General features: G+C 40.4%; 49 protein-coding genes (1 of these 49 only partly in view). 20 read left to right on the forward strand and 29 right to left on the reverse strand.

Annotation, left to right across the window (positions count from 1 at the left end; genetic code table 11):
* The 7 genes from mdtN to AC4IFT_RS06790 all read right to left on the reverse strand — a co-directional run.
* A protein-coding gene (gene mdtN / locus AC4IFT_RS06760) for a multidrug transporter subunit MdtN (RefSeq protein ID WP_490750932.1) crosses the window boundary here: on the reverse strand, nt 1-703 show its 5' portion. It extends 338 nt beyond the left edge of the window; only the first 703 of its 1,041 coding nucleotides appear in the window; the start codon lies at nt 701-703; its stop codon lies off the left edge, out of view.
* 3 nt (nt 704-706) lie between these two features.
* Nucleotides 707-988 carry a YtcA family lipoprotein gene (locus AC4IFT_RS06765; RefSeq protein WP_226693952.1) on the reverse strand — a complete coding sequence of 94 codons (282 nt, stop codon included), beginning with the start codon at nt 986-988 and terminating at the stop codon, nt 707-709.
* Between the two features lie 595 nt (nt 989-1,583).
* Nucleotides 1,584-2,720: a Gfo/Idh/MocA family protein gene (locus AC4IFT_RS06770; RefSeq protein WP_490732344.1), complete on the reverse strand. Its 1,137-nt coding sequence runs from the start codon at nt 2,718-2,720 to the stop codon at nt 1,584-1,586.
* A gap of 11 nt (nt 2,721-2,731) precedes the next feature.
* Nucleotides 2,732-3,796 (reverse strand): sugar phosphate isomerase/epimerase family protein, encoded by a 1,065-nt coding sequence (locus tag AC4IFT_RS06775; protein ID WP_490732346.1) that lies wholly within the window; start codon nt 3,794-3,796, stop codon nt 2,732-2,734.
* Entirely contained in the window at nt 3,793-4,869 is a 1,077-nt protein-coding gene (locus tag AC4IFT_RS06780; protein ID WP_490750933.1) for a Gfo/Idh/MocA family protein, read from the reverse strand. Before AC4IFT_RS06780 ends, AC4IFT_RS06775 begins: the two co-directional genes overlap by 4 nt.
* Complete coding sequence (locus AC4IFT_RS06785; protein ID WP_490750934.1) at nt 4,862-6,121, reverse strand: MFS transporter; 1,260 nt, start codon at nt 6,119-6,121, stop codon at nt 4,862-4,864. The genes AC4IFT_RS06780 and AC4IFT_RS06785 overlap by 8 nt, the downstream gene beginning before the upstream one ends.
* A 27-nt stretch (nt 6,122-6,148) precedes the next feature.
* The gene (locus tag AC4IFT_RS06790) at nt 6,149-7,066 is read right to left on the reverse strand and encodes a GNAT family N-acetyltransferase (RefSeq protein WP_490732352.1); all 918 of its coding nucleotides are present in this window, start codon (nt 7,064-7,066) and stop codon (nt 6,149-6,151) included.
* A gap of 269 nt (nt 7,067-7,335) precedes the next feature.
* On the opposite strand from AC4IFT_RS06790, the gene AC4IFT_RS06795 reads away from it, so the two are divergent.
* From AC4IFT_RS06795 to AC4IFT_RS06805, 3 genes are all read left to right on the forward strand, one after another.
* The gene (locus tag AC4IFT_RS06795) at nt 7,336-8,316 is read left to right on the forward strand and encodes a LacI family DNA-binding transcriptional regulator (protein WP_490750935.1); all 981 of its coding nucleotides are present in this window, start codon (nt 7,336-7,338) and stop codon (nt 8,314-8,316) included.
* Nucleotides 8,317-8,652: 336 nt separating this feature from the next.
* Complete coding sequence (locus AC4IFT_RS06800) at nt 8,653-9,228, forward strand: DUF2239 family protein (protein WP_490750936.1); 576 nt, start codon at nt 8,653-8,655, stop codon at nt 9,226-9,228.
* 24 nt (nt 9,229-9,252) lie between these two features.
* A complete protein-coding gene (locus AC4IFT_RS06805; protein ID WP_490750937.1) occupies nt 9,253-9,582 on the forward strand; it encodes a GIY-YIG nuclease family protein in 330 nt (109 codons plus the stop codon).
* 59 nt (nt 9,583-9,641) lie between these two features.
* Here the strand turns inward: AC4IFT_RS06805 and AC4IFT_RS06810 are convergent, their stop codons facing one another.
* The 6 genes from AC4IFT_RS06810 to AC4IFT_RS06835 form a co-directional block, all read right to left on the reverse strand.
* The gene (locus AC4IFT_RS06810) at nt 9,642-10,220 is read right to left on the reverse strand and encodes a histidine phosphatase family protein (RefSeq protein WP_490750938.1); all 579 of its coding nucleotides are present in this window, start codon (nt 10,218-10,220) and stop codon (nt 9,642-9,644) included.
* Nucleotides 10,221-10,387: 167 nt separating this feature from the next.
* Complete coding sequence (locus AC4IFT_RS06815) at nt 10,388-11,995, reverse strand: GMC family oxidoreductase (protein WP_490750939.1); 1,608 nt, start codon at nt 11,993-11,995, stop codon at nt 10,388-10,390.
* Between the two features lie 370 nt (nt 11,996-12,365).
* Entirely contained in the window at nt 12,366-13,691 is a 1,326-nt protein-coding gene (gene uhpC / locus AC4IFT_RS06820; RefSeq protein ID WP_490750940.1) for an MFS transporter family glucose-6-phosphate receptor UhpC, read from the reverse strand.
* 183 nt (nt 13,692-13,874) lie between these two features.
* On the reverse strand, nt 13,875-14,504 hold the full coding sequence (locus AC4IFT_RS06825) for a Rossmann-fold NAD(P)-binding domain-containing protein (protein WP_490732366.1): 630 nt from the start codon (nt 14,502-14,504) through the stop codon (nt 13,875-13,877).
* Between the two features lie 62 nt (nt 14,505-14,566).
* A complete protein-coding gene (locus tag AC4IFT_RS06830) occupies nt 14,567-15,823 on the reverse strand; it encodes a type II toxin-antitoxin system HipA family toxin (protein WP_490750941.1) in 1,257 nt (418 codons plus the stop codon).
* Nucleotides 15,820-16,140: a helix-turn-helix domain-containing protein gene (locus tag AC4IFT_RS06835; protein WP_353243041.1), complete on the reverse strand. Its 321-nt coding sequence runs from the start codon at nt 16,138-16,140 to the stop codon at nt 15,820-15,822. The genes AC4IFT_RS06830 and AC4IFT_RS06835 overlap by 4 nt, the downstream gene beginning before the upstream one ends.
* Before the next feature lie 328 nt (nt 16,141-16,468).
* Between AC4IFT_RS06835 and hemP the strand changes: the two genes are divergently transcribed.
* The 8 genes from hemP (at nt 16,469) to AC4IFT_RS06875 (ending at nt 23,727) form a co-directional block, all read left to right on the forward strand.
* Complete coding sequence (gene hemP, locus AC4IFT_RS06840; protein WP_225819117.1) at nt 16,469-16,642, forward strand: hemin uptake protein HemP; 174 nt, start codon at nt 16,469-16,471, stop codon at nt 16,640-16,642.
* 360 nt (nt 16,643-17,002) lie between these two features.
* The gene (locus AC4IFT_RS06845) at nt 17,003-19,015 is read left to right on the forward strand and encodes a TonB-dependent hemoglobin/transferrin/lactoferrin family receptor (RefSeq protein WP_490750942.1); all 2,013 of its coding nucleotides are present in this window, start codon (nt 17,003-17,005) and stop codon (nt 19,013-19,015) included.
* Between the two features lie 26 nt (nt 19,016-19,041).
* Nucleotides 19,042-20,091 carry a hemin-degrading factor gene (locus AC4IFT_RS06850; protein ID WP_490732373.1) on the forward strand — a complete coding sequence of 350 codons (1,050 nt, stop codon included), beginning with the start codon at nt 19,042-19,044 and terminating at the stop codon, nt 20,089-20,091.
* An 18-nt stretch (nt 20,092-20,109) separates the two neighbouring features.
* A complete protein-coding gene (locus tag AC4IFT_RS06855) occupies nt 20,110-20,931 on the forward strand; it encodes a heme/hemin ABC transporter substrate-binding protein (RefSeq protein ID WP_219246671.1) in 822 nt (273 codons plus the stop codon).
* Nucleotides 20,928-21,929 carry a FecCD family ABC transporter permease gene (locus tag AC4IFT_RS06860; protein ID WP_490732375.1) on the forward strand — a complete coding sequence of 334 codons (1,002 nt, stop codon included), beginning with the start codon at nt 20,928-20,930 and terminating at the stop codon, nt 21,927-21,929. The genes AC4IFT_RS06855 and AC4IFT_RS06860 overlap by 4 nt, the downstream gene beginning before the upstream one ends.
* 3 nt (nt 21,930-21,932) lie before the next feature.
* Nucleotides 21,933-22,721, forward strand: coding sequence for a heme ABC transporter ATP-binding protein (locus AC4IFT_RS06865; RefSeq protein ID WP_490750943.1), 789 nt, complete (start codon nt 21,933-21,935; stop codon nt 22,719-22,721).
* Between the two features lie 264 nt (nt 22,722-22,985).
* Nucleotides 22,986-23,201: a HEAT repeat domain-containing protein gene (locus AC4IFT_RS06870; protein ID WP_490732379.1), complete on the forward strand. Its 216-nt coding sequence runs from the start codon at nt 22,986-22,988 to the stop codon at nt 23,199-23,201.
* A gap of 307 nt (nt 23,202-23,508) precedes the next feature.
* A complete protein-coding gene (locus tag AC4IFT_RS06875; protein ID WP_219246663.1) occupies nt 23,509-23,727 on the forward strand; it encodes a HEAT repeat domain-containing protein in 219 nt (72 codons plus the stop codon).
* 82 nt (nt 23,728-23,809) lie between these two features.
* Here AC4IFT_RS06875 and fghA read toward each other — a convergent pair whose 3' ends face one another.
* The 10 genes from fghA to AC4IFT_RS06925 form a co-directional block, all read right to left on the reverse strand.
* The gene (fghA, locus tag AC4IFT_RS06880; protein ID WP_490750944.1) at nt 23,810-24,643 is read right to left on the reverse strand and encodes an S-formylglutathione hydrolase; all 834 of its coding nucleotides are present in this window, start codon (nt 24,641-24,643) and stop codon (nt 23,810-23,812) included.
* Nucleotides 24,644-24,653: 10 nt separating this feature from the next.
* Entirely contained in the window at nt 24,654-25,766 is a 1,113-nt protein-coding gene (locus AC4IFT_RS06885) for an S-(hydroxymethyl)glutathione dehydrogenase/class III alcohol dehydrogenase (protein WP_273803672.1), read from the reverse strand.
* Nucleotides 25,767-25,782: 16 nt separating this feature from the next.
* On the reverse strand, nt 25,783-26,055 hold the full coding sequence (gene frmR / locus AC4IFT_RS06890; RefSeq protein ID WP_353243094.1) for a formaldehyde-responsive transcriptional repressor FrmR: 273 nt from the start codon (nt 26,053-26,055) through the stop codon (nt 25,783-25,785).
* 159 nt (nt 26,056-26,214) lie between these two features.
* Nucleotides 26,215-27,132 (reverse strand): bestrophin family protein, encoded by a 918-nt coding sequence (locus AC4IFT_RS06895; RefSeq protein ID WP_490750945.1) that lies wholly within the window; start codon nt 27,130-27,132, stop codon nt 26,215-26,217.
* A 167-nt stretch (nt 27,133-27,299) separates the two neighbouring features.
* Entirely contained in the window at nt 27,300-28,556 is a 1,257-nt protein-coding gene (locus tag AC4IFT_RS06900) for an MFS transporter (RefSeq protein WP_490732386.1), read from the reverse strand.
* Nucleotides 28,557-28,591: 35 nt separating this feature from the next.
* Nucleotides 28,592-29,050: an RpiB/LacA/LacB family sugar-phosphate isomerase gene (locus AC4IFT_RS06905; protein ID WP_490732388.1), complete on the reverse strand. Its 459-nt coding sequence runs from the start codon at nt 29,048-29,050 to the stop codon at nt 28,592-28,594.
* Between the two features lie 17 nt (nt 29,051-29,067).
* Entirely contained in the window at nt 29,068-30,276 is a 1,209-nt protein-coding gene (rbsK, locus tag AC4IFT_RS06910) for a ribokinase (protein WP_490750947.1), read from the reverse strand.
* A 299-nt stretch (nt 30,277-30,575) separates the two neighbouring features.
* On the reverse strand, nt 30,576-31,637 hold the full coding sequence (locus AC4IFT_RS06915; RefSeq protein ID WP_490750948.1) for an oxidoreductase: 1,062 nt from the start codon (nt 31,635-31,637) through the stop codon (nt 30,576-30,578).
* A 16-nt stretch (nt 31,638-31,653) separates the two neighbouring features.
* Nucleotides 31,654-32,397 carry a DeoR/GlpR family DNA-binding transcription regulator gene (locus tag AC4IFT_RS06920; protein ID WP_490750949.1) on the reverse strand — a complete coding sequence of 248 codons (744 nt, stop codon included), beginning with the start codon at nt 32,395-32,397 and terminating at the stop codon, nt 31,654-31,656.
* A 222-nt stretch (nt 32,398-32,619) separates the two neighbouring features.
* Nucleotides 32,620-32,946, reverse strand: coding sequence for a DUF1090 family protein (locus tag AC4IFT_RS06925; RefSeq protein ID WP_490732396.1), 327 nt, complete (start codon nt 32,944-32,946; stop codon nt 32,620-32,622).
* Between the two features lie 543 nt (nt 32,947-33,489).
* Between AC4IFT_RS06925 and AC4IFT_RS06930 the strand changes: the two genes are divergently transcribed.
* Entirely contained in the window at nt 33,490-34,584 is a 1,095-nt protein-coding gene (locus AC4IFT_RS06930) for a fatty acid desaturase family protein (protein WP_490732398.1), read from the forward strand.
* A 404-nt stretch (nt 34,585-34,988) separates the two neighbouring features.
* Nucleotides 34,989-35,933, forward strand: coding sequence for an ATP-grasp fold amidoligase family protein (locus AC4IFT_RS06935; RefSeq protein ID WP_490750950.1), 945 nt, complete (start codon nt 34,989-34,991; stop codon nt 35,931-35,933).
* A gap of 61 nt (nt 35,934-35,994) precedes the next feature.
* Here AC4IFT_RS06935 and AC4IFT_RS06940 read toward each other — a convergent pair whose 3' ends face one another.
* On the reverse strand, nt 35,995-37,137 hold the full coding sequence (locus AC4IFT_RS06940) for an MFS transporter (RefSeq protein WP_490732431.1): 1,143 nt from the start codon (nt 37,135-37,137) through the stop codon (nt 35,995-35,997).
* Nucleotides 37,138-37,714: 577 nt separating this feature from the next.
* Entirely contained in the window at nt 37,715-39,361 is a 1,647-nt protein-coding gene (prpR, locus tag AC4IFT_RS06945) for a propionate catabolism operon regulatory protein PrpR (protein ID WP_490750951.1), read from the reverse strand.
* Between the two features lie 195 nt (nt 39,362-39,556).
* On the opposite strand from prpR, the gene prpB reads away from it, so the two are divergent.
* From prpB to AC4IFT_RS06960, 3 genes are read left to right on the forward strand one after another with little or no spacing between them, the layout of a single operon-like run.
* Nucleotides 39,557-40,441: a methylisocitrate lyase gene (prpB, locus tag AC4IFT_RS06950; protein WP_490732433.1), complete on the forward strand. Its 885-nt coding sequence runs from the start codon at nt 39,557-39,559 to the stop codon at nt 40,439-40,441.
* 56 nt (nt 40,442-40,497) lie between these two features.
* Complete coding sequence (gene prpC, locus AC4IFT_RS06955; protein ID WP_490750952.1) at nt 40,498-41,661, forward strand: bifunctional 2-methylcitrate synthase/citrate synthase; 1,164 nt, start codon at nt 40,498-40,500, stop codon at nt 41,659-41,661.
* 13 nt (nt 41,662-41,674) lie between these two features.
* Nucleotides 41,675-43,129, forward strand: coding sequence for a bifunctional 2-methylcitrate dehydratase/aconitate hydratase (locus AC4IFT_RS06960; RefSeq protein ID WP_490750953.1), 1,455 nt, complete (start codon nt 41,675-41,677; stop codon nt 43,127-43,129).
* Nucleotides 43,130-43,243: 114 nt separating this feature from the next.
* Here AC4IFT_RS06960 and AC4IFT_RS06965 read toward each other — a convergent pair whose 3' ends face one another.
* Nucleotides 43,244-44,284 carry a galactose-1-epimerase gene (locus AC4IFT_RS06965; RefSeq protein WP_490732408.1) on the reverse strand — a complete coding sequence of 347 codons (1,041 nt, stop codon included), beginning with the start codon at nt 44,282-44,284 and terminating at the stop codon, nt 43,244-43,246.
* Between the two features lie 245 nt (nt 44,285-44,529).
* The gene (locus tag AC4IFT_RS06970; protein ID WP_490732410.1) at nt 44,530-45,459 is read right to left on the reverse strand and encodes a cation diffusion facilitator family transporter; all 930 of its coding nucleotides are present in this window, start codon (nt 45,457-45,459) and stop codon (nt 44,530-44,532) included.
* 299 nt (nt 45,460-45,758) lie between these two features.
* Between AC4IFT_RS06970 and AC4IFT_RS06975 the strand changes: the two genes are divergently transcribed.
* A complete protein-coding gene (locus tag AC4IFT_RS06975) occupies nt 45,759-46,196 on the forward strand; it encodes a universal stress protein (protein ID WP_490732412.1) in 438 nt (145 codons plus the stop codon).
* Nucleotides 46,197-46,239: 43 nt separating this feature from the next.
* Here AC4IFT_RS06975 and eco read toward each other — a convergent pair whose 3' ends face one another.
* Nucleotides 46,240-46,716 (reverse strand): serine protease inhibitor ecotin, encoded by a 477-nt coding sequence (gene eco, locus AC4IFT_RS06980; protein ID WP_490750960.1) that lies wholly within the window; start codon nt 46,714-46,716, stop codon nt 46,240-46,242.
* Between the two features lie 267 nt (nt 46,717-46,983).
* Here eco and AC4IFT_RS06985 point away from each other — a divergent pair, with 267 nt between their 5' ends.
* From AC4IFT_RS06985 to AC4IFT_RS06995, 3 genes are all read left to right on the forward strand, one after another.
* On the forward strand, nt 46,984-47,196 hold the full coding sequence (locus AC4IFT_RS06985) for a DUF465 domain-containing protein (protein ID WP_219246627.1): 213 nt from the start codon (nt 46,984-46,986) through the stop codon (nt 47,194-47,196).
* Nucleotides 47,197-47,409: 213 nt separating this feature from the next.
* Nucleotides 47,410-47,775, forward strand: a complete 366-nt coding sequence (locus AC4IFT_RS06990; protein ID WP_490750954.1) for a nitrous oxide-stimulated promoter family protein — start codon at nt 47,410-47,412, stop codon at nt 47,773-47,775.
* 901 nt (nt 47,776-48,676) lie between these two features.
* On the forward strand, nt 48,677-49,498 hold the full coding sequence (locus AC4IFT_RS06995) for a helix-turn-helix transcriptional regulator (protein WP_490750955.1): 822 nt from the start codon (nt 48,677-48,679) through the stop codon (nt 49,496-49,498).
* 190 nt (nt 49,499-49,688) lie between these two features.
* Here the strand turns inward: AC4IFT_RS06995 and AC4IFT_RS07000 are convergent.
* A partial coding sequence (locus AC4IFT_RS07000; protein WP_490750956.1) for a hypothetical protein occupies nt 49,689-52,153 on the reverse strand: 2,465 nt, incomplete at its 5' end.

Genomic DNA, 52,153 nt, shown 5'->3' on the forward strand with positions numbered 1-52,153 from the left:
CGGATTGCCCTGAAATAACAAACTCACCAGCGGACATTGTTAGCCCAACAATATACCCATCACTCGGTGCTTTAATTTCTGTGTTACCTAGTTCCCACTCTGCCATCGCGAGGGATATTTTTAGTGACTCAACAAGTGCTTCTTCAGATTTTGTGTTATTAATTAATGCTTCTGACGCGACATTTTGCTTCTGAGCTTGCTTTAAGCTGACTTCTGCATCGCGTTTCAAGGTGCGCGCATCATCAACTTGTTGAGCGGTGACAAAACCTTTTGCTAACAAGGGTTCTAAGCGTTTTAATGACTGAGTTGCGAGAGCAAGGTTAACTTGTGCACGTTTTATTTGTTCTTCAGCGACTTCTGAATTTGATGTTTCGGCGACAATAATCCGCTTCTTGTTACTTAATGCCGCTTCAGCAACGAGTAACTCAGATTTAGCTTGGTTCACTCGTAGAGCATACATTGTAGGGTCAATGGTAAATAGCCGATCGCCTTTTTTAACTTCCTGATTTTCTTTAACATAAAATTGGCTTACACGCCCTGGAACGACAGAAGAAATGTTGATTTTATTCGCCTCAATCACAGCATCTTCACTTAGTGGACTCAGAATCGATGATTGTAAGCTTTTCCATATCAATAGTAATAAGGCAACAAATACACCGATTGATATGATGATAGCTATCTTTTTTTTATTTTTTATATTCATAATTTAATGAGAAAAATAAAGTAAGGATACGGTAATAGAGATTGATAACAAAACAGCAAAATAAAACATAAGAGGAAATGGCAATTTATCATCAATTTCTAAATAAACGAGAATAACACGCAATAATATAGCGCCAACTAATCCAATTAAGACACATAACATCCAATAAGGAAAATAAGCGCCTAACATAGGAAAGAGTGGAGAATGTCCTTGGCTGCATCCCATTAGCAATAAGGATAGCAAGCTCACACTGATAATATGGCGATATTTTTTAATTAAGCTCAAGATAACGCACCTATCATATTATGATTAATTAACTTATTAATTAATCATTACTATAACTCTTTTTACATAATAATCGAATGATAAATCGAAAGTTTATTAACCCTATAAAATTAAGCAGAATAATGGGATAACTCGCCCATTTAGCAATGTCTACACTACGGTAGCCACATAAGTTTTAATTGGTGGTTATTAAAATTTAGCTTATGTGTATTTTGGCCACGATACTTAATTAAGCTGACGGGTAGGAGATAACATTGGCCGAACTCATTATTTATGAATTTCTATTGGAGATCATGGTGTTTTTTTTGCTTTTGGAATATTGGTCGCTCGAATACATTTTAGGCTTTTATTCAGTTTATTACTGGGATACACCTTATACTCATATGTGCGGGCTCGGCCTGCTCATCACCTATGTCGCCTCGTATTGAACAACTCGCTGTAAATCCTTACTCTTTAGGCCTCAGTCACTTTGATAAGCTATTGAGACCGTTTTTAAAATAATGAGGTGACTTCATATTTTTGAACGGCCATCTTTTTAGCAGAATGCAAGAATTGACGCAGTCCCATGTGAATACCAGACCACACGTACCTGTTGTTATGAACAATGATATTCTGTGAAATCAATCCACTGCCCATTGTTATCATGACTTCGTTTTGCAGCATCAATAAACGCCATCCCCTGTAGCCCAGTTTCAATCCCTGGTAATAGTGGTGATGCCGCGTCACCTTCGCGTAAACACATCGCGGCTTCACGATAAATCTGTGCAAAACCTTCTAAATACCCTTCCGGATGCCCAGCTGGCACTCTCGCCATAATACGATTATCTTCACGCTGATTCATTGACCCTCGAGTCACACAATATAGAGGCGAATCAAGCGGTTTTAACCATAATTGATTAGGCTCTTCTTGGAAAAATGTGAGGCTTCCTTGGCTACCATAGATGCGTAGTCGGAGCCCATTTTCTTCACCACAAGCCACTTGGCTCGCCCAGATACGCCCTTTTGCCCCATTGTGATAACGCATTTGTATACGCACATCATCATCTAACACTCTTCCCGTGATCATAGATGATAGCTCAGCGCTAATCGCCTCTGGCAACATCCCCGTGACGAATGATGCGAGTTGCCACGCATGAGTACCGATATCGCCAATGCAGCCTGCCCCCGCCTTTTGTGGGTCGTTACGCCACCCCGCTTGCTTGTTTCCCGTATCTTCTAATCGTGTTGCTAACCATTGCTGCAAATATTCCACTTCTATATAACGAATTTCCCCTAATTCTCCAGCCAATATTCGACTGCGAGCCTCGCGAACAAGGGGATAAGCACTGTAATTATGAGTGAGGATCAGTTTCCTGCCCGTTTCACGCACCGTTTTGGCAAGTTGCAAGGCCTCTGAGTATGAGGTACACAGGGGTTTATCGCAGATCACATCGATACCCAACCTCAAAAATTCAGTCGCAATAGGCGCATGCAGATAATTTGGCGTAACAATTGTCACAACATCAATACCATCAGCACGCTCAGCCTCACGTTGTGCCATTTGTTGGTAACTGGCGTAACAACGTTCAGGAGCGAGGTGTAACTGTTGCCCTGTGCGTTTACAGTTTTGCTCATTCGACGAAAAAGCACCCGCGACTAGCTCAAACTCATCATCCATACGAGCCGCTAATCGATGTACTGCGCCAATAAAAGCACCTTCTCCGCCACCAACCATTCCGAGCTTCAGTCTCATTGTGTCATCCTTTATTTATCACTTTCAATCCCAAGTAATGCTCTGATTTGCTGACGATTAGTGTCTACCGCAGCAAAATCATCAAATGCATGCTCTACCGCAGGAATAATATGATTTGCTATAAAACTAGCCCCTTCTTTCGCCCCTGCTTCAGGAGACTTGAGGCAGCACTCCCACTCCATCGTGGCAACGCCTGAAAAATCATATTGAGTTAATTTGCTGAAAATAGACACAAAATCAATCTGCCCATCACCTAATGAGCGAAAACGCCCTGCTCGCTCAATCCATGGTTGGTAACCGCCATAAACACCGCTGCGCCCATTTGGCGTATATTCCGCATCTTTGACATGGAACGCACGAATACGAGTGTGATAACAATCAATAAACGCAAGATAATCCATTTGTTGTAGTAATAAATGGCTTGGATCATACAGAATATGACAACGTGGATGGTTGTCGACTAACCCAAGAAAACGCTCAAATGTCACACCATCATGTAAATCCTCCCCTGGATGCAGCTCATAACACACATCGACACCACATTCATCAAACACATTAAGAATAGGCAACCAACGCAGGGCAAGTTGAGCAAACGCCTCTTCAAACAATTGGGCATTATGAGGCGGCCAAGGATAAAAGTAGGGCCATGCTAGCGCTCCTGAAAACGTAACATGGGTTGTGAGCCCTAAACGCTGGGAGGCTTTGGCCGCTTTGATAAGCTGCTCCGTCGCCCATTGCTGCCGCTTTCGTGGGTTCCCCCTCACATTCGCAGGCGCAAAACCATCAAATACCGAGTCATAAGCAGGATGTACTGCAATCAACTGCCCTTGTATGTGTGTCGATAATTCACTGATTTGGACATCATATTGCTGCAACATGGCAATCAACTCATCGCAATACGTTTGACTGCTTGCAGCCAAATCTAAATCAAAGATGCGTGGGTCAATAGTCGGAACTTGAATTCGGGTAAAACCCAACTCTGATGCCCATTTTGCAAGCCCTTGTAATGAGTTAAAAGGGGCTTTCTCGCCAATAAATTGTGCCAGAAAAATGCCTGGACCTTGGATAGTTTTCATGACTCTCTCCCTAAAATCACGGTACGTTGCGTACGCACAGCTTCATCTGCGGCAAGGACAATTCGCAAGCTATTAAGTGCATCCTGTAAATGCTGTTCTAAAGGCAATTGCTGTGTAATGGCTTGAATAAAATAACGTTGTTCACTTAGGCACAGTGCTAAATGGTCTGGTTCGTCTTGGCAGTCAACCCAGCGGTCGGGGTGCGTAAAAGCATTGTTTTTATCCAGCTCAGCGTAGTGAATACGTAAAGAGTCCGTGCGCGTATGTCCATCAACATTATCACTATTCCCTTCACCATGGCGTGCCATGATCGAAACCGCACCCCGTGGGCCTATGACATCTTTAATGAAATAAGCCGTTTCGCTTATCATCGGCCCCCATCCTGCCTCATACCATCCAACAGAGCCATCATCGAAACGAACTTGCAATTGGCCGTAGTTATACATATTTTCAGGTAATTCATCGGTCAATCTAGCACCGATTGCACTGACACTCACAGGCTGTGCTTGGGTCATCTGGCACATCACGTCCAAATAATGAACGCCACAATCAACTATCGGAGAAAGTGACTGCATCAGGTTACGGTGTACATTCCACATCTGACCATGACTTTGTTGATTTAAATTCATCCGCATGACTAATGGCTTGCCTAAATCATGTGCTAAATGAATAAATTGTTGCCACGAAGGGTGATGGCGCAGGATATACCCTACAACAACTTGCCGCTGGGCTTGCTTAGCCGCAGTAATAACCCGTTTAGCGCCTTCAACCGTTGTTGCTAACGGCTTTTCAAGAAACACATGACATCCCGCTTCAAGGGCTAACAATGCATAAGCTTCATGAGTATCAGGGTACGTGGTTAAGCAAACAGCATCAGGTTGCGTTTCTTTTAATGCATGTTCGTAATTATCAAACGTCGCATATTCACCACCTAAATGTTGGTTGAGAACGTCTTTTGAATCACCGCGAGCCACCAGCCCGCAGATATCAACCCCCTCCATTTGGTGATAGGCCTCTGCATGAGAGGCCCCCATGTTGCCACAGCCAACGACTAAGACGCGTAAATTAGCCATCGAGTTTCTCCTTGGCGGGTTGGTCTTTATAGTTGAATGTAAAGAAGAAGAGCGCGGCAATCAGTAATGCACCAATCGCTGGGTACCACCAGAAACTTTGCCATTGTGGCAACGCAGCGGCACCTTCAGTCGTCACAATGCTATTGAATAACATGCCACTGATTTGTGAACCTATTAACATCCCCACACCGTAGGTAAACAATACCAACAAGCTTTGTGCCTGACCTTTGACTTTTTCGCCTGCAACTTTATCGGTATAAATAAAACCAATCACAAAAAAGAAGTCATAACACATCCCATGCAGGAAGATACCAATGTAAATCATCCAGCGTAGTTCTTCTGCTATCCCCAACGCGAACATCACATAGCGTAAACACCAAGACAGCATACCGATAAGCAGCATGACTTTAATGCCAAGACGAGCAAAAAAGAATGGGATCAATAGCATGAACAGCAGTTCTGACATCTGCCCTAAAGACATTACACCGCCGACATTAGTAAACCCTGTCGCCGCAACAAATGGCGCCGCATAAGCGTAGTAAGCCGCCAATGGAATAGAAATCAGCATTGCACAAATAATAAATATTAAGAAATGACGCTGTTTAAGCATGGCAAACGCATCTGCGCATAACAAATCACGCATCGCAACAGGTTTGCCCCGTTCTGGTGCTGGAGTATGCGGTAATGTAAAGCTGTAGATGGCTAAAACGAGTGAAGCCGCTGCCGCCAATGTGAAAATTTCTGTGCTGTCGGATAACCCCGTAGAGCCAACAATCAGCCCTGCAACTATCCAACCAAAGGTACCGAATGCACGCACAATCGGGAACGCTTTTTCACTATTAGGTAAACTGTAAAATGCAACGTTGTTACTAAGAGCAATGGTTGGCATATAGCAGAGCATATAACCAAAGATTATCCATAACAGCCCACTATGATCACCTGTAAAATAGCTTGGGATCATCCATAACAAAATAGCGCCGATGAGGTGCAACACACCTAACACTTTTTGTGAGGCAAAAAAACGGTCAACAACCATTCCTAATACAAAAGGAGATAAAATAGAGGCTATCGGCCCCGTTGAATAGGCATCACCAATAATGGCAGATAACCCGTATTTCCCCATGACAACGCCGAGCGTGACATACCATGCCCCCCACACAAAAAATTGTAGGAACATCATTAATGCCAGTCGTGGCACTACCCACGCATGGAGAGTATTTTTGCCCCCTTGAGCAAGACTATCTGTACCCATAAGACCCCCATTAATTTCTATTTTTTATTAGCCACTTTCAGGTAAAAAGGACGGCATAACCACGCCGCTTGGTTTCTGCGCAGTGCCTTTAACTTGCGCAAAATGTAATTCACAAATTCTGCCTCCCCATTGGACTAATGCTTGGCACAGTGCACTTCGCTCCACAGGAACGAGAACCACTGGCGTCGCGCCACGATGATGTTTGTCCAACATCCAACCCAGCAAATCCAGCGCCACTTCGTCACGATAACTGCAACCCGGCCCTAGCATTCTTGATGCGGGGTGTGCGATAGAGGCGAGATAACCTTCAATCCGTTGATGACGCTCCCAGACGGCAATTCGCCATAACCCACTGGTGTCCTTTAAAAAATATTCAATATCTCGCTGACGCTGAATACCTAATACGTCAAATTCCAACTGTAAAATAGCGGGTAAGTCTTCGATTCGCGCATCACGCACAATGCCTTCAGTTAAACGCGGGAAATTCACACCTTGGGTCGGCACAGAAATCGCCATGTCTTGGTAAACCGCATAAGGTGTAAAACCACCACGTCGATAAAGGGAATAAGAATCAAGATTTAACGCACTGGAAATTAAGCGAATGGGTAAATTTCCAGCTAATTCATCCGCCTTGGCGAGTAATTTTTTTGCTATCCCTTTCCCAAAAGCATCAGGATGGACATTCATTATCCCAAGACCCAAATGCGTTTCTCGTGGGTGAAAAAAACAAGAGCCAAGAATAGTCGATTGGGAATCACAAGCGACCCAGTGATAACCCGCATCAAGTTGTTGATACACATCAACAAATAAATGACACTCTTCTGGTGCTGACTGAAATATCGCGCCTAAGCCATGCTGCTGGTACCAAACATTCGTTGAGTGGTAAATCAAACGCGCGATTTCACTCCGATCCGTAGGCTTCGCAACCTGTAGTTGTATATCCATTCATTACCTCTCATGTTTTATTGTTTATAAAATGAGGCTTTTGATTAAATGGCAGCTAAAATTCAAAATGAAATCGATTACATTTTTACTGAAATCGATTTCATTTATAAAATATAATCAAATAGTTTATTTCAGCAACTCGCTAAGTGTTGTAAAAATGACCTAAAAGATAGATTTGCTACCAGCATCACAAATTACTTGTATCAATCGTACTTTTCATCACGATGTTGCATACTGTGCATGGCAATAGACAAAAGGAAAAATGAACGATGTCGATAGAAAAAGTAGCGAAAATCGCAGGAGTCTCTGCCGCAACGGTTTCACGTGTATTAAACGATCAACATATTGTAAAACCTGCAACTCGTGAAAAAGTACTTGCCGCCATCGCACAATGTAATTATCAGCCTAATTTATTAGCCCGCCAACTGCGTACCTCCCGCAGTCGCATGCTCTTAGTCTTGGTATCGAATATCACTAACCCCTTTTGTTCATTAGTCGTTCGTGGTATTGAAGAAGAAGCAGAACGCCACGGATATCATATTTTATTATGTAATTCTGAATCCAACCCAACCCGCGAATCTGCTTACTTGAGTTTACTCAGAGGAAAAGTTGTTGATGGCGTGATTACCATGGATGCCGTGAGTTGCTTACCGGGACTTACTGATATGATTGGTGATTTTCCTTGGGTGCAATGTGGTGAGGGGGATCCTGAATTTCGCGCCTCCTCTGTTACTATCGATAATTCACAAGCTGCCATAGCGGGTGTTTATCATTTGGCAGCAAAAAATCGCCAACGCATCGCATTAATTAACAGCGATATGCGTTACCTCTACTCACAACAACGAGAGCAAGGGTATCGAAAAGCACTTGCCGAGCTTGGCCTTGAGTATTGTAAAATCGAATATGTGGATGAACTAGATTACATTGCTGGCGCCCAAGCAATGGAAAGGTTGCTGCAAAATGGCCAAAAGCCAGATGCCATATTTGCAATTTCCGATGTCATTGCGGGTGGTGCAATGAGTGTTTTACATCAACAGGGTTTGCATATTCCCAATGATATCGCTGTGTTAGGGTTTGATGGTGTGCCTTTCGGTGATGTGACCATTCCCCCACTAAGCAGCATTGTGCAGCCAATGCATCAATTTGGGACCCGCAGTGTCCAATTACTCCTCAATAAAATTAAGCACCCACAGCTTGATGACTGCCATGAAATTCTTGATTGGCATTTAATTGAGCGAGGTTCAACGTAAACTACGCCTTCAATTCCTTTCTTACCATCAAGATCAAAATATTGAATAAAAACATCGTTACTTCAATGGCAACATGCTCAAAACTTGCCTCAATAATTCAGCGTAGGCTTTTGGCTCACACCAATAGAATACAGGCAATCATAATCGCCCCTTGCAGCGTTATTTGCTAAGTAATTCATACGGTAATCTAAACTCCAAATAACTCAACGCTATGCTTCAATATCATCGAAACATTGCATTCATGTTCACGTCAAAATAAATTTTACCCGGGTATAATTGACAAATGTGATAAATTAGGCAAATATATTTTTACCCTGATAAAAATAGGTATTTAACATGAGTGTGAACCTCACTGCCTTTTCGCTTAGCCAAAAAATTGCCGAAGGAACGCTGAGTGAAATTATTACCACAATTAAGGGCAAAACCGATATTTCAGAGCCTGTTTTTATTTTCAATGATAAGACAGGCACTCGAATAGAGGTAAATTTTGAATTTGCTAACGCGTCTATTTTAGCAATGACGCTGCAAGCATACCCTGAATTGAAGCCACCCGCTGATGTACAAGACCTCCCTTTGGTTGAAAAATCTAGAGGTCGACCAAAATTAGGCGTTGTTGCAAAAGAAATAACGCTTTTGCCTCGTCAGTGGGAATGGTTGTCCACACAACCAGGGGGCGCATCCGCCACAATACGACGTTTAGTTGATGAGGCTAAAAAGTTAGGCGCTGATGAAGATAACTTACGGCGCAAGACAGAAGCTGCCTATAAGTTTCTTTCAGAAATTGGCGGCAACTTACCAAATTATGAGGAAAGTTTGAGAGCGTTATTTGCTAACCAGCAAGCGGCCTTCAAAAAGATGTCTGTAACGTGGCCCAATGATATTCGCCAATATGCGCTGAAACTTGCATTCTAACCATCGTTTATTAAGTGTAACAATATGAATCGAAAAGAATTAAAGCAAAGCTATAAAGATGCGCCTTCAACCGCTGGGGTGTATTTAATTAGAAACCAAAATACAGGCATGATCCTCATGCAATCGGCTAAAAACCCCAAGGGGATCATTAACCGCCATATTTTTGAGTTGAAATATGGTCAGCATAGAAATGCCCAGCTACAACAAGACTGGAACTCTTTTGGTGAAAATGCATTTGAATTTTCTATTATAAAGACAGTAAAACCCGATGAACTTAATATAAATAATGCGTTAGATGAAATGTTAGCAAAATGCCGAGAAGAGTTTAGCATGACTGAAGATAACTCATATTAACAGTCGTTATTTATGAGCAAACGCCATAGCCAATACCTATGGCGCCGAATGTCGTTCCATCAGAGCGAGTTTGAACACACGTCAGAAACATGATTCAAGCCTTGCTGAGTATGCTCAAACGTTATTTTCGTTGCATTGCTCTCACGATTAATTCTTAAAACATAAATACTATCAAAATCCGAGCCTTTCCATTTTGGGATCTCGTCAGGGTTTCCCCCTTCACTTTTCATTATATTTTTTGCTAACTTGACTAAATTATCATGTTCCCAAGCGAGGTAAATAACTGAGTTTTCATATTGCGGACTCAATAATGCTTGTTGTAATTCCTTCGTTTCTTTAGCGTGGTAATTAAGATGAATAGGCAATGATACTTTGATGGCTGTTGGTGTGATGGTTTGTACTGCACGTAATGAACTACCTAATTTATTCTGTTTTGGCGCAGAGGCAAATAACGCATCAGGCTTGCCATACTTAGAAATAAGCACATCAGGTAATGCCGATGCACGATTAAGCCCCTTACAGGTTAACTGCCCACTGTCATTATCTGGTTTTTCACCATGTCGGACTAAAACAAGGGTTTGTGAAGAATATGCTGCAGTACTAAATAACAGCGTTAAAAATACTAAGGCATGGCGCATCAGCTTAACCTTAAAATGAATAGTAATGTTTTTAAATTATAGTATTTAGTATGAAGAATTCGTCAAAATTTTATTTTCTTGCCGTTAATCTTATTTTTAAATGGGCCTAACTAGAAATAGGCCATCTTTTTGAATAGCCTATTCCCACTAAAATTATTAATCGATAATTACTGCCTATCTTCAATAATCATTGAAGCTGCACGTTCGGCGATCATAATCGTTGGCGCATTAGTGTTACCACTTGGGATCTCAGGCATGACAGAGCAGTCTACGACTCGTAAGTTTTCAATACCATGCACACGTAAGCGTAAATCCGTCACCGAATCTTTAGTGTCAGTTCCCATACGGCATGTTCCCACTGGGTGATAAACGGTTTTACAGAAGTTACGTACAAACTCTTCAAGCTGAGCATCATCATGGCGCACTGAGTCAGGTGGCATTAATACGTTTTGGCTAACCGCTTGTAACGATGGTGAGCTTAAAACATCTAAACCAAACTTAACTGCACGCTTACACCCGTCCATGTCTTCAGGGGAAGCAAGGTAATTGGCATGAATTTTTAACGGAGCTAGAGGGTCTTTACTGCGTAATAGAATTTCGCCTCGGGATTTAGGTTGCAGATAACCGACTTTTAAGGTGAAACCGTGAGCGGCAGGTAACGGCTCACCCGGTACATCATCCCAGCTATCTAAAATAGGGAGAAAATGAATTTGCACATCTGGACGACCTTGCTCACAGCTATCTTTAAACGCGGCACCTTCGAGGACATTAGATGCTAATAACCCGCTGCGAAATGCCATCCATTCGAAGCCGTGTTTAATGGCGTTTAAGCCTTGATCCGCCCCAAACAAACTGATTGGCTGCTTAGTTGTCACATTGATCGACATGTGTAAATGGTCATGAAAATTTTTACCAACAGGTAAATTCGCCACCGTATCAATGCCCAACGAAGACAAATGCTCTTCAGGCCCAATGCCTGATAGCATCAATAATTTGGCTGAGCCCATTGCGCCAGAGCAGATAAGCACTTCGTTCGCTGCGATAGCGTCGACTTCATGACCGTTTTTTCCTTGGTAGGCAACCCCGACAGCACTGCCATCCTGAATAATAATTCGATTCACTTGTGTGTTGAGTTTTAAGGTGAGTTTTTCACTTTTTTCTACTGATTTTAAATAGGTTTTCGATGTACTTGCCCTTTCGCCATTATGGGTCGTCGTTTGGTAAAAACTGGTGCCTTGCTGGCTTTCACCATTTAGATCATTCACATAAGGTAACCCATGCTCTTGTGCAGCACGAATAAATGCCATAGAAAGTGGATGACGATAACGGTTTTCACTGACAGGCAACGGGCCATCTGTACCATGATGCTCCCCTGTCAGGCTTTCATTTCGCTCTGCTTTTTTGAACCATGGCAGCACATCTTTATAGCCCCACCCTTCACAACCATATTTTTCAGCCCAATTATCATAATCCTGCTTTTGGCCTCGAATATAAATCATGCCATTAACGGAGCTACTTCCACCAAGAACTTTACCTTGGGCAATTTGCATTTTGCGGTTATTTGCATGAGGCTCTGGCTCCGTTTCATAGGGCCAGCTTTTTTGAGCGATGATTTTAGCGACCCCAGCAGGCATCTTAATAAACATATGGTTATCGCTTCCACCCGCTTCGAGTAGCAATACACGCGCTTGAGTTTCTTGGATCAATCGAGCTGCTAATACACACCCCGCAGAGCCTGCACCGACAATAATATAGTCATATTTTTCTGTACTCATGATTTAACCCCATTATGCAAACGCAACAATAAATACACATTAGGTTAACAATAACCCTTTATTTTATTAATGTATTAATGATGTTCTCGTAATGTGATTTCAATCAAAAACAATTTACTTTGTGACTATAAAAACATAACTCAATATATTGATATTAAAAACAATACAATAAATAAAAAATTTCCAGCATTTTTATTATTACATTATTAATAATTTAATAATAAGGACATCCAGCAAGAACCTAACCATCGATTAGCCATGATAATTTTTAAATCACGGCTGTATTTTGGCATAAAAATACCCCCAGTAATTGGTTGCCCAACTATTGGGGGTTACTTAATATGCTCGCATTTTCAATGCACTACACAAATTAATCTTCTATTATCACTTTCTTTTTGGTCATTGCCATCGCAATGATCAACAATAAAATTAAGAAAATAGATAAAGTTAACAGTAACGAGTAGAAGCCGTTCCACTGGTATTTTTCAATCACAATGGATAGTGGATACCCTGCGATTGATGCACCAATATAGGCAAACAAGCTGACAAAGCCTGTCGATGCACCTGCGGCATTTTTATGGGAGTTCTCAGCAGCCGCCATCGCAATTAAGAACTGCGGGCCGAAAATAAAGAAACCGGTCATAAAGAATAAGAACGAGAAGACATATTCATTATCGACAGGCACAACCCATAAACAGAAGGATGTGACAATAATACCCAATGCGTAAATCACGTTCATTTGCGCACGGTTACCTTTAAAGATTAAGTCAGAGCCCCATCCTGCAACAATGGCACCAAAGAAACCGCCAATTTCAAACATCATCACGACGGCATTTGCTGAAAGCAAATTAAAGCCATGTTCTTCGATTAAATATAAGTTTGCCCAGTCGTTGATACCTGTTCTGACGATATAAATAACTGCGTAGGAAATCGCGAGAACCCAAAGCACTTTATTTTTGAAGATGTATTCGTTCAGAATTTTACCTAAAGGCAAACCTGCGCCTTTAGCTTCATACTTGAGTTCCTCGAGGTCATTACGCCATTCACCAACAGTGGGTAACCCCATGGTACGTGGTCTATCACGTAAAAAGATACATAACCCAATACCAATCACAATAGCAATGATACCTGGAATGATCATGCCGTAACGCCACCCGAGGGCAAGTGCAACACCACCCGATAAGATAGGAATTATCGCCCCACCAATATTATGGGAGGTATTCCAAATCGCCCACCACAGCCCACGTTCATTACGTGAATACCACGTATTGAGGATTTTAGCACATGGCGGCCACCCCCAACCTTGGAAGAACGCATTCACCATCCATAAGAAAATAAACATGGATATTGAAGAGGTTAAACCAAATAGAATATTAACAACGCCTGTTGCGATTAAGCCAATCCCCATAAAATAACGCGGGTTCGACCTATCCCCGATAATACCCGACAGGAATTTAGATGCGCCATAAGTGAGGTAGAACGCGGTTCCTACCATACCTATGTCCGCCTTGGTGATCCCTAAGTCTGTTAGCATCTCAGGCATCACGAAGTTAAAGCTTTTGCGTGTGAAATAAAAAACTGCGTAGCCAATGTAGCTCACAATCATTAAATGTAATCGCCAGTATTTATATTTAGCGTCGATTTCAGATTTCGACATTGTGACTGGTATATCTGGTTGTTCTTTAAATATTGACATATTTAACCCCGTCTAAAAATACAAGCAGGCAAAAATATGACAATAAATATGCGGCAACAATAAGTGAATACACTTAAATATTACATTTTTATTACATTTTTATTTCAAAGTGTTAGATACGTCAAATAATGCACTTTTTCTTATTTTATCTATAACACGAAAACAAAGTTGCCCAATAAATTGTTATGCGAGCTGTTTTGATGAAATAATTTTCACCCCTTTTTCGGGATGAATAACTGAATTTAGCAAGGCGCTAGCAATATTTTTTGCAGGGCTAATTTGGCAGCTAGCGGGTAATATGCGGGATAAACAAGAGATAATACGAATAACTACCACTTCACCAAGACGCTCTTGGTTGCGATGGCCACTAATGACGTTAGGACGCACTAATGTCAAGGACTCAAAATTCAAGGCGATTAAGCTTTGTTCAAGCTCCCCTTTTATTCGGCTGTAAAAAAATGGCGAGTTGGCATTCGCCCCTAATGCAGAGGTTAACGCATACGTCGGACAGCCCCATTTTTTGGCAAGTTTTGCACAGGCTAACGGGTAGGTGTAATCAACTTGGCGAAACGCGGCTTTTGACCCTGCCACTTTCATTGTTGACCCTAACGTACAAATAACCGCATCCACCGCCCAAATATGGGCTTCATCGGGAAGTTGGTCAAAATTCACTATCGGCGCAGATAATTTGGGGTGTTCAGGCAATGCATGACGCACAGGGGCAATAATTTGGCTAACCCGGTCATCAGCAAGCGCTTGCTCTAACACATGGCTTCCCACTAGCCCAGTTGCACCTATGAGTAATATTTTCATGAGTAATCGCCTTTTATTATGAACAATGCGTCATGTAATAAACCGAAAAACGTATAATAAAATCACTTAATGATAAGATCATCACTTAGCTGCTGCCAATGTTGATGCAATTGCCTTTTTTGTTCTGGGAACATAGGTAATTCTTTTAGCATTGATGGCCAATTAGCCCTTGCTTGCTGAATAACATCTTGTAAATGTGGCTTTACAACGACCCAAGGAACGCCGACATCTTGTGACCAGCGTTCAAAATGTTTCAACGTAATTTTATGCCATTGCTTTGTTCCTGCCAAATTTAAGGCTAATTTATCATTCTCAATGTAAGGGCTCGTGAAAACCACATCATATAGTGGTGATAAGCAAGGGGATATTTTATCTCGATAGATTAGCGACCAATTTTTTAAATGCGCATCTCCATTACCTAATAAAATATTGATTAATAATCTCCTCGCCATTTGTTGAATATCTTTATATTTCTCAGAACTTGAATGATAAAGTGTTTTACCTAAAAGCTCATAATTCGCTTTTTCATATTTATCACTAGGGTATAAGCCAAATATTTGGGCAAAATCTTCTGTATGGATTCGCCCAGCTGCGCTACGGTCAAACCGTTTAATCCCATAAGCATATTCTTCATCAGCTAATTTTATATTGGGAAGCCCATCTAGCTCAGTTAATCTAATTAAGCGTATTTCTGGAATTGCCGCGCCCACACTTTCTGCTAGTTTCATACAAGTATATTCATTAACAGAAACACCTTTATGCAGTGTAGATGGTGTTTTAATAATCCACATATCGTCAGAAATTGCTTGGTTTACATAATAGCGTCCGTCTACATATGAAGATGAAAATTTTATTTGAACACCTGCTAATGAAAACTTATTATCTACATGTTTAACATCGATTTGCTGCGGTTCCGTAGACGTTCGATATGCCAATGCCCAATCAGGAATATTCCCAGCGCTAATCGGATCTATACATAATGCGCCGGATAAATTGCGGCCTAAATATGCCAAAAGTGAAAACTCATTATCAATTTGGCATTTAATTGCCTTGGCAGTGTATTCTCTTAATACCCCTTCAGGTAGTAAATTGGATAAAACGGGTGGAAGCTTTATTCGACTCATCAAAGGTTTATTAAGGTAATTAATATCCATCAACTGCCGCAATGTAAATACTGGGCGTTCTTCTAATGGCATACCAACAAAATCGGGGTGAAACGTTAATATATTTCGCCCCCCTGCATAATGAACAACAATTGCGATGTCCAAACCATATAATTGGATTTTAAGTCCCTCAATATTTTCAATTTGCTTACTCATTTAGACCTCGTGATATTTGACCAAAAATCGAGATCGTCATTTTCTGGTATTTCTGTATTCCCCCATTCTTCAGATTGATTGTTAGGATTTGAACCAAGTACTGATGATTTACTCGAACCCTTTTGCCCGATTGAAAGTTCTAAATTTAGCCCTTCAAGCACACGGAGAAATGTTGATAATTTAATATCATTACCCGCTTCAACACGTTGGTATTGTTGCTGCTTCATACCGATGCGCATATACATATCTTTTTGCTCAAGACCTAAACTTTTTCGTTGTTGAGTCAACATATTGGCAATCTTTTTAATCTCGTCCATAGCCTAACCTTCTTATATGGGACACTCAACTTACAACTTAAGTGATGTTTATTGCTTAAAATACAATCTTAGCATTGTAAAACATCAAAAAACAACTCTTATGTTGTCTTAAACACAAAAAACAACGCTTTAGTTGTTTTTATTAAAAATACAACTTATAGATTGTAAATAATCATTTTACAACAATAAGGTTGTTAATAGTCAGAATTTGAACTTTGTAGCTCTTTTGTTGTTTGATTGTGAAAATCACTTGATATTGGGCATAATTATAAAGATAATCATTCTCAATATCATTTCTGTTATCAGTATAGTTAGCATGGTAAATAATATGACAGCGCCAGTTGCAGAAAATATCGCCGAAACGGCCAAGCAAACAATCAAAACTGACGTCGTAGAGAGCCAGCAGCTCTTGGGGCCGACAGGAAAGGTTTCCATCCAGCACAATGGCGAGCTTTACCAGTTAAGGCAAACGCGTACAGGTAAATTGATTTTAACGAAGTAACGTTCCAACAAAAATTCTATCCGCAAGCCACCTAGGTTACTCATCCAGGCAGCCAGCTTAATCTAAAACATAGGAATAGGTTTCTATGGAGTTTAAACTGCCGTCTGTATTTGCTGATTTTTCATCCAAAAAGCAAACAAAAAGGTCATACTCCGACCACGTAAAATTCGCAATCATTGCTCGTACACCTTGTGATATTCCTGCGCATCTTACATTCGAAGCTCCCTATGTAATGCCAACCTCCTATCCCCCTGATGGGCTACATGCCTGTCCATAAGTATTTTAGCCATTACATAAATAGCCTTTTATTTCCGCTACTTAGCCTAGCAAAAAATGAAATTTTTACGGAGTATCACCATTATGTCTCATGTTTTACGGATATCTGTGTTGACCAGCGCGATCTTAAGTGTCATCGCCAGCGCTCATGCACAAACGGCTGAACCCTCAACGACTAAGAAAAGCAATGACGTCATGACTGTTTATGCGACAGGGACTGAACGTGATAGCTTTGATACACCGATGATGGTGACAGTGATTAAAAATAATTCACCTGAAACCCAAACGGCAGGTACAGTCAATGACATCCTACGCAAAGTGCCTGGTATTAACGTGGCAGGCACTGGTCGCTCAAATGGGCAAGATGTTTCCATTCGTGGCTTTGATCGCCGTGGGATATTGACCCTAGTAGATGGCGTTCGCCAAGGTACTGATACGGGTCATGTTAATGGCACATTTATTGACCCTGCCCTGATCAAGCAAGTGGAAATCGTTCGCGGTCCATCCGCCCTGCTTTATGGTAGCGGTGCAATGGGAGGTGTGATTGCATGGGAAACCGTTGATGCTAAAGACCTACTACGTGATGGGCAAAATCACGGTTTTCGCGTCTTTTCCCAAGCCGCGACAGGCGACCATAGCTTTGGTTTTGGTGGCACAACGTTTGGGCGTACCGATAACCTTGATGGTGTTTTCAGCTTTGTAACGAAAGAAGTGGGTGATATTCGCCTTAGTAATGGCGATGACATGGATAACAAAGAAACCATTGCTAACCTGCTAGCGAAAGGGACATGGCAAATAGATGATGCACAAAAACTTGCGGGTCAGGTTCGTTATTATAATAACGATGCCCATGAACCTAAAAACCCACAGGAATTGAATGTCGGTAAAGATAACCTACAAGTTAACCGCAACACACGTCAGCGTGATGCCCAAGCGACTTACCAGTTCAACCCTGCATCACAAGATTGGTTAAACCTAAAAGTCACTCCTTATTATTCTGATGTGAATATTACGGCTAAAGGCAAAGGAACCCCTTATGAAGGTCGCACGCAAAAAACTTACGGTTTAAAAGCGGATAACCGCTCTAATGTTTATGATTTACCGCTGGCGGCTCATAACCTCACCTATGGCAGCGAAGCTTATAAGCAAAAGCAAACCCCTTACGCAAACACAACCCAATTCCCTGATGCGGATATCACCTTTGCATCTGGCTTCTTACAAGACGAAATTGCCCTAAAAGACTTACCTGTGTCATTTATTGTGGGTACACGTTATGACCACTATAAAGCGACGTCTCAAGGAAATGAGGATGTTAAGAAAGGAAAATGGTCATCAAAAGGCGCAGTGAGTATCACGCCAACAGATTGGTCAATGTTATTTGCATCTTACTCTGAGGCTTTCCGTGCACCATCAATGATGGAAATGTACAACGACGATGTTCACTTCCAAATGGGGCCTATTGTTAATAGATGGCGACCAAATCCAAATCTAAAACCTGAATCAACACGCACTGCTGAGTACGGCTTTGGCTTGCGTTTTGATGACCTATTAATGGAACGTGACAACCTGCAATTTAAAGCCAGTTATTTTGATACCAAAGCCAAGGACTACATTAATACCTATGTGAATTTTGACAGACAAAATATACAAAATAACTATACCACCTCAATTAATACCAAAGAGGCAAAAATCTGGGGCTGGGATGCCACGATGGATTATAAAACTGACTACTTCAATTGGAGTCTGGCGTATAACCATACGGAAGGAAAAGACCAATCAAACGGTAAGTCACTGACCTCAATTAAGCCCGACTCTGTCACCAGTAACCTTGCAGTACCCATTGCAGACAGCGGTTTCTCTGTGGGCTGGTTAGGGGAATTTACTCGCCACACCGACTTCAATAAGGCCTCTCAAGCTGAACAACAAGCTGGCTATGCCGTCCATGATTTCTACGTTAGCTACAAAGGTGACGGTGAACTCAAAGGCTTAGGCACAAGCGTGGTGTTAGGCAATGCCTTCGACAAAGAATATTACTCATCACAAGGCATTCCTCAAGATGGACGTAATGCCAAACTACTGGTCAGCTTCCAGTGGTAATTCATAATAGTATTAAGGAGATAGATGTGAATTCAACCATTTTCGAGCGTTACCAACAAGCCAAAGCAGATAACAAAGCCAAATACGCTCGTGATCTTGCTGCTTACCTGAATATTTCTGAAGCTCAATTGCTGCACAGCCGTGTGGGTCATGATAAAGCCGTGCGTTTAGACGTTGACGCGCCAACGTTATTGACTGAATTAGCAGCGGTTGGGCAAGTCAAAGCCATTACCCGCAACGAATACGTGGTGCATGAGCAAGTGGGTCGTTATGACAACGCAACATTCAGCCCTCACGGTGGTTTAATTTTAAACCCTCGCGCCCTTGACTTACGTATGTTTTTTGCTCATTGGGATGCAATTTTCGCCCTGACAGAAGACACCAAACACGGTGAGCGCCACAGTATCCAATTCTTTGATAAACAAGGTGATGCACTGCATAAAGTCTACACCACCGATGAAACTGATATGGCGGCATGGCAAGCACTGATTGAGAAATATGCGACGCAAGATAATAGTGAATTAACTCATGTGCCAGCGACGCCATTTACCAACCAACCTGTTAGTGATGAGCTAAAACAGCAATTAGAGCAAGAATGGCGCAACATGACAGATGTGCACCAATTTTTTGTTTTATTGAAAAAGAATAACTTGAGCCGCCAGCAAGTTTTCGCCGCCGTGAGTGATGATTTAGCATGGAAGGTGCCGACTGATTCCTTCAATCAGCTGATTAATACGGCGTTCAATGACCAGAACGAAATCATGATTTTTGTGGGCAACCGTGGATGTGTGCAAATTTTCACTGGTGAAATCAAAAAAATCATGCCATATCAGAGTGAAGGTTCAGATTTGAAATGGCTCAACATTTTCAATCCTGATTTTACCTTACACATGATTGAAAACGGCATTCATGAGTGCTGGGTAACACGCAAACCAACGCAAGATGGTTTTGTGACTAGCCTTGAAGTTTTCGATATTGAAGGGAATCAAATCGCACAAATGTACGGTCAGCGCACTGAAGGCACGCCAGAGCAAGAACAATGGCGCCAACAAGTCACTGCGTTACCCCGCATTTAAAATTTAGGTAAATTTATTATGAAACAATGGCTTCTAACCTTATCGGTCCTGTTTGTCTCGTTCAGTTCTTATGCTGCGCAGCGCATTGTCACTCTCGGTGGTGATGTGACAGAGATAGTTTATGAACTTGGCGCACAAGACCAACTTGTTGCCCGCGACAGTACCAGCCTGCACCCAGAGCAAGCGACCAAACTGCCTGATGTTGGCTACATGCGAATGCTTAATGCTGAAGGCGTACTTTCGATGCGCCCAACCTTGGTGCTCGCCAGTGAATTAGCAAAACCGTCCATGGCATTAACGCAAATAGAAAAAAGCGGCGTTAAAGTCATCAAAGTGACAGGGAAACCGAGTTTAGAAGCCATTCCAGAAAAAATCACCACCATTGCCGCTGCGGTTGGCAAGCCTGAGCAAGGCAAGCAATTGGTGGATAAATTCAATCAATCGCTTAGCCAAGTCAACACGGCACCGATTGATAAAAAAGTGTTGTTTATCATGAGCCACGGTGGTGTTCTCCCCTTAGCAGCGGGGAAAAAAACGGCGGTGGATAGCATGATAACGGCAATTGGCGCAAAAAATGCGATGGCCAATTTTGATAGCTATCGCCCGCTTTCCTCAGAAGGCTTATTGTCTAGCCAACCAGACTTAATTGTCTTCACCGAAGAAGGCATTAAATCATTAGGTGGCGTTGATCGCGTGTGGAACTTACCCGGTATTGCTATGACGCCTGCGGGGAAAAATAAAGCACTCGCCGTCGTTGATGATGTGGGCATGCTAACGTTTAGTTTAGGCACGCCAAAAGTCATGCAGCAACTACGTGAGGCATTAGAGAAGTCCCAATGATCCGTTTTAAACGACCTTTATTTGTTATTTTAATTTTATTGTTCGTGCTTTGTGCTCTGACGTTTGTTGCTTCCAACGCAGGGCCGATAAATTTTTCGTTCAATGCACTGTGGCAGGCTTCTGCCACCGATCCTGACTGGCAAATATGGCTAAACATTCGTTTGCCGCGTGTCTTAATTGCCATCTTAGTGGGGCTAGCACTGGCCGTGTCAGGCGCCATTATGCAGGGGCTTTTTCGTAATCCACTCGCTGATCCCAGTTTGCTGGGCATCAGTAGTGGTGCGGCATTAGCCGTTGCCGCCTTTATCGTTTTATCTTTTTCATTACCCGCGGTAATGCAAAACTATGGCCATATCGCAGCCGCTTTTATTGGTAGCTTAGTGGTTTCCTTAATTATTTTTAGTTTAAACCGCTCATCTAACGGCAATTTGGCACGCCTACTACTGGCTGGAATTGCAATAAATGCACTGTGCATGTCGTTTATTGGTGTGCTGAGTTATATCAGCAATGACCAGCAACTTCGAACCTTTAGTCTCTGGATGATGGGCACATTGGGGAATGTGGATTGGACGTCGTTAGCCATTGCCACTACGGTCATTTTGCCTGTCAGCGCAGTGTGCTTGTGGCAAGGGAACAAGCTCAATATCCTCCAGTTAGGAGATGAAGATGCGCACTACCTTGGTTTGAATGTTGAACGGGCGAAATTTATTTTGCTGTTTCTCAGTGCCTTATTAGTCGGGTGTGCGGTGGCGATGAGTGGCGTGATTGGCTTTGTTGGGTTAGTGGTTCCACACTTAATCCGTATGACATTAGGCCCCGACCATCGTTGGTTAATACCAGGGTCAGCCATTGTCGGTGCTGCGCTATTATTAATCGCCGATACCATTGCCCGTACTGCGGTTGCCCCCGCTGAAATCCCTGTGGGCTTACTCACTGGGTTGATTGGTGGGCCATACTTCTTATGGCTAATTTTACGCCAACCTGCGGGGAGAATTTAGACGATGCAAGATAAATCTATTTTATTAGAAGCGCAGAGCCTGACTTATCAAATCGACGATAAGACATTGATTAACAATATAAGCCTTTCGATAAAACAGCATGAAATGGTGGTCATTATTGGCCCCAATGGTGCAGGGAAATCTAGCCTATTAAAACTGTTAACTGGCTATACAACCCCAACACAAGGTGTTTGCCTATTAGAGGGGCGCTCGTTAAAAGAGTGGCAAGGCAATGAGTTAGCTCGTAAACGTGCGGTAATGAAGCAACATAGTAATTTGCAATTTGCGTTCACTGTTGAAGATGTCGTGGCCATGGGGCGCACCCCTTATGGTTCAGAACACAAGCAAGTTGCTATTGAAGAGGCGTTATCCCTAACCCATTGCCAAGTGTTGCGCCACCGCGATTATCGGCAGCTTTCTGGCGGTGAGCAACAACGCGTTCAGTTGGCACGTGTGTTGGCACAGTTATGGCAACCTACAAATCAAGGCGCCTGTTTATTTTTAGATGAGCCCACGTCGGCTCTGGATTTATACCACCAGCAACATAGCTTGCGCCTACTGCACCAACTAACCCGCGAGCGCCCTATCGGTGTGTGCTGCGTGCTACATGATTTAAACCTAACCGCGTTATACGCCGACCGCGTTTATTTAATTCACGAAGGGAAATTAGCCGCCAGTGGCACACCAACAGAAGTATTAACAACCGAAAATCTCACTCGCTGGTACCAAGCAGATTTAGGAGTAAGCAAACATCCTGAAAATGATACACCTCATGTCTATTTGCGCCATTAATCTTTTGCGAAAGAGGGCACGTCATCTGCGTGCTCTTTCTTCACATTGAGTAAATGTCCTACTTATTTGTTTTCTTTGAACTATTCATTTCACGATTATCTTATAGCACCTAAACTTTCACGATAAATCAATCATTCACTAACATCTCTAAAAAGGTGTGAAGTTGATATAATCTATTGATCATCATTTGAAATTTGAAGATAAATATTAAGAAATTTCCCCTAGAATACGCCTAAACAAGCAAATGGGCTAACAGGACAGAAAATGGAAAACAATATTATTCAAACATTGCTTGAATTAACACATCGTGGTAATGATGATGTGAAAATTGCCGCCATTTCGGCGTTAGGGGATTACCGCGCAACCGTTGAACAACAAACCGCAGTTCATCGTCTTCTCGATTTATGTAAAGATCCAAATAAAGATGTCGCTGTATCCGCGATAAAAGCATTAAGTAAGTTATCTGAGCATTTTAAATAAAACCTTTGCCCTCGATTAAGTTAATTTGCTAACTAATCAAATAATATTCTCACTCACCTTTCTCCCGTAAATCCCGATTTATTCTTACCGTACCCGAAATTCAGGTAGGCATATCCTCGGGCATTCAATCATTTTTATAATTAAAACCAATAAATTACATCTCTTTTCGTTCCATCCGCTTTTTTTTATATTTTTAAATTAAATATTTTGATAATATCAATATTATTGAACTTAAATGCTAATATACATTAAATATCAGTATATTTAACTAGTTCATTTTTTATAACATAATTTCGTAGGATGGATAATGGATAAACAAGTCATCAACACACTGCTCGATTTAACCAATCGAAAAAATGACGATGTCAAAATAGCGGCAATTTCGGCACTCGGTGATTGTAAGTTACCAATAAAGCAAATGAATACCATGGGCCGTTTGTTAGAGCTGTGCAATGACCCAAATAGGGATGTTGCGATCAGCGCGATTAAAGCCGTGAGTAAGCTTTTAAATCATGATAATGAATAATACAAAGCACTTATTCACAATTGTGATAACCAGAAGGAAATAGAAGGGTAAAATGCGTTGTGATCCTACCCTTCTAGATTGATTACGCCTGTTTTAAATGACGTGAGTGAAAGGCAATATGTTCACCAATAAAGCTGCTAATAAAATAGTAGCTATGGTCATAGCCATCACGTAAATGCAATGTGCAATCAAATTGCTTTTGTTCACAGACCGTTGCTAACAGCTCTGGCTTTAATTGCTCATGGTAAAAGGGATCTGCTGTACCCACATCAACACGTATTGGCGATGTTGTCGCTGCGTTACCAAGTAACTCAATAGTGTCATATTGAAGCCATTTAGCCCTATCATTGCCCAAGTACGCCATAAAGGCTTTTTGCCCCCATGGAACTTGTGAAGGCGCAATAATCGGCGCAAATGCAGACAAACTGCAATAGCGTTCAGGGTTACGCAAACCAATCATTAAAGCCCCATGACCGCCCATGGAATGGCCTGAAATCGCGCGCTTATCTGTTACAGGTAAATGGCTTTCCACTAATGCTGGTAGCTCTGAAACGATATAATCATACATTTGATAATGGCGTTTCCACGGTTCTTGAGAAGCATTTACGTAAAACCCAGCCCCTTGCCCCAAATCATAAGCGGCATCATCTGCTACGCCTTCGCCTCTTGGGCTAGTGTCTGGCGCAATAAGAACCACCCCGTGCTCTGCGGCAAATTGCTGAGCCGCCGCTTTCGTGATGAAGTTTTGCTCGTTACATGTCAGCCCTGATAACCAATAAATCACAGGGCAAGGCTGCGTTTGAGCCTGCGGCGGCAAATAGGCGGCAAATTTCATTTCACAGCCTAATACCGTTGATTGATGTTGATAAACATCCTGCCAGCCACCAAAGCAAGCGTGGCGCTCAATTCTCTCCATCAATAGCTCCTTATTCGTAATGAATGACGGTACGGATTGACTTGCCTTCATGCATTAAATCAAAAGCTTCATTAATGCTATCAAGCGGCAATGTGTGAGTCACAAATGGCGCCAAATCAATATCCCCTTTCATGGCATCTTCAACCATTTTTGGTAATTGGCTACGCCCTTTCACGCCACCAAATGCGGTTCCACGCCATGAGCGGCCTGTCACCAATTGGAATGGACGCGTCGAAATTTCCTGCCCAGCACCCGCCACACCAATAATGATAGATTGCCCCCACCCACGGTGAGCACTTTCCAATGCTGCACGCATAACATTCACGTTACCAATACATTCAAAGGTATGATCGACGCCCCATTCAGTCATTTCAATTAACACTTGCTGAATTGGCTTATCAAAGTCTTTTGGATTTAAGCACTCTGTTGCACCAAATTGGCGAGCTAATTCGAATTTTGTTGGATTGGTATCAATAGCAATAATACGCCCAGCTTTGGCTTGTCTTGCGCCTTGGATAACGGCTAAACCAATGCCACCCAAGCCAAATACTGCCACAGAATCACCTTCTTGTACTTTTGCGGTGTTATGCACTGCGCCTATCCCCGTAGTCACACCACAACCCAATAAGCACACTTCTTCGTGATTCGCTTCTGGATTGATTTTAGCCAGTGATACTTCAGCCACAACAGTATATTCACTGAATGTTGAGCAGCCCATGTAGTGATAAACAGGCTGACCATTATAAGAAAAACGTGTTGTGCCATCAGGCATTACGCCTTTTCCTTGGGTTGCACGGACAGACACACATAAGTTCGTTTTACCTGACTCACAGAAAACGCATTTTCCGCACTCTGCGGTATACAGTGGAATAACGTGGTCACCGACGCTGACACTTGTCACGCCTTCCCCCACTTCAACCACAACCCCAGCACCTTCATGGCCTAGCACAACAGGGAATAGCCCTTCTGGGTCGTCCCCTGAAAGCGTGAATGCATCAGTGTGACAAACGCCTGTATGACTGATTTTAACTAAAACTTCCCCAGCTTGTGGTGGCATAACGTCGAGTTCGACAATTTTCAGTGGTTCGCCCGGACCAAATGCGACTGCTGCACGTGATTTCATCGTTGTTCCTTTTTATTTAACGCAAATAAGTGCGAATAAGTGAAATAGCATCATCAACTGACTCTTTTTGATGCTGTGTGGTGGCAGACTCTTGGAGCCCCTCGCGTAAATGGCTTTCTAAGACGCCCGCCATTAAGCCATTTACGGCACCACGAATGGCAGCAATTTGCTGTAAAACTGCGGCACACTCTGCTTCGTCCTCGAGTGCAGATTCAAGTGCTAATAGCTGCCCTTTGAGTTTACGAACACGCGTCAATACCGCTTTCTTTTCTTTTGGTGAATGTGGCATCTTCAAGCCTCTTTCATATACATAGGGGGAGTATAGTATTTATAGTGGTACCAGTACAGAATGATGGATTTAATTTACCTATTTAAGGCACAAAATAATAAAAAATGGCAAAGTGAGTTATGTTTCACTTTGCCATTAGAGAGGATATAACAATATAAATTACAGTAAGTTAAAGTATTTATCGGGTTTATTAACTGGGGGAAGAGGTTTGAGATCGAGCATGTCCATCGCATTTCGCTCGATACTATTACAAATCGCATTTAATGGTAGATCATTCGCAGATGTCCCAAAAGGGTCTTCCAACTCTTCAGCTAATGAGTCCCATGCTAAAAAAGTATACGATATAAATACCGAAACAAATGGGGTCATATAATGCAAATCAACCACTAACGCGAACGGCAATAGCGTACAAAATAAATACACGGTGCGTTGCAAAATTAAGGTATAAGCAAAAGGAATAGGCGTATTCGAAATACGTTCACAGCCACCTAAAACGTCAGATAACGCATTAATATCTTTATTGATTGCTTGAAATAATACATCACTAATCACTTTATTATCCCGCAATTCCCCGACCTTCAGTCCAATCTGCATTAGAATACGGCTGGTTGGAAATGGACTACGAATAACTTCGTCAAAAATAGCGCGAGGTAACAACCGATATAAATCAACAATCGGGCTGGTTTTTCTTAGCTCGTGTTTTAAGCTCCAACCAAATGCAATCAATAAGTGCGCAAATTCTTTTTGTGCAGCTTTGTCATTTGGTAATAACCCTTTAATATTTCTTAAAATATTGCGTTGGTTAATCAGCAAATTAGCCCAAAGTGTTCTCGCTTCAATTAAACGGCTATAACACGCGTTATTGCGAAAACCCAAAAAGATTGCAATGGCTATCCTCAATAAACTAAAAGGCGCGATAGTTAAATGGATCCCGAGTTGTTCGTACCATTGGTAACTCAATACGGCAACAATCGAAATCATAATATTAAGGGATAACCGAAAGGTGATTTTTGACAGCACGGAACCGTGCCAATCGAACAACCGGAAAAACCAGTGCTGATGCGGGCGAATGACCATAATGTAATAAGTATTTTTCAGTAAAACGACATATAACTTATTATTTCATTTATCAAACCGATAATCCATAGATAATAATTGATTAACTTATTAAACCTAATTCAAAAACAAAAATAGCTAATAAGATAGATTTATTAGCTATTGATCATACACTTAAACCAAAACAATCATGCAATTTTAGTTTTCTTCAATTTAAACGCTAACAGCCCTGCGACCACCAGTGAGCCGATAAGCAATAATTCTCCGGCAACAATACTGCCGGTGGAATCAATAAGGTAACCGACAGCAAATGGTCCTAAAAAGCCGCCTAAATTACCAATTGCATTAATAAAGCCCATAGAAATTGCTAACGTATCATCAGCGATATAAGAGCTTAATGCTGCCCAATAGACTGAGTAACAATAAATGCATCCTAGACACAGACTTAGTGCCATTAATGCAAAAATAGGTGATTGTGAGCCAAATAAAACAGATAATCCTAGAAATAGCGCCCCCGCTAAAATCGGAATTCCAATATGGTATTTATAATCTCCAGTTTTATCTGAATGATATGAGTTAATAATGGAACCTATCGCAGCAAATACCCAAGGGATCGCAGCTAACCAACCAATTTGCATCGAATCCGTTGACGCTGAAATTGACTTTATTAATGTAGGCAACCAAAGCCCAAACCCATAGAAACCTACCTGCAAGAAACAAAATAATAAAAGCAAGATCACCACATTTCTATTTTTTAACGCCTCTTTAAAGCTTTTTGGTGCAACTTGTTTAATTTTGGCATTTTCTTGCGCAATTGTTTGCTTTATATAATTGCGTTCTTTTTCACTTAACCATTTAGCTTGGTCTGGAGTATCGGCAGTCATAAACCACCAAATAACTGCCCAAATAATTGGAGGTAATCCTTCAATAATAAACATCATGCGCCAATCCCAGTGAGATAATATCCAACCAGAAACTGGGGCGGTGATAATTGCAGCAAATGGAATACATAAATACCAATAACCGTTTGCTCTAGCCCTTTCACTTAAAGGAAACCATTTAGTCAGCATGATCATGGTTGCTGGTGACACACCACCTTCTGCAAATCCGACAAAAAAGCGCACGATAAGCAATTGAGTATAATTTTCCACAAAACCAGTGAGGATTGAACACCCGCCCCACGCTAATAAAGACACCGTAATAAATTTTTTGGCGCTCCATTTCTGCGCAAGCATTCCACCAGGGACTTGCAAAAATAAATAACCAAAGAAAAACACACCACTTGCAATACCAAATGCCGTTGCACCAATTGCTAAGTCTTTTTGCATTCCGTTGAATGCAAATGCCATGTTATTTCTATCCATAAAGGCGATGGTATACATTAAAAAAGCGGCTGGAATGATCCTAAACCAGCGCTTATTGGGTACATTGGAAGCTGAACTCATAACATTACCTTTTATTAAGCATCTAAATATTTTTGTTATTTTTTTATTGCGTATTTGGCTTCTAAATCATGCAATTTTTGTACGCGCCTTCTACAATCAATATCTGTGCTAAATTCAGCATTGAGGTATTCTTTAACCAAATCAATAACTAACCACTCACCAACAATTTTTGCCCCCACGCACATCACATTAACATCGTCATGCTCTACACATTGATGAGCAACATGCGCATCATGGCAAATTGAGGCTCGAATACCCGGTATCTTATTTGCAGCAATGGATGCACCAACTCCAGTGCCACAAACCAAAATAGCTCTCTCACACTCACCATCTAATACTGACTGGCAGACCTTTTCTGAAATATCTGGAAAATCAATAGGCTCTAGACTGTGGCAACCAAAATCTATTGGTGTATGGCCTAATTCTTCAACAATACGAATAACTGCCGCTTTTAACGGAAAACCTGCATGATCCCCACCGATGGCTATTTTCATTTTGTTTCTCACTCTCTTTAGTTAGGATGAAATCTATTTAATTTGTCGTTAGTTTCTTTTTCTGTCGGCATATTCGAGGCACCATCACGCTCAATGGCCAATGATGAAAACGCCGATGCAAATTTAATTGATTGGTGTATGTGTACTCCCTTGGATAATTGAGAAGCAAGAGCGCCATTAAAAGCATCACCAGCCCCTGTTGTGTCCACTACAATGGCGGGATAAACATCAAACGATGTGAATTGTTTATTTCCATATAGTAAAGCCCCCTCTTCCCCCATCGTAATAATAACGATAGGAAATCCCATTTCATTAATTTTTATTGCTGCATTTTTTGCTGTTGAAAAGTCTTTTATTTCAACTCCGGATAATAATGAAGCTTCTGTTTTATTTGGTGTGATAATATCAACTAAACCAATAAGGTTTTCTGTAATAACATTGTATGGTGCAGGATTTAAAATGGTTAAGACACCATTTTCTTTTGCATACTCAAGCGCTTTTTGAATAATATCAAAATTATTTTCAAGCTGAACTAACAATACATCCGAGTTTATAATATCTAATTTTACAGAGTTTAATTCATCTTCTGTAATCGTTTTATTTGCTCCAGGAAATATAGCTATCATATTGTCTTTATTTTCTTCTGAGACATAAATTAATGCATTACCTGTCGGTTCTGATTCCGATTGAAAAATAGAAAATGAATTGATATTTGTACTGTGTAAGTTTTTATAGGCAAAATCACTAAACTGGTCACGGCCAATTTTTGTCACAAATCGGACATCGCTCCCCGCATTACTTGCAGAGATAGCTTGATTTGCACCTTTCCCACCTGAAGACAAATAATTCGTCGTCCCAACAACGGTTTCCCCAACCTTTGGAAACTTAGTGACCTTGGTGACGATATCCACATTATATGAGCCTAAAATAAAAACTTTACCTTTCATTGATAACTCTCTTTTTTCTTTTATGATACTTAGCTCTGCAATGCTTTGTGTTATTTGTAATAATGAGTCAATATCCTTAAACTCATTAATAATATTTTTCTTAACTGCAATTGCGCCGCCATGGGTTCTTTTAATTAATCCAATCTTATGAAGATCATTTAAATCTTTCCTAATTGTCTCTTTGGAAATTTTAAAAAATACAGACATTGAATTAACACTAACATTGCCTTTTTTATAAATAAAATCCAAAATGGCAACTTGCCTTTCGACTTTAAACATAGAATTACCTTTATTTTATGGATATATCATAGTGAGTTTTTCAAATACAAAAAGAGACCCCTCTCAACAAATCAACGGGCATTCGGAACCAATCGGAACATAAAAAACTCGAGTCATTAAAATGAAAAATTAAATTTATAATTAATTATTGACGTGAAAAACCCTCCAGTCATAAAAACTAGATTTTAATTAATATCGGCACGTTAAATTAAAATAATTAAGTTAATTTGGCATGTTATTATGATTTTACCAATATACGAAATCGCCTGCACTTTGCATGCAGGCATTTAATTATTCAGTTATTTCCAATCTTGAACTTCTTTTTCAGTTAGCGTTAAAGGCTGTGTGCTGCCAGTCTCTGCCGATTTCACTGCAGCTTCTAAAACAGACATAACTGCTAAAGCTTGCAATGGTGTCACTGAGTTTTGTGCATTACCATTCAACGCATTACGAATATTCACATAATATTGGCTCTGATCGCCTTTTGGCGCTTCTTGCAACTTGGACGATAGCGTCTCATCAATTAAAATAATTGGGTCATTATCCACACCCCATTCTTTATCTCGCGGCGTGATCCCTTGTAATAATTGTTTTTCTTGTTGATCTGGTTGGGATTTTACTGCGCTACCTTTATCACCATGTACCGTAAAGCGTGTAAACCCACCAGCGGCTAACATGCTGCAATGCAAAATCACTTTATGAGTTGGGTAGTTTAATAACACATGTGCCCAATCATTAATTTGGCCATTATTTCTTAATGTTGCAATATTACCTTGCACTGACTGAGGTAAACCAAAAAGTTGCAGTGCTTGGTCAATTAAATGCGGGCCTAAATCAAACCATAAACCACTACCTGGCAAGTTTTGCTCACGCCAACGTACTCTCACTTCAGGGCGAAAGCGGTCAATATGTGATTCAAAATGTTTTATTTCACCAATCTGTTTTTGCTCTATCACGTTTTTGATAGCGAGAAAATCACTGTCCCAGCGGCGATTATGAAATACAGATAATAAAACATTGTGCGCTTTCGCAAGTTCAATCAATTCTCTAGCTTCTTGCATATCCAGGGTAAATGGCTTGTCGACTACCACATTTTTACCCGCCTCAATTGCCAGCTTTGCCAATGGCGCATGAGTTGCATTTGGGCTCGCAATGACGACTAAGTCAATATCCGAACGGAGAATAGCTTCTTCAGGAGATGCAATAACCGTCGTATTCGGAATATCACGTTTCACCTTTTCTTCGCCACTAGAAGCCACAACAGCAAGGTTCAAGCCATCAACTGACTGAATTAAAGGTGCATGGAATGTTTTCCCTACAAACCCATAGCCAATCAGTGCAACATTAATTTCTTTGCTCATAATTTTACCTGCATCGTTAAATACTCAGAGAATTCACAGTTACCTTGCTACTAGGATTAAGTTCATCCCAATGGCAATCTAAAAACAGTTGATCAATTTCGTCCAAATGTGCCACTAAATAAGGCTGACATAGATTGAGTTTTGTGCTGTCTGCTACGACCCAATGTGCTTGGCTATTCGCTATCATGGCGCGTTTTACATCGCAATCTGCTTCTTGGGTTGCACTCAATCCCAAAGAGGGATGCAAAGCACAAGCCCCTAATATAGCGATATCTGCTCGGTATCTTTCCAACATGGATAGTGTGCCACTCCCTGCAAACAAGCGCTGCCCTGAGTCCCATTCCCCACCTAATAAGATCAATTGGATATCTGCACGATCACTAAAATGCACGGCAATATCTAAGGATGTGGTGATAATTTTCATCGGACCTTGGATAAAGCTAGCAACAGCCATGACCGTACTGCCAGAATCAAGGAACAGTGTCGAGCTCTTTGGGATCAACTTAGCAACCTGTTGCCCTAATTGTTTTTTAACCTCTGGCAATAAAATATTGCGCCCTCGACGGCTCATCACAGGCACATTGAACCCCACAGCACCGCCATGGCTTTTTTGTGCTAGCCCTTGGTTTTCAAGTTCCGTTAAATCACGGCGAATAGTATCTGTAGAAACATGCAACTGATTAGATAAGTCAGCAACACTCACCTGACCATTTTTTGCAATTATTTCAATGATATAATTTTGTCTCGCTTTTTTGTGCACGACTGCAAAACCTCGCAAAAAGTTGCAATATACATCATAATACCGCAATTAAAGTGAAAATAAACACAAAAATTGCGCAATAATCGCCAATATTGATAAGCCTGTTGAATTTGTATATTTTTTTGTTGAATAAGAAAAAAGATGAGAGAAAAAGTGCATATGGGATGCTGATATGAAGCAGAAAGCCACTATTAGGCTCTCTACTTTATTCGAATTAAAACACTAACTTTTTAACGACTCTAATCGTTTGATTTCATCACGCAGCGCATCAATTTCACGTTCTAACTGACGGCTTTCATCTGAGAAATATTTACTGTTCAGTTTTGTTGGGCCTGTAGCCCCTGAATAGTGGTCATAACAACGGTTTTGCACATTTGAGATGGCTCGCTCTAGCCCTGCAACTCGATGACGGTTTCCATGCATTTTTGCATATTTTAGCTGCTTTTCAAGTTGGTAAATTTTATTATCACATCCATAGTAATTAGAGCCCGCTTGGGAAGATAATGGAATAAACAGTGTTGATAAAATAATTAGCATTATCCTTTTCATTTAATTCTCCAAATATAAAAAATAAATTAAATTTTGTCTATTTCATCACTTTTATATTTTATTAATATAAGCAAGCTCTTAATTTGGCTTAAGTTGGAAATTAAACCTAAAATATCCGCATCCTAAAGCAGGATAAATGATAACTTATATTTATAGTTAATAAGTCAAACAGGTCTGATCACTTTTTATGATAATTTATTACAGACAGACATAACTTTCCTTGTTACCTTACTCACATGGACTTTCCTCTACACGGATGTAGACATTCCCCACTTAAAATATCAGAATAACCTCGTTCATTATCTAGACAGTCAACTCAATTACTTCAATTACTCTAAACAGTTAATTTAATTATTAAAAAAATATATTAAGCACAGTTTGCAAAATTTTATTTTATTCTAAAAATATAATAATCCATTATATTTGTATTTATTTAAACCTATAGGAATAAGTCTAAATTACCCCTTGTTCTCATATATATTTTGCTGCCTCTTAATAAGAGGCGATATACTCCTAGCATCGGTAACGCCACAGAGAACAATGATGCCCCCGACTAAATTTGAACTGACATTTTCCAATGCTAACGAACAGCATTTTCATGCAGCTTTAAAGCAAGCCAGTCAAGATTATCTAAAAAGTAAACAAGATCATGTATATGCGAGCAAAACCGATATTGCTGTGATCATCATTTTATTTGCTATCGCAGCATTGTGTTATCTCCCGACGCTGTATACTTCATCCGTATTAACCTACAGTTTATCCTATTTTGTTTTTGTCCTTCTCATTATGTTCCTCAATGTGATTGGCCAACACGATGCTTGCCATAATACCTTATTTAAAAAGAGCTGGAAAAATCGGGTATTTGGCCGCCTAGTTACCTTACCTTTAGGGTTAGAACCTGAGTTTTGGCGTACCCGCCATGTTCATTATCACCACCATTTTGCCAATATTGAGAATTACGATTTAGATACCGAAGAAAATGGTATTTTCCGCCAAACACCGTTTCAAAAGTGGCGACCCGTCATGAAGTATCAGCACATTTATTGGCCATTTGTTGCTTCATTTTCGTTAACCTGGATTGCATTGGTTTTTGATTGGTCGGATAGAGCAGGTAAAACGCGCCTAAAAGACCAAAACGTCCTAACCGGAAAAAAAGGTTGGGCACTTTTTATTGCCAGCAAAATTGGCCATTTATTGTTGATGTTAGGTTTACCTTTATTTTTTGCTCATCATCATGGAATTAGCTTAACCGCTATTTTTGTCACTTATATTTTGAGCCAAATGATTGCCTCCGTTTTTGTTATTTATTTACTTTTAGGGACGCATTGGGCTGAAACTGAATTCTTCATTGCTCCAGAAGATAAGCAAATAAAACATGGATGGTACCACCATAACTTTGTTACAGCCTGCGATTGGCTCCCCACTCCACACTGGTTGTGGCGTTTAACTGGGGGTCTTAATTACCACCTAACTCATCACCTGTTCCCTAATTGGCACCACCGCCATTACCCTGCTTTAGCTAAAATTTTAGGGGAATTAGCTTCACAACATAACATGCCTTATCGCTGTATTCGTTATAACGAATTAGTCGCCGCACAAATCCGCTTCTTAAAAAAAATGGGTGAAAAACCACTCTAAAAGCTACCTCACTGTATACACGAGGCTAAATACAGTGAGGTAATGTTTATATTTAAACAATGACTCAATGAACTAATTATTTAAATGTTATTTACCCTTCAAAATAAATCCTTAAGGTTTATTGCTTAGCAATCTGGTACGCTTTATAAAACAAATCCTATATTATTCCTGACGAATAACTAAAACGTTTGATTATATTATTGATATAAATTTAAGCAAAAAAAGCACAACATCTATTAACTTATATCTTATTTATGTTTTGTTTACTTTTTATTTATTAAGGAATTATTAAATTCACTATTACATCTATTGATGCTCTATTTAAGTTATTCAAAATATAATTCATACATAAAAATAATATTTCTAAACTACACACTACATTTTATAGAATGGTTGAAACTCGCATGAAAAAAGCAGAGTACATTATAAAGAAACTACGCACATTTATTATCAGTGATAAGCTTTATCTTGCTAATAAATTTACAAAAAAACTAAATTATCGCCCTGATTTTAAAAATCCTAAAAGCTTTAATGAAAAGGTGAATTTTAGAATGCTGCGTGATAAAAATCCACTGTATACACAGCTTGCAGATAAACTCGCCGTCAGGGGTTACATTAGCCGAACCATTGGCGAAGAGTATTTAGTCCCTATTTTAGCCACTTATCGTCATGTTGATGAAATTGACATCGCTGCGCTTCCAGAGCAATTTGTGCTCAAATGTAATCACGACAGCGGCAGTAGTGTAATTTGCCGAAGTAAAACCAAATTTGATTGGCAACACGCTAAAAGTAAATTGTCATTTCACTTATTGAAAAATCTTTATTACATTACTCGTGAACGCCATTATAAAAATATTTCACCTCACATTATTTGTGAACAATATATTGATTTATTTGCTAATAAAAATAGAAAACTCGTCCCTGAAACCTGCCGTATCCACTGTTTTTCAGGTAAGCCCGTCTATGCAGAAATTGATTATACTGATGAGTCAGGCGAAGAATTTATCAATATCTATGACATCAACTGGCAGCTACAACCCGTCACTTTTGGCTACCCAAATATGCTAGAACCAGTACCAGAGCCACCACTGTTTAAAGAAATGCTGCGCTTAGCTGAAATCCTCGTTACGCCGTTCGATTATTGCCGGGCTGACTTTTTGATGTCTGATGAAAATACCCTGTATTTTAGCGAGCTGACCTTTGCGCCTAACGCAGGTAGAACAGAAATCGCCCCATTATCGTGGGACTTCAAACTTGGAGAACATTGGGAGCAACGCATTACCCAATCTGCGGGCTATACGCCTCTCGAAGGCGCCTTATCAACTATCTCCGCGAATAAGAAAAAGTAACATGCAGAAAAAAGGCTCTGTGAAATCACAGAGCCTTTATAAACTATTTTTACTCAAACAATTAATTCGCTAACACACTCGCTTTACGACGTAAGCTCGCAATGAGCATATAAATTGCCGTCACGAGCAACACAATAAAGAAGAAATCCACTAAGCCATTATGTTGACTTAATAACGTGCCGGCTGCAATTGGCCCCATTGCTGAACCAATGCTATAGCTAAACAGCATAACTTGTGTTGCAGCGACAATGTAAGATGAATCTAGATTGTCACATGCTAAAGTAATTGCGATTGGGTATAGCGCAAATGAGGACATACCTAATAAGGCTAATGCCACAATCATCACCAAGTAGTCGCTAGAGATGTAAATAACGCCCATCGCGAATACCCCTAAAAGAGATACCATCGCTAACAACAAAGTCTTACTCATCAAGATGGAAAGCTTGCTAACAACTGGTTGGATCAACATCCCACCCAAAATAATTGAGGCCATCAAAACCCCAACTTGGTCAGTCGTAAATTGATCTTTCTTCAATGATAGTGGCATCAACCCATAAATCGTACCCATGGTGATACCTGAAACCATACATCCGATAATTGCAGGTTTACTTAATCGCGCAATTTTTTTCAACGACAATTTTTGATGCGACCCGCTATCTGGCTGCCCTTGGCGAACTAATAAAGGCGGCATTACAGCTAATAACAATAAGCCCAATACAACCATAAAAGGATAGGCACCTTGGGTTCCAATCACACCAATCGCGAGTTGCCCTAAGGTTGTCCCGCCATATAATGACGTCATATAAAAGCTTAAACGCTTAGCTCGCTCTTTTGGGCTATCGCCAATCAGTAACCAAGATTCAACCACAACAAAGATACCCGCAACCGCGATACCTGCAACTAAACGGTTTGGTAACCAAGCTTCAATAGAAGCTGCCCATGGCAAAACAACAACCGTTGCGGCTAGCATTAATAAAAAGCCAATAAAAGAGAGGCGATGGCCAATTTTGGCAATCACGGGCTCAATAAGCATTGAACCAATTAATAAACCGATATAGTAGGCACTTGCTAACCAGCCAGCGTATTGCGTATCAATCCCAAAGCTCCCCATTGATAATGGGATTAAGCTCATTAAATAACCCGATGCAATAGCAAAAATCGTTAACCCAGCGACGGGAACGAATGCATTATCGCGTTTGCGCATGATAGTAGTGGACTGATTCACGCCCCACTCTCCAACAAATAAAAATAAATAATATGCGCTGCAACTACATCGTAGAATACGACAAGGCTGTGTTCTCAAAAAGGAACACATTTCGGCGATTAGTGCAGTAGTAAAATATAAAAATAAGACTGATTTGAGCGCAATATAGAACGTTCAATCACTAAGTTAAAATGAGAAAATCTAATGGTGACTAGTAAAATAATTTATGTGAGAAAAATCACGTTTTTTCTGAAGGCAAGTTTAGATCAATAACCATAGAAAAAATGTATTAAATCATTTAAAATCAATGAAATAAAAACAAACACCCATGCATTCCCATGTTACACTTTGATACAACTTAAGTCATATGACAATCGCCCTAAAAGTGCTCAATGGCAAAATAATTTATTTATTATTTTTATCTTGCCATCTCATGAATGCTAAAGGCCTTTTTGGCTGATAGTTCAAATAAAATAAATTAATCCGTACTTTTATTAATTTATTTCTTTTTTAATCAGAAATGCCTAATAGCGCATTCCGTTTATTGGTTATTTTCATCATGATTTATCTGCTAGGTTTATTCTAATGAAGAAAGACGCCGCCACAGTGTTGTTCTGCTAATTCCAAGGTATTGTGCTACCGCTTTACGGTCACCATTAAACCTTGCCATCACGTCAGTAAGTGACTCCTCACTCTTATTGCAAGCTGCATCATAGCTATCTGTAAACCACTTACGTTCAGGGGACAAACTCATTAGCATCCCTTCGCTAATCGCTTTTTCAGGGTGTGCGCTGCAATAGAGTGCGATTCGCTCCATTAAATTACGTAGTTCACGCACATTCCCCGGCCATGTGTAATTTAGAAAAAACGGGCGACAGCTTAAAAGTTGTTGCACACGAAATTCAGGGAGTGGTAATACCAACCCAGCAAAAGCCAATTTTAAAAGTCGCTTCGCAAGAACAAAAATGTCCTCTCCGCGCTCATTAAGCGTGGGTACTTGCATCCTAAGTACCCCTAAACGATAAAAAAGATCAGTACGAAATCGCCCATTCTTCACCCAATCATCTAAATGACAGTGGGTTGCACAAATCACGCGGACATTGACCTGCAAAGGCTTATAACCGCCAATTCGTACCACAGAGCGTTCTTCCAACACACGTAAAAGTCGAGTTTGTAACGCTAGCGGCATTTCACCTATTTCATCTAAAAATAACGTTCCCCCGTGGGCCATCTCAAATAAACCCGCCCTTCCACCACGCCGTGACCCCGTAAACGCCCCTTCTTCATAACCAAATAATTCAGCTTCCAATAATGTTTCAGGGATGGCGCCACAGTTAACCGCCACAAATGGCATTTTCTGCTTGCTGCGTTTATGTTGATTAAATAAGGTAAATTCGTGATGGATTGCTTGTGCGACCATTTCTTTCCCTGTACCACTTTCACCTTGGATAAGCACAGTGGCATCCGATCTCGCATATAGCATAATCGCCTGTTTGACCTGCTCCATGGACAATGATGAACCAATGAGGTCGTTGATTGTATAGCGAACCTTAGGAGGTGTAACCTGCACATATTTATCTGATAAATGACGGTTACGGTGAGACATGCGACTTAGCTCAATGGCGTCAGTAAATGCCTGTCGGATAGTTTGTGTGGAATAAACAAAAATCCCTGTCATGCCCATTTCATCCGCCAAATCCATAATCAACCCCGCGCCAACAACCACGGTGATCCCCATCGCTTTTAAGGCCTTAAGCTGCGCACGTGCATCTTCAGCGGTCACATAGCTACGTTGTTCAATTTGCAATGCAAAACGTTGCTGAAAATCAGTCAAAGAGGGAATGATGTTTTTATAATTAATAATTCCAACCTTATCACTGATTTCTCGCGCTTTAGCGAGCGCCTGCATCACATCAAACCCACTGATATTAACAATGATGACAGGAACAGAAACATGGCTTTTCAGGTAAGCACCGTTAGAACCCGCGCTGATAATCGCATCACAATGCCCCTGTTTTAGCCTTTCTCGTACCATTTCAGCCGCTTGTTCAAACCCCAAATTCAACGGTGTAATTTCGGCTTGTTCACTGAACTCAGGGCTAATATCACGAAAAAGAGTGAATAGCCGCGAAACAGAGACTGTCCAAATAATCGGTTTTTCCATCTGTTTCACTTCCTCTTTGTTATGTTTCAATAAATGTTTCAAATGCGTTTCAATTAACATTAGTGTGTTTCAATGAAACATGCTAATCACGAATAACAAATTTGTTTTCCTTATCACAATTTTTTATTTTTTTAACCTATTAATTTTTAACGCTTTATTATTGATGTTTATGTCTATGCTAATTGGCATGGCAATTGCTATATGGCTATAGTTACCTTAATCAACCAACAATTTATTAACAATCGAGAGGCCACTATGTCATCTATTCCTGCCGGACAAAAATTCCGCGATGCTGTCGCCCAAGAGTCCCCCCTTCAGTTAGTGGGGACCATCAACGCCAATCACGCCCTTCTTGCTCAACAAGCTGGCTACAAAGCCATTTATTTATCGGGTGGCGGTGTCGCCGCGGGCTCATTAGGTATGCCAGACTTAGGGATTTCTACCCTAGATGATGTGTTGATTGATATTCGCCGTATTACTGATGTTTGTGATTTACCCCTGATGGTCGATGCCGATATTGGTTTTGGCCCATCCGCCTTTAATGTTGCTCGCACCGTCAAGTCATTTTGTAAAGCAGGCGCGGCAGGCTTACACCTTGAGGATCAGGTCGGTGCGAAACGTTGTGGTCATCGCCCTAATAAAGAAATCGTCTCGACGCAAGAAATGGTGGATAGGATCAAAGCCGCGGTCGATGCCCGTACTGATGACAGCTTTGTGATTATGGCTCGCACAGATGCGCTCGCCGTCGAAGGCCTTGATGCAGCACTTGAACGTGCTCAAGCCTATCTAGAAGCAGGCGCGGACATGTTATTCCCTGAAGCGATTACTGAGCTGTCTATGTATCAACAGTTTACCAAAAACACCCCCGCCCCTGTTCTCGCGAACCTCACCGAATTTGGCCAAACCCCATTGTTTACCTTAGATGAACTTCGCAGCGTCGGTATCGCGATTGCACTTTATCCGTTGTCAGCCTTTCGTGCGATGAATAAGGCCGCAGAGCAGGTCTATGCTGCGATACGCCATGAAGGCACGCAGAAAAGCGTTGTCCCCTTGATGCAAACACGTGATGAACTATATCAAAGCATTCATTACTACAATTACGAACAAAAATTAGATGCCCTATTTTCGCAAAAAAAATAATAGGCACGTAGGCAGCACCAAGTTGAACCTCCTCTAGCCCCTACAAGGATAATACGATGAATGAACAACTTAGTAGCACTGAAACATCACCGTTTAAACCTAAAAAATCCGTTGCACTCTCAGGTGTTTCCGCAGGGAATACAGCCCTTTGTACTGTAGGACGTAACGGAAATGACCTGCATTATCGTGGGTTTGACATCCATGATTTAGCAACGCAATGTGAGTTTGAAGAAGTTGCACATTTACTGATCCACGATAAGCTTCCCACGCAAACCGAACTCACCGCCTATAAAGAAAAACTGCAATCCTACCGTGGGTTACCTGCGAGTGTGAAACAAACTTTAGAATCCATTCCCGCCAACGCACACCCAATGGATGTCATGCGTACAGGGGTTTCGATGATGGGCTGTGTACTCCCCGAAAAAGACGCTCACCCATTTTCAGGTGCCAAAGATATTGCCGACCGGTTATTAGCTTCATTAGGTTCAATGCTGCTGTACTGGTACCACTTCAGTCATCATGGTCGCCGCATTGAAACGCAAACTGATGACGACTCAATTGGCGCGCATTTTTTACATTTGTTACATGGTAAAAAACCGCCTGCTCAGTGGGAAAAGTTCATGCATATTGCTGCAATTTTGTATGCAGAGCATGAGTTTAACGCTTCAACATTTGCCGCTCGTGTTATTGCAGGAACGGGAACAGATTTTTACTCCGCAATGACCGGAGCAATAGCCGCTTTACGGGGGCCGAAACATGGTGGGGCAAATGAAGTCTCATTAGAAATTCAGCAACGCTATGCTTCAATGGATGAAGCGGAGCAAGATATCATTGCTCGTATTCATAATAAAGAGGTCATCATTGGCTTTGGTCACCCCGTTTATACCCTTGCCGATCCACGCCATCCCATCATTAAATCTGTGGCATTACAGTTATCCGAGCAAAATTTAAATCGCCATTTATACAGCATCGCCGACCGTATAGAAACGGTAATGAAACGTGAAAAAGGTATGTTCCCTAATTTAGATTGGTTCTCCGCAGTGGCCTATCACTTGATGGGTGTACCGACTGCGATGTTTACACCACTCTTTGTGATGGCGCGGACTGCGGGTTGGTCTGCCCATATTATCGAACAGCGACAAGACAATAAAATTATTCGTCCTTCTGCCAATTATATTGGGCCAGAGAATCAATTATTCACTCCGATAGAACAGCGTTAATAAAGGTAAAATAATGACAACACAAACCGTGAGTTCTCAAAAAATTGAATTTGATAGCGTGATCAGCGACATTGTTGATTATGTAATGGATTACCCGATTGTTTCTGAATTAGCTTACGATACCGCTTATCATTGCCTGCTTGATACATTAGGCTGTGGAATGGAATCGTTAGAATACCCTGCTTGTAAAAAACTGTTAGGCCCAATAGTGCCAGGAACCATTGTCCCTAATGGCACTAAAATTCCGGGCACACAATTTCAGTTAGACCCCGTTCAAGGCGCTTTTAATATTGGTACAATGTGCCGCTGGCTGGATTTTAACGACACTTGGCTTGCTGCCGAATGGGGCCACCCTTCCGATAACTTAGGGGGCATTCTTGCTACAGCCGATTGGTTGTCTCGGGAAAATCTAGCCAAAGGCAAAAAACCTTTAATCATCAAAGATGTATTAACAGCCATGATTAAAGCACACGAAATCCAAGGGTGTATTGCCCTTGAAAATGCCTTTAATAAAGTGGGACTCGACCATGTTATTTTAGTCAAAGTCGCCTCAACCGCAGTCGTCGCACAAATGCTCGGTTTAAACCGCGAACAGATCCTCAATGCCGTTTCCCAAGCATGGATTGATGGCCATAGCTTACGGACTTATCGCCATGCGCCAAATACAGGGTCACGAAAATCGTGGGCGGCTGGCGATGCAACTTCCCGTGCAGTTAGGCTCGCCTTGATGGCGCAAAAAGGTGAAATGGGCTACCCAACGGCATTGTCCGCTAAAACCTGGGGGTTTTATGACGTTTTATTTAACGGTCAACCACTTAGCTTTCAACGCGCTTATGGCTCCTACGTTATGGAAAACGTGCTGTTTAAAATATCTTTCCCTGCTGAGTTTCACTCACAAACGGCCGTCGAAGCGGCATTACAACTTCATCAAATATTAGCGGCAATGGGTAAAAGCGCCGATGATATCGCGTCTATTGCGATCCGCACCCATGAAGCCTGCATTCGCATTATTGACAAAACAGGCCCACTCAATAACCCTGCTGATCGCGATCATTGCATTCAATACATGGTGGCTGTGCCATTGATTTTTGGCCGGCTGACTGCGGCTGATTATGAAGATAACATTGCTCATGATAGCCGAATTGATGCACTTCGAGCCAAAATGCACTGCCATGAAGACACGCAATTTACCGCCGATTATCATGACCCAGATAAGCGTTCGATTTCCAATGGACTCACCATTACCTTAAATGACGGCCAAATACTGGAAGAAGTGGTGATTGAGTATCCAGTCGGCCATAAACGCCGTCGTAAAGAAGGGATGCCGTTGTTATTAAAGAAATTTAGGATTAATTTGGCAAGGCAGTTTCCTGAAGCGCAACAACTGCGTATTCTTCAGGCGTCACTCGATAAACCGATGCTAGAAAAAATGCCAGTTAATGAGTATATGGATTTATTTGTGATTTAAATTCTACTCATCTTTAATACGAAAACGCCGCTAGATTGCGGCGTGAGGTTGTTGACAAAGCAGGATAAAAGCGCGGTTTTTCCTGCTTTGTGTTATCAGCCGAAAATCAATAAATTAGAAAATAAATTGATAGCGAGTTTGGCTAGTGTAAACCTGCTGTGCTTTCGCAATACTTGTATACAAATCGCCCCATTGCGGGTGATTAACTGCATCAGGCGGAAACTGTGTCTCTAAAGCCACACCTGAATATGCCGTATAAATTTGGCTTTTTCCTGCAATCGCAAACAATTGATTGCCACTATAAACTTGCATTGCAGGCATAGTCGTGGTGATTTTCATCTGCACATCACCATCAGGCGAGCCTAGTATTGCTGCTGTTTGCTGGCCATCAGCAATACCACTATTGAAGATAAACGTATGGTCATACCCGCCAACTGCGGCTTGTACCTCATCCTGTAAAAAATCTCGCCCAATGCGTTTACCTGCACGAAAATCAAAATTCGTCTCTGTCACATCCCGCCACTCCCCTGTCGGGAGGCCTTCTGCGGTGGTAGGTAAAAACGTATCTGCTGCTATATGCAAATCATGCTCAAACGCAGTTCGAGTCGAATCTTCCCCTGCAAGGTTAAAATAAGTGTGATTCGTCAAATTCACTGGGCAGTCTTCCGTTGACTGGTATTTATAATCAATAATCACTTGATTATCTTCCGTTAGCTCATAGCTTACCTCAACCAATAATGTCCCTGGAAAGCCTTGATCGCCCGCTGGCGAAGTCAACGAAAAAACTGCTTTGCACGGGTTTGGCTGAATAATTCCCCAAATTCGATAGCTAAAGTTGTCTTTTCCGCCATGCAAGCAGTGTCTGCCTTGATTATTAGAAACAATGTATTGCTGGTCATTTAACGTAAACCGTGAGCCACAAATGCGGTTTGCAACTCGTCCGATGGTCGCGCCAAGGTAAACACCTTGCTCCATCTGTTTCGCCATATTAGGTGATCCTAAAACCACATCTCGCTTGCCACTTGCTAAAGGCAATATGCAACTAACCCAACTTGCCCCCAGACTTGTGAGTAAAATTTTCATTCCATTTTGATTGGTCAGAGCGATAACTTTTGGCGATCGGATAGTATGGCGTTGTTCTTGAGTAAACCGCATTTTTTCCTCAATATTCAATAGTAATCAATTTAATGAAGGGCTTAATTTTTAATATTTGCAACACAGCCCCTTCAGCGTGAGCAAAAAAAGTCGTTCCAAACTGCAACAACAAATTGATTTTCCACTGGTTGCGTATCGAGTGCAATAAAATATTGCAGAGTTTGGGCTTGATGATGTAAATAAAACAAATAACCGAGCAATATACAAAACTCGGCTATTTATGAAACTTATTAATAACAGGTTGGTTAGTGTTTGGTATTTTTATCGTAAGGGTCAAGGTGAGTCATAACATCCAAAATTTGCGGGTTTTCCATGAGTTTTTGTCGAGTTTTCACTGCAATGTCATGACCTTCAGTGATACTCATGTTTCCATCAAGCTCTAAATGCACATCAACTAATAGAAAATCCCCTGATTTACGGGTTTTTAAATCATGGTAACCTGATAATTCATTAACATTATCGAGAACATCGCGGATTTCTTGCAATGTTTCTTCATCAGCACCTTTATCCATTAGATCTTGCATTGATTGGTTGGTAAATTTAAAGCCCATCCGAAAAACAAATGTTCCCACAATTAATGCCGCAAGCGGGTCAAAAATACGGAATCCACATAAGCTCCCTACAATACCAATAGCGACAACTAAAGAAGATGCGGCATCAGACCTGGCATGCCATGCATTCGCAACTAACATACTCGAATTGACTTTCTTTGCCACGTGCAACATATAACGAAATAAACCTTCCTTTGCGACTAACGCTATCAAAGCCGCCACTAATGCAATCATATGAACTTCAGGGATCAAATCAGGGTTGAGCAGTTTCTCAATGGCAGACCACACCATTCCCACCCCAACAATCAATAAAATAATTCCCAAAATTAATGATGCCCCATTTTCATAACGAAAATGCCCATAAGGATGGTCTTCATCGGGTTTTTTGTGGCTCTTTTTATTGGCGATTAAAACAACAAAATCCGCGATTAAATCAGATAATGTGTGTATCCCATCCGCAATCAAGCCCGATGAATGAGAAAATATACCAATAATAATCTGCCAAATTGATAAAAGCGTATTAACTAGCACACTGATCAATGTGCTCTTCTTCGCTGCCTTAAATTTAGCTTGTTGAACCTCAAATTCTTTGCTTGGCTTACTGACGATTTCATTTTTATTCATAACATCATTTCTTTAATGAAAAACAAAATAATTATCATTTAAATAATCTTTTAAATCAACAAGTTAAATGACCGATAAAATAATAGTCGCACATTAACGGTTAAATGTCTCATCATAAATTGTAACCAGATAGCGTAGATGCAAATGCCTATTCTTTACTTTTTGATTACAAATGCGCTCATTATTTAAAATATCGATAAATGCGCACTTAATAGCATTTCTCCCAGCTTATTTAACTTATAGTATATAAATAGTGAATTGCTATAATCGATTTCAAATAACATATGGATGAGGTGGCTATGTATAAAAAAATTCTAGTTCCTATTGATTTGTTAGAGGATGAACTGAATCAGGACATCATAAAACATGTTGAAGCCTTAGCCATGTTGGGCGCACCTGAAATTCATTTTTTATCCGTCATTCCGAGTGTTGAATTATTCTTTGGTATTGAAATTGCTGTACTGCCTGAAAGCCAGAAAAACTCAGCAGAACGCTCAATTTTGGCGATGCGTGCGTTAGAAGAGATAATTAAAGATATTAAAGTGCCAGATAAGCAAATTAGTTGCAAAGTTAGCATTGGTTCAGCAAAAGATGAAATCTTGGATTATGCACAAGAAATTGATGCGGATTTAATTATGGTAGGTTCACACCACCCAAGCACTTCAACCTATTTATTAGGTTCAACCGCGTCTGCTATTGTTCGCCATGCAAAAACATCGGTCTTTGTGATCCGCTAAAATACAGGATAAAAAAATGCCGCTAATTAGCGGCATTTTTTATTTATTTTTTGGTGGAATCAATTAGTTTATCGTCTGTTGACCAAACACGATATTTTACATCCATATCGGCAGGTGCATAGACTACGATTGGCAGTTTGCTGTTATAGCGAACAAACGCATCATCACCTAATTGTGTGGTAATAAAGCGGTCTTCAGCTGGCTTAGTGCAAGCCATCATCGTTGATGCAGGCCCTTTAATTTCATCCAGTTTATAGTAGTCGTAGCCCCAACCATCTAAGGTTTTCTTATCGAGATCTCCCATAAACCATTGGTGGTTGCAATCTGCTTTAATTGTTTTGCCAATGACCAGCTCAACCATGTAATTATTTTCATTTTGCTGGTTCGCGAGTTGAATCACATGACGAGTCATTCCTGATTCTGCTTTTGGATATGGCGCGATCTTTTCCAAGTCCTCCGTTGCTACTGCACAAGATGAGACAAGTGCCGCTGCCATTACAGATAAAATCGCTTTCTTCATCATTTATTCCTATTTCAAAAGAGAAAATCAATTAAAAACTCTAGGTTCCACTACATAGTAAGTCAATTACACTACAATTATCACTATAGATGATTCTTAATTACAAAAATATAGGTTTCCCACAGTAGATAGACGTAATAATACTTAATTTTAGTATAAGGATCATAAAAATGATAAAAATTATGTAAATTACCCGCTAATTTAATGCACAAAATATACGCACTGATTATACTAAATTTGAGGCTTAATACATTCTGAGGAGGTAGTATGTTATCAGCAGATCAAGATTTAGTTTCAAAATTAGTATCTACACATCCCCGTTTTCAAACGTTATATGAAAAGCATCATCAACTCGATAAAGAAATCAGTAAACTCGAAGGCCCTTCTGGCGCTGGCTACAACGAGCATGTAGTCAAACTAAAAAAAGAAAAATTACATCTTAAAGATGAAATGCAAAAAATAATGCAATCTAGTCTGTAACCTATTAAAGATAGACTCAATAAGTTTATCTGTTTATTGAGTATCCAAGTGGTTTCAGTTAAAGAGGGTAACCCACTGGTTAACCCTCTTTTTCATTATCCCTAAATTTATTGAACTCTATCAAAGAATATCTCGTTAAGCCCTCATAAGCTTTCTATTGAAACCAATAACATGTATATTAAATGCATGTTATCTTTTAAACATGGGGGCATCATGGCTGGTAAACGAATAAATCGGGAAATTAAAACGATTGGAAAAATGATTAATATCTATGAGAAAGCACACCCAGCTGCCAATGACACCCCTGATTATTATCAAAAACTTTTCGCCTATGCCGTTAATCGCTTAGAAAAATGCCGTTATGGGGAAGCAAAACCAGCCTGCAAGCAATGCCCTATCCACTGTTATCAACCGAAGATGCGAGAACAAATGAAATTAGTGATGCGCTGGGCGGGCCCTAAAATGTTGATACATCATCCAATACTCGCCATTCGGCACTTACTGGATGATCGTAAACCGGTTCCTGAGCTCCCATCTAAATCCAGCAATCGCTCAGCAAGAGATCGTGAGACACAATAATAAAAGAAGATTTAACCGATAAAAACAGTAACACCAGCATAATCCTCATATCTCTAAACGGAATTTCCAGCTTAATATAATATAAGAAAGCTTTATTTTTTTTAACAAGGTGCGTTGAACAACTAAATGTTACTATCCAACTGTTTTATTAGTATTTTTAAAATCACCATTCATTTTCCTACAATCGATGATTTTAAGAATGTAATGACTAAACCTGAATACCCTTGACTCAAAGTGATTAAAAAGCGAACAAATAAAAAATAGTAACCCAAAATAACTAATTACTAAAATCTATATTTATACTACCTATTAAAACCATTAACACCACCTATCAATTAAAAATAGAGACTTACATCTCATTATTAAGCTATTTAGCACCATCTTGATAAAAATAAATAATCATTAGGATTAAATAAACAAATAACTTGAGTAAATAATTATTAAATACATAAGAATTATTTATAATAATTATTTTTTACGAATATTATCACAATTATTAACATGGTAATAAAACCCATAATTACACTAAAAATGATGAACACGTTTAAAAACAAAAATAAACACTGATTATGTGTAAAAAAAACAAAAAAATTTACATCCAACATCCACATCTGAATTAGAATAAAAAACCAAATGTTACCGATAACCACAGGATATTATAAAACAAGAGTGCAATACAGAACGGTAAAAACGATCTTTTTGAGTGTTTAGCTCGAAAAAACCATGTTTTGAAACATTTATTTATATTTAAAATTACAAAATGACACATAAATAATCGATTTATATAATTTCAACCATACAAGTAATGTCCATTTTTTATATCACTCAATATTCTTTTTCTGATATTTAATTTTGACAATAGAATTTTAATAGTATGAATATGATTATTTAGGTGACTATCATGCAAATCAGAAGCAATTCAAATCAACAAGTTATTAAAAGAATGTCGATCGATAAAGACATGCCTCATACCATTATCGATTTGGCAACTAAAGGCCTTATTATCGTTGAAAAGGGAAATTTATTACTAGAAACCCCTGCAAATGCACAAGTTTTAAATGAAGGGGATATCTTATACCATAAACAAGGTTCTTATTCGTTCCAAACATCAGACCTTGCTACCAACTGCCAATTACTTTGGATTGCATTGGACGATAATTTTTTACGTGAGTTTATCACTGTGCATGGTTCAAAATTGAGCGAAATAGAACGTTTTGAAGATACGTCATCCGATATCATCAAGTTTACGTCATACCCTTTAATCGATGATATCAAAAATAGCTTAAACACGTTTATTGATCATGAATACCCTGAAGTCGTCGTTTCATTACGTGTCAGCGAATTATTATTACTGCTATCTTATAGCGAACAAGGCTCTGTATTGCTCTCGAACTTTAAACAACTAAGCAACCGCCAAGCAGCACGTTTGCAGCTTTTTATGGAAAACAATTACTTAAAAGAATGGAAGTTAAGTGAATTTGCACGTACGTTTGGCATGGGACTGACAACATTTAAAGAGTTGTTTAATACCGTTTATGCAACATCGCCACGCTCGTGGATTAGTGAGAAGCGCATTATGTATGCACACCAATTATTGGTAAATACAGCGATGAGTATTGTTGAAATTTCAATGGAAGCTGGTTTTTCAAGCCAATCTTACTTTACACAAAGTTACCGTAAACGTTTTGGCTACACACCGAGTAAATCAAGAATTACAGCTTGATAACTCCGAATAAATGAGCATAGACACATGCCCTGTCAGTTATAGAAATTTCTGATTTAACTATAATCTGGCAGAAAGGCAGCCAAAAAACCTATCTTTATCACTATTTTCACAGCTAACTCTTCGTCATAAAAAAGGCAATTTGCCTTGATGACAAATCGCCCGTTCAAAACCTAAATGACTTTTTCGGTTATTTGACTTTCATAATCTTCAAATCAATGATGGACATAGAGTTTGGCGGTATTTCACCTGGAATTCCCTCTACCCCATAACCACCTTCTGGCTTAATGTAGACTTTCACCATTCCGCCTTCCCCTGCTCGTTCAACAAACGAATTCAACGGTGTTGGCAGTTCATTATAAGGCAGTGTCACTGGGTTTTTATCGGTATACATAACCGTTACCGTCCCATCCGTTAGCTGCTCTCGCATAATAAAGGTGATATCTTTCTTTTTAACATCACTAATCGGCGTACCACGCTGAATAATTTTATAGTATGTATTATTATCCAGTTTGCTGTATTTTTGTGCCGTAATATCTTGAATTATCTTCTGATTTTTCTTAGCATTCTCTTCTGCGACCACTTTAGTATCTTTACTTGGTGGCACACGCCCTGCAAGCCCAGCACTTGAACCCGTTTTGCCTTTCGCTTTTAGCGCAATATTTTCATCTTGTAACTGAGTAATACGGCGATTTAAGTCCATAATTTGTGACTTTAGCCCTTCATCACTCGAGAAAGACTTTTGTGCATCTAACTCCGCCTGTAATTTTTTCAATTGCTCCTGAGCCGACGCTAATTCTTTTTGTGCATTAGTCGCAGAGCTAAGTTTTTGAGCATCTAATTTCAGGGCACTAATTTGTTTATTTGCATCAGCAAGCTGTGACTCAACCTCAGCTTGTTTTTTAGATTTCGCTGCGATGTCACTCTCTAACTTACTAATTTGTGTTTCTTGTGCTTTCGTTTGTTTAACAAACTCCGCATTTTGCAGCTCTAATTTTTTCTTTTCATTTTCTTGTGACGCTAACGCATCTTGAATAGATTTTTTCTCTGAATCTAACTTACCTAACGCATCTTCTTTTTGTTTCAGCTGCGCCAATTGTTTATTCAGATCGGCAGTTAAAGCTTTCACTTGCTGATCACTCGCCTGCCCAATTAAAGTCGTTTGTTTTTCAACATCTTTTTGTAATTTTTGCAGATCTGTATTTGCTTTCGCTAACTGTTTTTGTGCTGTAGCAAAGTTTTGCTCATTTTGGGCAAGTGCGCTTTGAAGCTGCTGTTGCTGCTTTTGACTTTCAGTATATTGTTTAGAAAGTGTATTTTGGGCAGCTTGGTGCTCTTGTAGTTGCTGCTTAGCCGCAGCAAGCTCCGACTCTAACGTAATTTTCTGAGCAACTTTAGCGGATTGCTCGACAAGTGACGCTTGGATTTTATCTGCTTGCTGCGTTTTTTCTTTCAATTGCGCAGAAAGTTGCTGATTTTTTTGCTCTAATTCTTTCGATGTCGCTTGCTGTTTCGTTAGTGCATCTTGCGCTAAACGGCTATCTGTCTCCGCTTTCTTCAAACCATCTTCTTTTTGCTTTAACAGTGCGATCTGTTTATTTAAATCGACGGTTAATGCTTTAATTTGTTGATCCGTGGCTTGGTTCATTAATGCAGTTTTAGTTTCTATATTCGCTTTTAACGTTTTAAGCTCTGAATTCGCGGTATTTAATTGCTCTTGTGCGGTGACATAATTTTGCTCATTTTTCTGAAGCAATGCTTGTAATTCTGCTTGTGTCTTTTCACTATCAGCAACTTGTTTGGCTAAAGAGCTTTGTGCACTTTGGTGCTCTGCCAGCTGTTTTTGAGCCAATGCTAACTCACTTTCTAAACTAGCTTTGCCTTCTGCTTTAGTTGTTTGAGCAGATAATAACGCTTGAATTTTATCTGCTTGCTGTGATTTTTCCGCTAATTGAGCTGCTAATTGCTGATTTTTCTCAGTCAATGTTTTCTCTGTTGCTTGCTGTTTAGCTAATACATCACGCGTTGCTTGGCTTTCTGCTTGGGCTTTTTTCAAGTCCGCTTCTTTTTCTTGCAATAAGGCAACTTGCTTATTAAGGTCGAGTGTTAGTGCTGCGACTTGCTTATCATTCGCCTGTCCCATCAATGCAGTTTGCTTTTCAACCTCTTTTTGCAGTTTTTGCAGGCCTGCATTGGCTTTATCCAACTGCCCTTGTGCAGTTGTGAAATTCTGTTCATTTTGGCTTAATTTAGCTTGTAAATCAGCTTGTTGCTTTTCACTGGCGGCTAATTGCTTCGCCAATGTATTTTGCATTGATTCATGTTCAGCTAATTGTTTTTTCGCCGTCGCTAATTCGCTTTCTAACGCAGCTTTATCCGCCGCCTTCGCCGTTTGTGTGGCTAATGCCGCTTGAATTTTATCAGCCTGCTGTGATTTTTCCGTTAACTGCGCCGCTAATTGCTGGTTTTTCTGCTCTAGCTCTTTGGCCGCAGCTTGCTGTTTTGCTAGCGCATCACGGGTTAATTGGCTGTCCGCTTCGGCTTTTTTCAGCCCATCTTCTTTTTGTTTCAGCAACGTAATTTGTTTATTTAAATCTGCGGTGATGGCTTTAACTTGCTCATCACTGGCTTGATTTAACAATGCCGTTTGTTTTT

The sequence above is a fragment of the Providencia sp. UF-183 genome (assembly GCF_058246155.1).

What these genes read in the sequence shown, in the direction of transcription:
- AC4IFT_RS06770 (WP_490732344.1), bottom strand. Translation starts at nt 2,720, where the DNA reads ATGAGACTGAAGCTCGGAATGGTTGGTGGCGGAGAAGGTGCTTTTATT.
- AC4IFT_RS06775 (WP_490732346.1), bottom strand. Translation starts at nt 3,796, where the DNA reads ATGAAAACTATCCAAGGTCCAGGCATTTTTCTGGCACAATTTATTGGC.
- AC4IFT_RS06780 (WP_490750933.1), bottom strand. Translation starts at nt 4,869, where the DNA reads ATGGCTAATTTACGCGTCTTAGTCGTTGGCTGTGGCAACATGGGGGCC.
- AC4IFT_RS06785 (WP_490750934.1), bottom strand. Translation starts at nt 6,121, where the DNA reads ATGGGTACAGATAGTCTTGCTCAAGGGGGCAAAAATACTCTCCATGCG.
- AC4IFT_RS06790 (WP_490732352.1), bottom strand. Translation starts at nt 7,066, where the DNA reads ATGGATATACAACTACAGGTTGCGAAGCCTACGGATCGGAGTGAAATC.
- AC4IFT_RS06795 (WP_490750935.1), top strand. Translation starts at nt 7,336, where the DNA reads ATGTCGATAGAAAAAGTAGCGAAAATCGCAGGAGTCTCTGCCGCAACG.
- AC4IFT_RS06800 (WP_490750936.1), top strand. Translation starts at nt 8,653, where the DNA reads ATGAGTGTGAACCTCACTGCCTTTTCGCTTAGCCAAAAAATTGCCGAA.
- AC4IFT_RS06805 (WP_490750937.1), top strand. Translation starts at nt 9,253, where the DNA reads ATGAATCGAAAAGAATTAAAGCAAAGCTATAAAGATGCGCCTTCAACC.
- AC4IFT_RS06810 (WP_490750938.1), bottom strand. Translation starts at nt 10,220, where the DNA reads ATGCGCCATGCCTTAGTATTTTTAACGCTGTTATTTAGTACTGCAGCA.
- AC4IFT_RS06815 (WP_490750939.1), bottom strand. Translation starts at nt 11,995, where the DNA reads ATGAGTACAGAAAAATATGACTATATTATTGTCGGTGCAGGCTCTGCG.
- uhpC (WP_490750940.1), bottom strand. Translation starts at nt 13,691, where the DNA reads ATGTCAATATTTAAAGAACAACCAGATATACCAGTCACAATGTCGAAA.
- AC4IFT_RS06825 (WP_490732366.1), bottom strand. Translation starts at nt 14,504, where the DNA reads ATGAAAATATTACTCATAGGTGCAACTGGGCTAGTGGGAAGCCATGTG.
- AC4IFT_RS06830 (WP_490750941.1), bottom strand. Translation starts at nt 15,823, where the DNA reads ATGAGTAAGCAAATTGAAAATATTGAGGGACTTAAAATCCAATTATAT.
- AC4IFT_RS06835 (WP_353243041.1), bottom strand. Translation starts at nt 16,140, where the DNA reads ATGGACGAGATTAAAAAGATTGCCAATATGTTGACTCAACAACGAAAA.
- hemP (WP_225819117.1), top strand. Translation starts at nt 16,469, where the DNA reads ATGACAGCGCCAGTTGCAGAAAATATCGCCGAAACGGCCAAGCAAACA.
- AC4IFT_RS06845 (WP_490750942.1), top strand. Translation starts at nt 17,003, where the DNA reads ATGTCTCATGTTTTACGGATATCTGTGTTGACCAGCGCGATCTTAAGT.
- AC4IFT_RS06855 (WP_219246671.1), top strand. Translation starts at nt 20,110, where the DNA reads ATGAAACAATGGCTTCTAACCTTATCGGTCCTGTTTGTCTCGTTCAGT.
- AC4IFT_RS06860 (WP_490732375.1), top strand. Translation starts at nt 20,928, where the DNA reads ATGATCCGTTTTAAACGACCTTTATTTGTTATTTTAATTTTATTGTTC.
- AC4IFT_RS06865 (WP_490750943.1), top strand. Translation starts at nt 21,933, where the DNA reads ATGCAAGATAAATCTATTTTATTAGAAGCGCAGAGCCTGACTTATCAA.
- AC4IFT_RS06870 (WP_490732379.1), top strand. Translation starts at nt 22,986, where the DNA reads ATGGAAAACAATATTATTCAAACATTGCTTGAATTAACACATCGTGGT.
- AC4IFT_RS06875 (WP_219246663.1), top strand. Translation starts at nt 23,509, where the DNA reads ATGGATAAACAAGTCATCAACACACTGCTCGATTTAACCAATCGAAAA.
- fghA (WP_490750944.1), bottom strand. Translation starts at nt 24,643, where the DNA reads ATGGAGAGAATTGAGCGCCACGCTTGCTTTGGTGGCTGGCAGGATGTT.
- AC4IFT_RS06885 (WP_273803672.1), bottom strand. Translation starts at nt 25,766, where the DNA reads ATGAAATCACGTGCAGCAGTCGCATTTGGTCCGGGCGAACCACTGAAA.
- frmR (WP_353243094.1), bottom strand. Translation starts at nt 26,055, where the DNA reads ATGCCACATTCACCAAAAGAAAAGAAAGCGGTATTGACGCGTGTTCGT.
- AC4IFT_RS06895 (WP_490750945.1), bottom strand. Translation starts at nt 27,132, where the DNA reads ATGGTCATTCGCCCGCATCAGCACTGGTTTTTCCGGTTGTTCGATTGG.
- AC4IFT_RS06900 (WP_490732386.1), bottom strand. Translation starts at nt 28,556, where the DNA reads ATGAGTTCAGCTTCCAATGTACCCAATAAGCGCTGGTTTAGGATCATT.
- AC4IFT_RS06905 (WP_490732388.1), bottom strand. Translation starts at nt 29,050, where the DNA reads ATGAAAATAGCCATCGGTGGGGATCATGCAGGTTTTCCGTTAAAAGCG.
- rbsK (WP_490750947.1), bottom strand. Translation starts at nt 30,276, where the DNA reads ATGTTTAAAGTCGAAAGGCAAGTTGCCATTTTGGATTTTATTTATAAA.
- AC4IFT_RS06915 (WP_490750948.1), bottom strand. Translation starts at nt 31,637, where the DNA reads ATGAGCAAAGAAATTAATGTTGCACTGATTGGCTATGGGTTTGTAGGG.
- AC4IFT_RS06925 (WP_490732396.1), bottom strand. Translation starts at nt 32,946, where the DNA reads ATGAAAAGGATAATGCTAATTATTTTATCAACACTGTTTATTCCATTA.
- AC4IFT_RS06930 (WP_490732398.1), top strand. Translation starts at nt 33,490, where the DNA reads ATGCCCCCGACTAAATTTGAACTGACATTTTCCAATGCTAACGAACAG.
- AC4IFT_RS06935 (WP_490750950.1), top strand. Translation starts at nt 34,989, where the DNA reads ATGAAAAAAGCAGAGTACATTATAAAGAAACTACGCACATTTATTATC.
- AC4IFT_RS06940 (WP_490732431.1), bottom strand. Translation starts at nt 37,137, where the DNA reads ATGCGCAAACGCGATAATGCATTCGTTCCCGTCGCTGGGTTAACGATT.
- prpR (WP_490750951.1), bottom strand. Translation starts at nt 39,361, where the DNA reads ATGTTAATTGAAACGCATTTGAAACATTTATTGAAACATAACAAAGAG.
- prpB (WP_490732433.1), top strand. Translation starts at nt 39,557, where the DNA reads ATGTCATCTATTCCTGCCGGACAAAAATTCCGCGATGCTGTCGCCCAA.
- prpC (WP_490750952.1), top strand. Translation starts at nt 40,498, where the DNA reads ATGAATGAACAACTTAGTAGCACTGAAACATCACCGTTTAAACCTAAA.
- AC4IFT_RS06960 (WP_490750953.1), top strand. Translation starts at nt 41,675, where the DNA reads ATGACAACACAAACCGTGAGTTCTCAAAAAATTGAATTTGATAGCGTG.
- AC4IFT_RS06965 (WP_490732408.1), bottom strand. Translation starts at nt 44,284, where the DNA reads ATGCGGTTTACTCAAGAACAACGCCATACTATCCGATCGCCAAAAGTT.
- AC4IFT_RS06970 (WP_490732410.1), bottom strand. Translation starts at nt 45,459, where the DNA reads ATGAATAAAAATGAAATCGTCAGTAAGCCAAGCAAAGAATTTGAGGTT.
- AC4IFT_RS06975 (WP_490732412.1), top strand. Translation starts at nt 45,759, where the DNA reads ATGTATAAAAAAATTCTAGTTCCTATTGATTTGTTAGAGGATGAACTG.
- eco (WP_490750960.1), bottom strand. Translation starts at nt 46,716, where the DNA reads ATGAAGAAAGCGATTTTATCTGTAATGGCAGCGGCACTTGTCTCATCT.
- AC4IFT_RS06985 (WP_219246627.1), top strand. Translation starts at nt 46,984, where the DNA reads ATGTTATCAGCAGATCAAGATTTAGTTTCAAAATTAGTATCTACACAT.
- AC4IFT_RS06990 (WP_490750954.1), top strand. Translation starts at nt 47,410, where the DNA reads ATGGCTGGTAAACGAATAAATCGGGAAATTAAAACGATTGGAAAAATG.
- AC4IFT_RS06995 (WP_490750955.1), top strand. Translation starts at nt 48,677, where the DNA reads ATGCAAATCAGAAGCAATTCAAATCAACAAGTTATTAAAAGAATGTCG.